The 57,671-nt window shown below is 60.5% G+C and carries 51 protein-coding genes and 5 pseudogenes (1 of these 56 running past the window's edge); 30 read left to right on the top strand and 26 right to left on the bottom strand.

Features of this window, described 5'->3' with window-relative positions:
- The 3 genes from J8I87_RS30365 to J8I87_RS30355 all read left to right on the top strand — a co-directional run.
- Positions 1 to 80, top strand: partial view of an aspartate carbamoyltransferase catalytic subunit gene (locus J8I87_RS30365; protein ID WP_209935859.1) — the final stretch only. The gene continues 952 nt to the left of window position 1, outside the view; the window shows 80 of its 1,032 coding nt (coding positions 953–1,032); its start codon lies off the left edge, out of view; it ends in the stop codon at positions 78 to 80.
- A 53-nt stretch (positions 81 to 133) separates the two neighbouring features.
- Complete coding sequence (locus J8I87_RS30360) at positions 134 to 1,411, top strand: dihydroorotase (protein WP_209935857.1); 1,278 nt, start codon at positions 134 to 136, stop codon at positions 1,409 to 1,411.
- A gap of 128 nt (positions 1,412 to 1,539) precedes the next feature.
- Complete coding sequence (locus J8I87_RS30355; protein ID WP_209935856.1) at positions 1,540 to 2,391, top strand: 1-acyl-sn-glycerol-3-phosphate acyltransferase; 852 nt, start codon at positions 1,540 to 1,542, stop codon at positions 2,389 to 2,391.
- Positions 2,392 to 2,409: 18 nt separating this feature from the next.
- Here J8I87_RS30355 and J8I87_RS30350 read toward each other — a convergent pair whose 3' ends face one another.
- Positions 2,410 to 3,258 (bottom strand): symmetrical bis(5'-nucleosyl)-tetraphosphatase, encoded by an 849-nt coding sequence (locus J8I87_RS30350; protein ID WP_209935855.1) that lies wholly within the window; start codon positions 3,256 to 3,258, stop codon positions 2,410 to 2,412.
- Between J8I87_RS30350 and J8I87_RS30345 the strand changes: the two genes are divergently transcribed.
- The 14 genes from J8I87_RS30345 to J8I87_RS30280 all read left to right on the top strand — a co-directional run bounded on the left by J8I87_RS30345 (position 3,245) and on the right by J8I87_RS30280 (position 16,870).
- The gene (locus tag J8I87_RS30345) at positions 3,245 to 3,475 is read left to right on the top strand and encodes a hypothetical protein (protein ID WP_209935853.1); all 231 of its coding nucleotides are present in this window, start codon (positions 3,245 to 3,247) and stop codon (positions 3,473 to 3,475) included. The two genes, J8I87_RS30350 and J8I87_RS30345, sit on opposite strands and share 14 nt — an antisense overlap.
- Positions 3,476 to 3,592: 117 nt before the next feature.
- On the top strand, positions 3,593 to 4,495 hold the full coding sequence (locus J8I87_RS30340; protein WP_409518842.1) for a GDP-mannose 4,6-dehydratase: 903 nt from the start codon (positions 3,593 to 3,595) through the stop codon (positions 4,493 to 4,495).
- A 185-nt stretch (positions 4,496 to 4,680) separates the two neighbouring features.
- Positions 4,681 to 5,742 (top strand): dTDP-glucose 4,6-dehydratase, encoded by a 1,062-nt coding sequence (rfbB, locus tag J8I87_RS30335; RefSeq protein WP_209935851.1) that lies wholly within the window; start codon positions 4,681 to 4,683, stop codon positions 5,740 to 5,742.
- A 10-nt stretch (positions 5,743 to 5,752) separates the two neighbouring features.
- Positions 5,753 to 6,646 carry a glucose-1-phosphate thymidylyltransferase RfbA gene (gene rfbA / locus J8I87_RS30330; protein ID WP_209935874.1) on the top strand — a complete coding sequence of 298 codons (894 nt, stop codon included), beginning with the start codon at positions 5,753 to 5,755 and terminating at the stop codon, positions 6,644 to 6,646.
- Positions 6,631 to 7,182, top strand: a complete 552-nt coding sequence (gene rfbC / locus J8I87_RS30325) for a dTDP-4-dehydrorhamnose 3,5-epimerase (RefSeq protein ID WP_209935850.1) — start codon at positions 6,631 to 6,633, stop codon at positions 7,180 to 7,182. Before rfbA ends, rfbC begins: the two co-directional genes overlap by 16 nt.
- Before the next feature lie 9 nt (positions 7,183 to 7,191).
- A complete protein-coding gene (rfbD, locus tag J8I87_RS30320) occupies positions 7,192 to 8,085 on the top strand; it encodes a dTDP-4-dehydrorhamnose reductase (protein WP_209935849.1) in 894 nt (297 codons plus the stop codon).
- A 59-nt stretch (positions 8,086 to 8,144) separates the two neighbouring features.
- On the top strand, positions 8,145 to 9,065 hold the full coding sequence (locus tag J8I87_RS30315; protein WP_209935847.1) for a glycosyltransferase family 2 protein: 921 nt from the start codon (positions 8,145 to 8,147) through the stop codon (positions 9,063 to 9,065).
- Positions 9,066 to 9,128: 63 nt separating this feature from the next.
- A complete protein-coding gene (locus tag J8I87_RS30310) occupies positions 9,129 to 9,911 on the top strand; it encodes an ABC transporter permease (protein WP_209935846.1) in 783 nt (260 codons plus the stop codon).
- 11 nt (positions 9,912 to 9,922) lie between these two features.
- On the top strand, positions 9,923 to 10,669 hold the full coding sequence (locus J8I87_RS30305) for an ABC transporter ATP-binding protein (RefSeq protein ID WP_209935845.1): 747 nt from the start codon (positions 9,923 to 9,925) through the stop codon (positions 10,667 to 10,669).
- Between the two features lie 157 nt (positions 10,670 to 10,826).
- Positions 10,827 to 12,125 (top strand): hypothetical protein, encoded by a 1,299-nt coding sequence (locus J8I87_RS30300; protein ID WP_245254269.1) that lies wholly within the window; start codon positions 10,827 to 10,829, stop codon positions 12,123 to 12,125.
- Positions 12,125 to 13,291 (top strand): glycosyltransferase, encoded by a 1,167-nt coding sequence (locus tag J8I87_RS30295; RefSeq protein ID WP_245254268.1) that lies wholly within the window; start codon positions 12,125 to 12,127, stop codon positions 13,289 to 13,291. The genes J8I87_RS30300 and J8I87_RS30295 overlap by 1 nt, the downstream gene beginning before the upstream one ends.
- A 123-nt stretch (positions 13,292 to 13,414) precedes the next feature.
- Positions 13,415 to 14,296, top strand: a complete 882-nt coding sequence (locus J8I87_RS30290; protein WP_313066824.1) for a glycosyltransferase family 2 protein — start codon at positions 13,415 to 13,417, stop codon at positions 14,294 to 14,296.
- Between the two features lie 254 nt (positions 14,297 to 14,550).
- Complete coding sequence (locus J8I87_RS46080; protein WP_209935843.1) at positions 14,551 to 16,110, top strand: glycosyltransferase; 1,560 nt, start codon at positions 14,551 to 14,553, stop codon at positions 16,108 to 16,110.
- A gap of 4 nt (positions 16,111 to 16,114) precedes the next feature.
- Complete coding sequence (locus J8I87_RS30280; RefSeq protein ID WP_209935842.1) at positions 16,115 to 16,870, top strand: glycosyltransferase family 2 protein; 756 nt, start codon at positions 16,115 to 16,117, stop codon at positions 16,868 to 16,870.
- 259 nt (positions 16,871 to 17,129) lie between these two features.
- Here the strand turns inward: J8I87_RS30280 and J8I87_RS30275 are convergent, their stop codons facing one another.
- From J8I87_RS30275 to J8I87_RS30235, 9 genes are all read right to left on the bottom strand, one after another.
- The gene (locus J8I87_RS30275) at positions 17,130 to 18,200 is read right to left on the bottom strand and encodes a glycosyltransferase family 4 protein (RefSeq protein WP_209935840.1); all 1,071 of its coding nucleotides are present in this window, start codon (positions 18,198 to 18,200) and stop codon (positions 17,130 to 17,132) included.
- A gap of 33 nt (positions 18,201 to 18,233) precedes the next feature.
- Entirely contained in the window at positions 18,234 to 19,196 is a 963-nt protein-coding gene (locus J8I87_RS30270) for a class I SAM-dependent methyltransferase (RefSeq protein ID WP_209935839.1), read from the bottom strand.
- Positions 19,197 to 19,403: 207 nt separating this feature from the next.
- Complete coding sequence (locus J8I87_RS30265; RefSeq protein ID WP_209935838.1) at positions 19,404 to 20,486, bottom strand: glycosyltransferase family 2 protein; 1,083 nt, start codon at positions 20,484 to 20,486, stop codon at positions 19,404 to 19,406.
- A complete protein-coding gene (locus J8I87_RS30260; protein ID WP_209935837.1) occupies positions 20,483 to 21,565 on the bottom strand; it encodes a DegT/DnrJ/EryC1/StrS family aminotransferase in 1,083 nt (360 codons plus the stop codon). The genes J8I87_RS30265 and J8I87_RS30260 overlap by 4 nt, the downstream gene beginning before the upstream one ends.
- A 21-nt stretch (positions 21,566 to 21,586) precedes the next feature.
- Positions 21,587 to 22,216: a NeuD/PglB/VioB family sugar acetyltransferase gene (locus J8I87_RS30255; RefSeq protein WP_209935836.1), complete on the bottom strand. Its 630-nt coding sequence runs from the start codon at positions 22,214 to 22,216 to the stop codon at positions 21,587 to 21,589.
- A gap of 43 nt (positions 22,217 to 22,259) precedes the next feature.
- Positions 22,260 to 25,769 carry a glycosyltransferase gene (locus tag J8I87_RS30250; protein WP_209935835.1) on the bottom strand — a complete coding sequence of 1,170 codons (3,510 nt, stop codon included), beginning with the start codon at positions 25,767 to 25,769 and terminating at the stop codon, positions 22,260 to 22,262.
- 105 nt (positions 25,770 to 25,874) lie between these two features.
- A complete protein-coding gene (locus tag J8I87_RS30245; protein WP_209935833.1) occupies positions 25,875 to 26,834 on the bottom strand; it encodes an NAD-dependent epimerase/dehydratase family protein in 960 nt (319 codons plus the stop codon).
- On the bottom strand, positions 26,835 to 27,551 hold the full coding sequence (locus J8I87_RS30240) for a sugar phosphate nucleotidyltransferase (RefSeq protein ID WP_209935832.1): 717 nt from the start codon (positions 27,549 to 27,551) through the stop codon (positions 26,835 to 26,837).
- A 38-nt stretch (positions 27,552 to 27,589) separates the two neighbouring features.
- Entirely contained in the window at positions 27,590 to 28,579 is a 990-nt protein-coding gene (locus J8I87_RS30235; RefSeq protein WP_209935831.1) for a GDP-mannose 4,6-dehydratase, read from the bottom strand.
- Between the two features lie 480 nt (positions 28,580 to 29,059).
- Between J8I87_RS30235 and J8I87_RS30230 the strand changes: the two genes are divergently transcribed.
- Genes J8I87_RS30230 through J8I87_RS30215 form a run of 4 tightly spaced genes read left to right on the top strand, consistent with a single transcriptional unit; the run spans position 29,060 to position 33,793 of the window.
- Positions 29,060 to 29,905, top strand: a complete 846-nt coding sequence (locus J8I87_RS30230) for a glycosyltransferase family 2 protein (protein WP_209935830.1) — start codon at positions 29,060 to 29,062, stop codon at positions 29,903 to 29,905.
- Positions 29,902 to 30,867, top strand: a complete 966-nt coding sequence (locus tag J8I87_RS30225) for a UDP-glucose 4-epimerase family protein (RefSeq protein ID WP_209935829.1) — start codon at positions 29,902 to 29,904, stop codon at positions 30,865 to 30,867. The genes J8I87_RS30230 and J8I87_RS30225 overlap by 4 nt, the downstream gene beginning before the upstream one ends.
- Complete coding sequence (locus J8I87_RS30220; RefSeq protein WP_209935828.1) at positions 30,867 to 31,898, top strand: MraY family glycosyltransferase; 1,032 nt, start codon at positions 30,867 to 30,869, stop codon at positions 31,896 to 31,898. Before J8I87_RS30225 ends, J8I87_RS30220 begins: the two co-directional genes overlap by 1 nt.
- 5 nt (positions 31,899 to 31,903) lie before the next feature.
- Positions 31,904 to 33,793 carry a nucleoside-diphosphate sugar epimerase/dehydratase gene (locus J8I87_RS30215; RefSeq protein WP_209935827.1) on the top strand — a complete coding sequence of 630 codons (1,890 nt, stop codon included), beginning with the start codon at positions 31,904 to 31,906 and terminating at the stop codon, positions 33,791 to 33,793.
- A 107-nt stretch (positions 33,794 to 33,900) separates the two neighbouring features.
- Here J8I87_RS30215 and J8I87_RS30210 read toward each other — a convergent pair whose 3' ends face one another.
- The 4 genes and pseudogenes from J8I87_RS30210 to J8I87_RS45795 all read right to left on the bottom strand — a co-directional run bounded on the left by J8I87_RS30210 (position 33,901) and on the right by J8I87_RS45795 (position 37,302).
- On the bottom strand, positions 33,901 to 34,197 hold the full coding sequence (locus J8I87_RS30210) for a hypothetical protein (RefSeq protein ID WP_209935825.1): 297 nt from the start codon (positions 34,195 to 34,197) through the stop codon (positions 33,901 to 33,903).
- A gap of 109 nt (positions 34,198 to 34,306) precedes the next feature.
- Positions 34,307 to 35,180: pseudogene (locus J8I87_RS30205) on the bottom strand (MraY family glycosyltransferase); the annotation flags it as partial.
- A 1,090-nt stretch (positions 35,181 to 36,270) separates the two neighbouring features.
- Complete coding sequence (locus tag J8I87_RS45105) at positions 36,271 to 36,501, bottom strand: transposase (protein WP_245254271.1); 231 nt, start codon at positions 36,499 to 36,501, stop codon at positions 36,271 to 36,273.
- A gap of 357 nt (positions 36,502 to 36,858) precedes the next feature.
- The gene (locus tag J8I87_RS45795; protein ID WP_209935823.1) at positions 36,859 to 37,302 is read right to left on the bottom strand and encodes a transposase; all 444 of its coding nucleotides are present in this window, start codon (positions 37,300 to 37,302) and stop codon (positions 36,859 to 36,861) included.
- Positions 37,303 to 37,444: 142 nt separating this feature from the next.
- On the opposite strand from J8I87_RS45795, the pseudogene J8I87_RS30190 reads away from it, so the two are divergent.
- Positions 37,445 to 37,901 (top strand): annotated as a pseudogene (locus J8I87_RS30190) (Tar ligand binding domain-containing protein); the annotation flags it as partial.
- 155 nt (positions 37,902 to 38,056) lie between these two features.
- Here the strand turns inward: J8I87_RS30190 and J8I87_RS30185 are convergent.
- Positions 38,057 to 38,182: pseudogene (locus tag J8I87_RS30185) on the bottom strand (DUF5131 family protein); the annotation flags it as partial.
- Here J8I87_RS30185 and J8I87_RS30180 point away from each other — a divergent pair.
- Complete coding sequence (locus tag J8I87_RS30180) at positions 38,145 to 38,420, top strand: hypothetical protein (RefSeq protein WP_209935878.1); 276 nt, start codon at positions 38,145 to 38,147, stop codon at positions 38,418 to 38,420. The pseudogene J8I87_RS30185 and the gene J8I87_RS30180 overlap by 38 nt on opposite strands.
- 84 nt (positions 38,421 to 38,504) lie before the next feature.
- Here the strand turns inward: J8I87_RS30180 and J8I87_RS30175 are convergent, their stop codons facing one another.
- Complete coding sequence (locus tag J8I87_RS30175) at positions 38,505 to 38,681, bottom strand: hypothetical protein (RefSeq protein WP_209935822.1); 177 nt, start codon at positions 38,679 to 38,681, stop codon at positions 38,505 to 38,507.
- A 116-nt stretch (positions 38,682 to 38,797) separates the two neighbouring features.
- On the opposite strand from J8I87_RS30175, the gene J8I87_RS30170 reads away from it, so the two are divergent.
- The 4 genes and pseudogenes from J8I87_RS30170 to J8I87_RS30155 form a co-directional block, all read left to right on the top strand.
- A complete protein-coding gene (locus J8I87_RS30170) occupies positions 38,798 to 39,769 on the top strand; it encodes a glycosyltransferase family 2 protein (protein WP_209935821.1) in 972 nt (323 codons plus the stop codon).
- The gene (locus J8I87_RS30165; RefSeq protein WP_209935820.1) at positions 39,766 to 40,155 is read left to right on the top strand and encodes a GtrA family protein; all 390 of its coding nucleotides are present in this window, start codon (positions 39,766 to 39,768) and stop codon (positions 40,153 to 40,155) included. Before J8I87_RS30170 ends, J8I87_RS30165 begins: the two co-directional genes overlap by 4 nt.
- Positions 40,152 to 42,023, top strand: a complete 1,872-nt coding sequence (locus tag J8I87_RS30160; protein WP_313066805.1) for a hypothetical protein — start codon at positions 40,152 to 40,154, stop codon at positions 42,021 to 42,023. The genes J8I87_RS30165 and J8I87_RS30160 overlap by 4 nt, the downstream gene beginning before the upstream one ends.
- Positions 42,024 to 42,030: 7 nt before the next feature.
- A pseudogene (locus tag J8I87_RS30155) lies at positions 42,031 to 42,451 on the top strand (transposase); the annotation flags it as partial.
- Between the two features lie 151 nt (positions 42,452 to 42,602).
- Here J8I87_RS30155 and J8I87_RS45095 read toward each other — a convergent pair.
- Positions 42,603 to 42,901 (bottom strand): annotated as a pseudogene (locus tag J8I87_RS45095) (glycosyl transferase); the annotation flags it as partial.
- Between the two features lie 375 nt (positions 42,902 to 43,276).
- On the opposite strand from J8I87_RS45095, the gene J8I87_RS30145 reads away from it, so the two are divergent.
- Positions 43,277 to 43,489 (top strand): hypothetical protein, encoded by a 213-nt coding sequence (locus J8I87_RS30145; RefSeq protein ID WP_209935819.1) that lies wholly within the window; start codon positions 43,277 to 43,279, stop codon positions 43,487 to 43,489.
- A gap of 378 nt (positions 43,490 to 43,867) precedes the next feature.
- Here J8I87_RS30145 and J8I87_RS30140 read toward each other — a convergent pair whose 3' ends face one another.
- Positions 43,868 to 44,962, bottom strand: coding sequence for a glycosyltransferase (locus J8I87_RS30140; RefSeq protein WP_209935818.1), 1,095 nt, complete (start codon positions 44,960 to 44,962; stop codon positions 43,868 to 43,870).
- A 202-nt stretch (positions 44,963 to 45,164) separates the two neighbouring features.
- Here J8I87_RS30140 and J8I87_RS30135 point away from each other — a divergent pair, with 202 nt between their 5' ends.
- A complete protein-coding gene (locus J8I87_RS30135) occupies positions 45,165 to 46,736 on the top strand; it encodes a methyl-accepting chemotaxis protein (RefSeq protein WP_209935817.1) in 1,572 nt (523 codons plus the stop codon).
- A gap of 39 nt (positions 46,737 to 46,775) precedes the next feature.
- Here J8I87_RS30135 and galE read toward each other — a convergent pair whose 3' ends face one another.
- From galE to J8I87_RS30115, 4 genes are read right to left on the bottom strand one after another with little or no spacing between them, the layout of a single operon-like run.
- Complete coding sequence (gene galE, locus J8I87_RS30130) at positions 46,776 to 47,798, bottom strand: UDP-glucose 4-epimerase GalE (protein WP_209935816.1); 1,023 nt, start codon at positions 47,796 to 47,798, stop codon at positions 46,776 to 46,778.
- A gap of 11 nt (positions 47,799 to 47,809) precedes the next feature.
- Positions 47,810 to 48,970, bottom strand: coding sequence for a glycosyltransferase family 4 protein (locus tag J8I87_RS30125; protein ID WP_209935815.1), 1,161 nt, complete (start codon positions 48,968 to 48,970; stop codon positions 47,810 to 47,812).
- A gap of 46 nt (positions 48,971 to 49,016) precedes the next feature.
- Entirely contained in the window at positions 49,017 to 49,862 is an 846-nt protein-coding gene (locus tag J8I87_RS30120; protein ID WP_209935814.1) for a glycosyltransferase, read from the bottom strand.
- Entirely contained in the window at positions 49,859 to 51,121 is a 1,263-nt protein-coding gene (locus tag J8I87_RS30115) for a lipopolysaccharide biosynthesis protein (protein ID WP_209935813.1), read from the bottom strand. The genes J8I87_RS30120 and J8I87_RS30115 overlap by 4 nt, the downstream gene beginning before the upstream one ends.
- 255 nt (positions 51,122 to 51,376) lie before the next feature.
- On the opposite strand from J8I87_RS30115, the gene J8I87_RS30110 reads away from it, so the two are divergent.
- A complete protein-coding gene (locus J8I87_RS30110) occupies positions 51,377 to 52,771 on the top strand; it encodes a phosphomannomutase/phosphoglucomutase (RefSeq protein WP_209935811.1) in 1,395 nt (464 codons plus the stop codon).
- An 856-nt stretch (positions 52,772 to 53,627) separates the two neighbouring features.
- Here the strand turns inward: J8I87_RS30110 and waaA are convergent.
- From waaA to J8I87_RS30090, 4 genes are all read right to left on the bottom strand, one after another.
- The gene (gene waaA, locus J8I87_RS30105; RefSeq protein ID WP_209935810.1) at positions 53,628 to 54,923 is read right to left on the bottom strand and encodes a lipid IV(A) 3-deoxy-D-manno-octulosonic acid transferase; all 1,296 of its coding nucleotides are present in this window, start codon (positions 54,921 to 54,923) and stop codon (positions 53,628 to 53,630) included.
- Between the two features lie 79 nt (positions 54,924 to 55,002).
- On the bottom strand, positions 55,003 to 55,887 hold the full coding sequence (locus J8I87_RS30100) for a Kdo hydroxylase family protein (RefSeq protein WP_209935809.1): 885 nt from the start codon (positions 55,885 to 55,887) through the stop codon (positions 55,003 to 55,005).
- A 206-nt stretch (positions 55,888 to 56,093) separates the two neighbouring features.
- A complete protein-coding gene (gene waaC, locus J8I87_RS30095; protein ID WP_209935808.1) occupies positions 56,094 to 57,095 on the bottom strand; it encodes a lipopolysaccharide heptosyltransferase I in 1,002 nt (333 codons plus the stop codon).
- Between the two features lie 54 nt (positions 57,096 to 57,149).
- Positions 57,150 to 57,671: hypothetical protein (locus tag J8I87_RS30090; protein ID WP_209935807.1), on the bottom strand; the 522-nt coding region annotated here is incomplete at its 5' end.

Genomic DNA, 57,671 nt, shown 5'->3' with positions numbered 1-57,671 from the left:
CGGTGATTCTCAACCAGGTGACGTTTGGCATCGCGGTGCGCATGGCGGTGATGGGCATCGTCGCGGGCAACAACGACTGATCCGCGCACGGCTCACGCATTCCCTCAGGTACAAGCAGGCAAAAAGGCAGCGCATGAAGATTCATATCCAAGGCGGCACGCTGATCGATCCGGCGGCGGACACGGAAAAGCCGCAGGACATATTCATCGCCGCGGGCAAGATCGTCGCGCTCGGCAGCGCGCCCGCCGACTTCAACGCGGCGAAGATGATCGACGCGACGGGCCTCCACGTGGCGCCGGGTCTCGTCGATCTGTCCGCGCGGCTGCGCGAGCCCGGCTTCGAGCACAAGGCGACGCTCGAATCGGAGATGGCCGCGGCGCTCGCCGGCGGCGTGACCAGTCTCGTGTGTCCGCCCGATACCGATCCCGTGCTCGACGAGCCGGGCCTCGTCGAAATGCTCAAGTTCCGCGCGCGCAATCTGAACCGTGCGCACGTGTATCCGCTGGGCGCGCTGACGGTCGGCCTCAAGGGGCAGGTGATCACCGAGATGGTCGAGCTGACGGAAGCGGGCTGCGTCGGCTTTTCGCAGGCCGACACGCCGATCGTCGATACGCAGGTCTTGCTGCGCGCATTGCAATACGCAAACACGTACGGCTATACCGCGTGGCTGCGTCCGCAGGATGCGTATCTCGCCAAGGGCGGCGTCGCGGCGAGCGGCCCGCTGGCGTCCCGGCTCGGTTTGTCGGGCGTCCCCGTGTCGGCGGAAACGATCGCGCTGCATACGATCTGCGAACTCGTGCGCGTAACGGGCGCGCGCGTGCATCTGTCGCATGTGTCGTCGGCGACGGGCGTCGAGCTCGTGCGCGCCGCGAAGGCGGAAGGCTTGCCCGTGACCTGCGACGTCACGATCAATCACGTGCATCTGATCGATCTGGACATCGGCTACTTCGATTCGCAGTTCCGGCTCGATCCGCCGCTGCGTTCACAGCGCGACCGCGAGGCGATCCGCGCGGGACTCGTGGACGGCACGATCGATGCGATCTGCTCGGACCACACGCCTGTCGACGACGACGAAAAGCTGCTGCCGTTCGCCGAGGCGACGCCGGGCGCGACGGGGCTCGAACTGCTGCTGTCGCTGACGGTGAAGTGGGCCGACGAAGCGGGCGTTTCGCTGGCAAAGGCGCTCAACCGCATCACGGCCGCGCCCGCCGATGTGTTGAAGCTCCCTGCTGGCCGCATCGAGGCGGGCGAGACCGCCGATCTGTGCGTGTTCGACCGCGATGCGCATTGGCGCATCGAGCCGCGCGCGCTGAAGAGCCAGGGGCACAATACGCCGTTCCTCGGTTACGAGCTGCCGGCGCGGGTGCGCGCGACCATCGTGTCGGGCCAGCTCGCGTACGAGCAGCGCTGAGCGAGCCGGTAAGCGGCAAGCGACAGGAAGAGACGCGGAAGCGACCCGGAAGCGACGCGGAAGCGACCCGGAAGAGACGCGGAAGACAAGCGGAAGACAGGCAAGAAGTTAAGCGGAAGACTTGAAACATGAAGCTCGCGTTTCGCAAGATCCGGCTGATCGTGCATTTGCTGTACGGCATGTGCGTCGTCGCGACGCGTTTTCCGCGCGCGAGCGCGCAACAACGCCTCGCGCTGAACCGCGCGTGGTCGCTGCGCATGCTGCAGCTGTGCGGGATGCGCCTCGTCGTGCACAACGACGGCGCGCGGCTCGACGAGGGCGTGCTGGTCGTCGCGAATCACATTTCGTGGATCGACATCTACGTGATCAATGCGTGGCGGCCGACACCGTTCGTCTCGAAAGCGGAGATCCGCAAGTGGCCCGTAGTCGGCTGGTGCGCGCAGCAACTGGGCACCGTGTTCATCCAGCGCGAGAAGCGCAGCGACGCGAAGCGCATCATGCATGAGCTCGCCGCGCGGCTGGACGCGGGCGAACTGATGTGCGTGTTCCCGGAAGGCACGACCTCCGATGGTGCGCAGTTGCTGCCGTTTCACGCGAACATGTTCCAGGCCGCGGTGTCGGCGTCGCGGCCTGTGCAGCCGGTGTGTCTGATGTACGAAGATGCGTGGGGACGGCAGTCGACGGCGCCTGCGTATATCGGCGACATGTCGCTTGGCGAGTCGCTGGATGCACTGCTGCGCGGCGGGCCGCTCACGGCGCACGTCTATGTCGGCGCGCCGCTCGCGCCGGGCGTCGACCGGCGCCTGCTGGCGGCCGAGGCGCAGGCTTCAGTGAGCGCGGCGCTTGCCGCGTTGCAGGATCCGGACGCGCGCCGCTCGGGCCAGATCGCCGACCGGACTCAGGAGTTTATCGATGCGGCGTCGAAAGGCGCAGCAGATCCGATGACGGGTTCCGACGCCGATCTGACGCGTCACGCCTAACGGCTCAGCGCGCGCCCGTCAGCCAGCGACGGCCCGGCAGCCGTCGCATTCCACCTGCGTGATCGTGCGTTCAGCAGGCGACGACGAAAGCCGCACAGCCGAAAGCTGCTCGCCCCACACACAGCCGGAATCGAGTCCGATCAGGTTGTCGCGGATCGTCAGGCCGAGCGCGGCCCAGTGCCCGAAGACGACGGTGATGTCCTCCGTTTTGCGGCCGGGCACGTCGAACCACGGCATGTAACCCGGCGGCGCGGAGCCGATGCCGCCGCTCGACGAGAAATCCATCGCGCCGTCGGCATTGCAAAAGCGCATGCGCGTCAGCGCGGTGCAGGTGATGCGCAGCCGGTCGATGCCTTTGAGGCTTGGCTTCCAGCGGCTCGGCTCGTTGCCGTACAGGCCCGCGAGCGTCTCCTTCCAGCCCGGCGCGCGCAGCGCGCGTTGCAACTCGTCAGCGAGCTCCAGTGTCAGGTCGACGTCCCACTGCGGCAGCACGCCCGCGTGCACGAGCAGCATGCCGTTTTCGTAATGGGCGAGTGGCCGGTGGCGAATCCAGTGAAGCAGATCTGCGGCGTCGGGCGCAGCGAGAATTTCGTCGATCGTGTCGCCTTTCTTCGACTTGCGGATGCCCGCCGACACCGACAGCAAATGCAGATCATGATTGCCCAGCACAGGAACCGCGCGATCGCCGAACGCGATGATGTCGCGCAGCGTTGCGAGCGATTCGCCGCCCCGGTTGATCAAGTCGCCTGCGAACCAGAGCGACGCGTCGGCGGGCGGCGCTGCTTTCGCGAGGAGTTGCAGGAATTGGGTGCGGCAGCCCTGCAGATCGCCGAAAGCGAGAGGAGGGGAGCTGGTGGAAACGGTCATCGAGAAGAAATGGGTGGGTTCGATGGGCGTGCTGCGTTGGCGCTTGTGGCGCCGTCGAAACTCGCCCGGCAATGAATCCGGATGTGATGCAGCCGAATCGCGCTGCGCAACGCAACATGATAACGCGCGTTCGCGTCGCGCGTTCGTCACGACTCTCGCCGGCTCGTTCGTGCCGCGGGGCCGCGGAATTATTTTGATTTTTTTTCGGCTTTTTTGACGATTTTCTGGCCGCCAAACTCACTTTTAAGGGCCGGCAATCGCCAGAGCCGATTTAATCAGCGGATATAATCGGCGGCTGCTTTTGCGGCATGCTTTTTTGCATGGGAGGAAGAATTTGCGGCATCCGTCTCAACCAGTCATGCACCGCGTTCTCATCACGGGAGCGAACGGTTTCACTGGAGCCTACGTGCGCGAAGAACTCGCCGATGCGGGCTACGAGGTCATCGGCACATCCGTCGGCGCGCCGCAGGCCGGGGAGCGCATGCTCGACATCACCTCCTTGCCGGACTGCCGCCGTCTGATCGGCGAACTGAAGCCCGATTTCATCGTGCATCTGGCCGCGATCAGCTTCGTCGCGCATGACGATCCGCTGGAGATGTACAACGTCAACGTGATCGGCACGACGAACCTGCTGCAGGCGTGCGTCGACGTCGGACACGAGCCGCGCAAGATCCTCGTCGCGAGCAGTGCGAATATCTACGGCAACGCGGAAGGCGTCATCGACGAGGAGACGGCCCCCGCGCCCGTCAACCACTACGCGGCGAGCAAGCTGGCGATGGAGCATCTGGTGCGGACCTGGTTCGACCGGCTGCCGCTCGTGGTCACGCGTCCTTTCAATTACACCGGGCGCGGGCAGTCCGAGCGCTTCCTGGTTCCCAAAATCGTCTCCCATTTTGTCCGGCGCAGGCCGTTTATCGAACTGGGAAATCTTGACGTCGCCCGTGACTTTTCTGATGTCAGAATGGTCTCGCGCGCCTATCGCGCGTTGCTGGAGTCGTCCGTTACTGGCGAGACGCTCAACGTCTGCAGCGGCAATCCACGCACATTGACGGATATCGTCGACATCGTCCGGGAGGCGTCCGGCCACGACTTGGAAGTTCGCGTAAATCCGGCCTTCGTCCGTCAAAATGAGGTCAAGTTGCTGGTTGGTTCGGCGGACCGGCTGAGCCGTCTGGTGCCTGACATGCCATCAATCGGTCTGGAAGACACGATCGACTGGATGGTCACGCACGCGTGAATGACAAACTGCATCAGTTTGTTAGTGCGCTGGTGTTTCTCATCGACACCTTTATAATGGCCGGTTAAATACCCACGCGCTGGGTGACGCGCGGCCGGTTTTACCGGTCGAGCAATAATTGCCAGTTTCGCGTCGCGGCTACACGCCGGCCTGGCTTGGCCGAGATAATTTCTAGAAGGAATCCCATGATCCTGGTAACGGGCGGTGCCGGTTTTATCGGCGCCAATTTCGTGCTCGACTGGCTGAACACTTCTGGCGAGCCGGTCCTGAACGTGGACAAGCTCACTTATGCCGGCAATCTCGGCACGTTGAAATCGCAGCAGAACAATCCGCGCCATGTGTTCGTGCGCGCCGACATCTGCGACCGTGCGGCGCTCGACGCGCTTTTCTCCGAACACAAGCCGCGCGCGGTGCTGCACTTTGCCGCCGAAAGCCACGTCGACCGCTCGATTCATGGGCCAGCGGACTTCGTGCAGACCAATGTCGTCGGCACGTTCACTTTGCTGGAAGCAGCGCGATCGTACTGGAATACGCTGAATGATGCTGACAAAGCGGCATTCCGCTTCCTGCACGTTTCCACGGATGAAGTGTTCGGCTCGCTGTCGGCGACCGATCCGCAGTTTTCCGAGACGACGCCGTACGCGCCCAACAGCCCGTATTCGGCCACCAAGGCCGGTTCCGACCATCTGGTGCGCGCCTACCACCACACGTATGGTCTGCCCGTGCTGACCACGAACTGCTCGAACAACTACGGGCCATATCAGTTCCCCGAGAAGCTCATCCCGCTGATGATCGCGAACGCGCTCGGCGGCAAACCGCTGCCCGTATACGGCGACGGCCAGAACGTGCGTGACTGGCTGTATGTCGGCGACCATTGCAGCGCGATCCGCGAAGTGCTCGCGCGGGGCGTGCCCGGCGAGACATACAACGTCGGCGGCTGGAACGAGAAAAAGAACCTCGACGTCGTTCATACGCTGTGCGATCTGCTCGACCAGCAGCGTCCGAAGGCGCAGGGTTCGTACCGCGATCAGATCACCTATGTAAAGGACCGCCCCGGTCACGACCGCCGCTATGCGATCGATGCGCGCAAGCTCGAGCGCGAGCTCGGCTGGAAGCCGGCCGAGACGTTCGAGACGGGCCTTGCGAAGACGGTCCAGTGGTATCTCGACAATCAGGAATGGGTCGACGAAGTCGCCTCGGGCGAGTACCGCAAGTGGGTCGAAACGAACTACGCGCAACGCGCGTAAGGGCGGAATGATGGCGCGCAAAGGCATTATTCTCGCTGGCGGGTCGGGCACGCGGCTGTATCCGATCACCCATGTCGTATCGAAGCAACTGCTTCCCGTGTACGACAAGCCGATGATCTATTACCCGCTGTCGACGCTGATGGTGGCGGGTATCCGCGACGTGCTGATCATCTCGACGCCGCAAGACACGCCGCGTTTCGAGGCTATGCTCGGCGACGGCAGCCAGTGGGGCATGAATATTCAGTACGCGGTGCAGCCTTCGCCTGATGGTCTCGCGCAGGCGTTCATCATCGGCCGCGAGTTCGTCGGTAACGATCCGTCGGCGCTGATTCTCGGCGACAACATCTTCTACGGCCACGATCTGGCAAAGCAGTTGGAGCGTGCGAATGCGCAGGCCGATGGTGCAACGGTGTTTGCTTATCACGTGCACGATCCCGAGCGTTATGGCGTGGTCGAGTTCGACCAGGCGTTTCGCGCGCTGTCGATCGAAGAGAAGCCTGCAAAGCCGCGCTCGAATTATGCCGTCACGGGGTTGTACTTCTACGACAACGACGTGTGCGGGATCGCCGCGGACATCAAGCCCTCCGCCCGTGGCGAGCTGGAAATTACCGATGTGAATTCCCGCTATCTCGCGAACAAAAAGCTGGACGTCGAGATCATGGGGCGCGGTTATGCATGGCTCGACACCGGCACGCATGACTCGCTGATCGAAGCGGCCACGTTCATCGCGACGTTGCAGAAACGTCAGGGTCTTGTCGTTGCCTGCCCGGAGGAGATCGCCTACCGGCGTAGGTGGATCGACGAGGAGCAATTGCTCAGACTCGCGGCGCCGCTCGCGAAAAATGCGTACGGTCAATATTTGCAGAATCTCCCGAAGGACCAAGTTGCATGGCCATCCAGGTAATCACTACGGCACTGCCCGAAGTCAAGATCATCGAACCCAAGGTGTTCGGCGATGCGCGCGGCTTTTTCTTCGAAAGCTTTAACGCACGCGAATTTGCCGAGCAGGTGCAGGCGAATGTCGAGTTCGTTCAGGACAACCATTCGCGTTCTGCAAAAGGCGTTCTGCGCGGCCTTCACTATCAGCTTCAGCATGCGCAGGGCAAGCTGGTGCGTGTTGTCGAAGGAGAGGTTTTCGACGTCGCCGTCGATATCCGAAAGAACTCGCCGAATTTCGGCAAGTGGGAGGGCGTGATTCTGTCTGCTGAGAATCATCGCCAGTTGTGGATTCCGCCGGGCTTCGCGCACGGATTCGTCGTGCTGTCGGATTCGGCTCAGTTTCTGTACAAGACGACTGACTACTGGTTCCCTGAGCACGAACGCAGCATCATCTGGAACGATCCGCAAATCGGCATCGAATGGCCGATCGATTTCGAGCCGCTGCTGGCGGCGAAAGATGCGGCCGGCAAGCGTTTGAGCGAAGCCGAATTGTATGCGTGAGACTTTCCAATGAGTGCGCAACCGACCATCCTCGTGACGGGCGTCAATGGGCAAGTTGGCTTCGAACTCGTCCGTACCCTGCAAGGTCTCGGCCGGGTCGTGGCGCTTGATCGCGCTGCACTCGATCTGGCCGATCTTGAGCAGATGCGTTCGACGGTACGCGCGCTGAAGCCTTCCATCATTGTCAATCCCGCTGCCTACACCGCGGTGGACAAGGCGGAAACCGACGTGGACGGCGCGATGCGCGTCAATGGGGACGCGCCGCGCGTGCTCGCGGAGGAGGCAGCCGCTGGCGGAGCCGTGCTGATTCACTATTCGACCGATTACGTCTTCGACGGCACGAAGAACGCACCTTACGTCGAGGACGACGCGACCAATCCGCAAAACGTCTACGGCAAGAGCAAGCTTGCGGGCGAACAGGCCATCGCTGAATCCGGCTGCGCTCATCTGATCCTGCGGACCAGCTGGGTGTACGGAGTACGCGGAAAGAACTTCTTGCTGACGATGCTGAAGGTCGGTGCGGAGCGGCCGGAGTTGCGCGTCGTGGCCGATCAGATCGGCGCGCCCACCTGGTCTAACACCATCGCTACCTCGACGTCTCACATCGTCGCGCAGGGTTTGGCTGCAAACGATATCGATTGGTGGCGCGAGCGTTCAGGTATCTATCACCTGACGGCGGCGGGCGAGACGTCATGGCATGGCTTTGCGCAAGCTATCTTCAATCTCGCGATGGGCCAGAAGGGTCCGTCAGTCGTACCGATCGGAACGGCCGACTACCCGGTCCCGGCAAAACGTCCGGCGAATTCACGGATGTCTCATCGCAAGCTCACTGAGACATTCGGGCTTTCCCTGCCCGATTGGCAGGATGCATTGCGTCTGTGCATGGCCGATCGATGCGCATAGTCCGCGTCCGCAAATGGCGCGCTTTCTGCCCGACTATTTCTGGAAAGTAACCGCCCATTATGACCTTGGGTGATCAACTCGCCTTGCCTGATAAGGCATCGACGGGAATAGTCGTCGTATTCTATCGACCCGATGCAGCTTGTGTGCGTCGGGCGAATCGCTATGCGGATGCTGGCCTCTGCGTGGTCATCGACAACACGGAGCAATCGCAGAGCGCCGACCAGTTGGGGCTCGACAAGCGGATTGAGTATGTCGCGAACGGCGCAAATCAGGGAATTGCGACGGGCATCAATCAAGGCGTCGAAGTGCTCCTGAACGCTGGATGCACCAGCGCGCTGATTTTCGACCAGGATAGCGAACCGTCAGACCGCCTGCTGCAAGAGTTGCCGCGTCTGCTCGACGAGGAGCGGCGCCAGCGCGGGCGCGTAGCATTGATCGGTCCGGCTTATGAGGATGCGCGCCTCGGTGGCGTGGCGCCGTTCGTTCGCTTTGGCTATCTGAAGCTGCAGCGGGTCGCGCCCGTCGGCACGCAGCCGATCGAGATCGATTTCTTGATTAGCTCGGGCTCGTGCATCAATCTGGCCGCCTGGCAGGAAATCGGCCCGATGGATGATGCGTTGTTTATCGATTTTGTCGATCTCGAATGGTGCATACGGGCGCGCTCGAGAGGCTATGCGGTGCTGGGTGCGCCGGGCTTGCGGCTAGCGCATGAACTGGGCGGCGAACCGGTGCGGGTGTTCGGCCGGCAATATCCGAGTCACAGTCCGCTGCGTCACTATTACCTCTTCAGGAATGCAGTTGCTTTAATCAAACGAAGCTATATTCCGTGGACCTGGAAGTCCACGGAACTCGTCAAGTTTCCGTTTCGGCTGGCGATTTATGGTTTGTTTCTGCAGCCACGTCTAAGCCATTTGCGAATGGCGCTGACGGGAATCTGGCACGGGTTGACCGGCCGCATGGGCCGGCTTGATCGACCATGACACGGTACGCGTCGTTACACGACGACGCGTCCTCTTTTTTAACGCGAAGTTGCAAAGTCTGTAATGTACAACCTGGCACTTTATGATTTGAAACAAAGCATCGCCTCGTGGCGGCTTTGGACACTTCTCGGATGGCTCGAGGTTCGCCAACGCTATGCGCGCTCACGCGTAGGACCGTTCTGGCTGACGATCAGCACCGGTGTGATGATCGGTTCGATTGGCGTGGTGTACGGCACGCTGTTCGGAATGAAGATGAGCGACTATCTTCCGTACCTTGCCGTCAGCCTCGTGTTGTGGACGGCGTTTTCGGCCACCGTCCTGGAGGGCAGCACCGCTTACATCAGCAGCGGCCAATACATCCGGCAAGCGGCGACGCCGAAGCTGATCTTCATGTTGCAGGTTGCCTGGCGTAACCTCGTCATCCTCGCGCACAACTTCGTGATCGTGGTGGTGCTGCTGGCAATTTTTGGAATCAAGAGTTGGGAGACGCTGCCTGTCTTCATTCCGGCTTTGGTTCTGTATATGGCTAACGCGATGTGGATCGCGATGGTCGCGGGTCTGCTATCCGCGCGTTTTCGCGATTTGCCGCAGATTGTCGCCGCGCTGATGCAGATCGCGTTTTACGTTACGCCAATCATTTATCGTCCGAATTCGTTGACGCGCTTTTCATTTATCGTCGAACTGAATCCTCTCGCGCATCTGATCGAGCTGGTTCGTGCGCCGTTGATCGGTGAATGGCCGAGTGCGACCACGTGGGGCGTGGCCGTGGGGCTTGCCGTCGTGGGCTGGCTTTTCGCGCTCGCACTGACGGGCCGTTACCTGAAACGCATCCCATACTGGGTCTGATAGAGCACATCATGGCGTACATCCAACTTAACAACACGACGCTCGACCTGCCCATCTACGACGTTCAAGGACGATCGCTCAAGAAGCAGGTCATGCGCATGGGCCGTCGCAATTCAATCGCCGAGGGCAACGACGGCGTGGTCGTAGTGCGAGCGCTCGACAGTGTCGACCTGCGCTTCGAAAGCGGAGACCGGATCGGCCTGATCGGCCATAACGGCGCGGGCAAATCGACACTGCTCAGGATCATGGCCGGCATCTACGCACCCACGTACGGAACGGTCGAGAGCGACGGAAAGATCGTGCCGCTGCTCGATATCAGTCTTGGCATGGATGAGAACTCGACGGGCATGCAGAACATACGCTTGCGGGGCTTGTTGCTGGGTATGTCCGATACGGAAATTCGTGAAAAGCAGCAGTCGATAGCGGAGTTTTGCGAGCTGGGCGACTATCTCGATCTGCCGCTTAGAACCTATTCGAGCGGCATGCGCGTGCGGCTGGGCTTCGCCATATCGACCGCAGTCGATGCGGAGATTCTCCTGCTCGACGAAGTGATGGGGGTCGGCGACGCGTCTTTCATGCACAAGGCCGAAGAGCGACTGGCGGATCTTCACAGCCGTGCGGAGATCGTCGTGCTGGCGATGCACTCGAATGCGGAAATCCGCAAGGTGTGCAACAAGGTGCTGTGGATGGAGCGCGGGCGTGTTCGAGCGTTTGGACCGACAGAAGAAGTTATATCGGAGTATGAGGCTCAGGTTTGAGCGAGCAACGCCGCCTGCAATAGAAGATTGGGACTAAACGCAATATTCACTTCCAGCCTTCGACGCAGCCGTGTCGAATTGCCGACGTCGCTGTTTAACGATAGTCGGTCTAAAAATATGACGAGTGACGCTTAACGGCGCGCAACGAGGACTTCCAATGATTGATCGAGCCTACAGGGTCTACTGCTACTGGAAAACCCATGGAACTTCGGCGTTGCAGCAACTTGTCTACCGTAAGTTGGCCAACAAACTTCATGCTTCGTCCAATTCAATGGGCGAAGGCGATACGTCGCAAACGAGCGTGACGCAACTTTGTCGCAAGCGTTTTGAGTCGCTTGCACCTTTGCTGACATATTCGATTCCCGCATCTAGCGTCCGGCGCGTCAGCATCGTGACGGATAGTGTGTCGAGCGGCAGCCTGTTCGGCGGAGTGGGGACTGCTCTGATTTTTTCGGCGTTGCTTGCCAATGAGCTCAATGCGCAGCTACGGATCGTCACGCGAACGCAGCGGGCTCAACCCGAAAACATCGATCACATTCTCGCGCTGTACGGCATCAAGCTGAAGCACGAAGTGCAATTCAAGTTTGCAGCGTTCTTTGATCAGAAATACGAACTTGACGTCAAGGAAGGCGATCTCTTCGTGACCACATCATGGTGGACGACTGCAGCAACATTGCCAAGCGTGCCGCGCGAGTCGATCATTTATCTGTTGCAAGAAGACGAACGTATGTTCTATGCGTTCGGCGACGATCGCGTCAAATGCGAAGACACGTTGCGTAATGGCGATATCCGTTTTCTGATCAATACGAAGCTACTGTTTGATCATCTCGCGACGGATGGCCTGAGCAATATTGCCGCCAAAGGAAAGTGGTTCGAACCGGCTTTCCCGGCAGCCATTTTCTATCCGCGCGACAAGCAGGCGTCAAAAAAGAAGCGATTCTTCTTTTATGCCAGGCCGAATAACGGGCGTAACCTCTTCTATCTTGGGGTAGAGGTCATCGAGCGGGCGATTGCTGAAAAGGTGCTGGACCCACTGGAGTGGGAGATCTGTCTTGTGGGCAAGGACATACCAGCCGTGGTCTTCGACGGCGGCTATGTGCCCGAAAAATTCGAGAATCTCACATGGTCGCAGTATGCGGAACTCGCCGGGACAATCGATGTTGGCCTGAGCCTGATGAGCACGCCGCACCCGAGCTATCCGCCTTTGGATCTGGCTGCCAGCGGTGCCGTCGTCGTGACCAATCGATTCGGCAACAAGACGGATTTGTCCGGCTACTCGCATAACCTGATCTGCGCGGACCTCGAACGTGATGCGTTGGTAGAAGCACTGCGCTCGGCCGTGACATTGGCATCCAACACGCAGTTGAGAGAGCAGAATTTCCGTAACAACGGACTTGCTGGCGATTGGCAGCAGGCCTTTGGCACGATCATCAAGCAGTTGTCCGAAGAACTCTAATGTTTAAAGTCGATATTGCTCCCATAGCGTATTCGGACCCGTGGATTCTGCCGTTGAGTGAGCGGATACGAATGCTGACGCGCGGTAAGCGGCGGGTTGCCTACTTCTACGAAGAGCCGAATAACAGCACGTTTCGTTACCGTGCCTACAACATGGCGCAGGTGCTGAACGACGACGAAAGCGGGGGCGTGTCGGCGAGCTTTTTCTTTCTTCAGGACTGGGCGCGAATCGACGAGATAGCGGATTTCGCCGATGTGCTTGTGATTTGCCGATCCCGGTACTGTCATCGCATCAATCAGCTCGTGCTGAAGTTCCGCCTGCGAGGCAAACGCGTACTGTTCGATATTGACGATTTCGTTTTCGATTCGAGCTATGCGCACCTGATCATGAACACGCTTGACGAAGATGTCGGTGATCCGCGCCGATGGGATTATTGGTTTTCGTACATTGGCCGGCTGGGCGCGGCGCTGAAAATGTGCGACGGCGCTATCACGACGAATGATTTTCTGGCCGGCAAAATTGCGGCATTTTCCGGATTGCCGGTAAGCGTGGTGCCGAACTTCATGAACAAAGAGCAACTCGATTATTCCGATGCGCTCTTTCGACAAAAGCAGGCGGCAGGATTCGCACGTGACGACAAGATTCACCTCGGCTACTTCAGCGGCTCGCCGTCGCACAAGCTCGACTATGCGATCATCGTTCCGGCTATCGAAGCTCTGCTGGCGAAGGATCGCAGAATCGAACTGATGATCGTGGGATATATCGAGGCTGGCCCGGCGCTGAGCAAATTCGGTGATCGGGTCAAACGCCAGCCCTTTCACGATTATGTGAACTTGCAGCGTCTTATCAGTACCGTCGAGTTCAATCTGATGCCGCTGCAGTCAAATGACTTTACCAACTGCAAATCCGAGCTTAAGTATTTCGAGGCCGCCGTCGTGGGTGCCATGAGCATCGCGTCACCGTCTTACACATATGCTAATTCCATTCGCAATGGCGAGAACGGATACCTCGCGCAGGCGCAGGAGTGGTTATCGGTGATCGAGGCGGCGATTGATGACAATTCCAGATGGCCTGCCTTGATCGAAAACGCTCGCGAGGATGCGCGTTCAAAGTACAGTTGGTTCAATCAGCGAGAAACGATCCTCGCCGCGCTGCAGTTTGACTGAACTCGTGGAGTCGACATTTGTTTCCCACGGCTCTCGACGTGTGTCAGAACCGGAGGCTTTTCGGCTTCCCTTGCGGCCATGAACGTTGAATCTTCGACATCGCCCGTTGCGGGAGTGGTGGCAGTGGTGGTCACGTACCAGCCCGATCCGGATCGTCTGCGCGCGCTCCTGAAGGCCGTTGCACTGCAGACTGAACGTGTAGTCGTAGTGGACAACGGTTCGGCCGACGATGTCGGTGGCCTCGCGGCTTCGTTGGGGGAGTCAGGGCTCAATGTCATATCGTTCGGTAGAAACCGTGGGATTGCTGCCGCTCACAACGCAGGCATCGACTGGGCGCGCAAGCAGGGTGGGAAATATGTGCTGCTGATGGATCAGGACAGCGAGCCAGATCCTGGCATGGTGGCCGCATTGAAGTCAGCACATGAGGATCTGGTGGCGGCGGGGAATCAGGTAGCAGCGATAGGCCCGCGAAGCAGAGACCGTCAAACGGGTCATCTCGCGCCGCATGTACGTTTCGGCAAGACGCGCTTTGCTCCTGTCGCGTGCGAAGCCGGGCAACGCGCCGTCATGACTGACCTTCTGATTTCGTCCGGCTCATTGATCTCGATGGATACGCTTGCCGCCGTCGGTGAGATGGACGAGCAATTGTTCATCGATCAGGTCGACACGGAATGGGTGCTGCGGGCGCGTGCGAAGGGGTACATGGCATGGGGGCATTGCGATGCCGCGATGGCCCATTCGCTTGGCGAATGGCGGCGCCGAGTATGGCTTGGCCGCTGGCGGGAAATCCCGTTGCATAAGCCATTTCGGTACTATTACATGTTCCGGAATAGTGTGCTGTTGCACCGGCGCGGTTATCCTTGCTGGGCGTGGAGGCGTTTGGATACGATACGCCTGTTGCAATTGGCGGTGTTCGTAACCATGTTCCATCCGAAACGATTGCAGGCACTCGGAAAGATGATGCTAGGGTTGCGAGACGGCGTACGGATGCGTAACTCGAAGTGACGGATGCGATCCGATCGCCGTGATGAAATCAGGGCCCCAAAAGCGGCAACGAAACGAAGCAATGGTGATAGAAAAAGCCGCTCGATATGTACCACTAGTCTAAGCGAATGCTGTTCGCCTTTGAGTGAAGCAGGACACCCGGAGAATTTTGGGCCGCTTATATGTTCCTCAATATGTTGATTTCGTCGCTGCGGCGAGCGACGAGGCTTGTCACGCCGCGCTCGAATAACCGCCGGTCCACGAACGGGGATAGCGTGGAGACGCGCGCGGCTCGCTTCGCCGAGGAGCGAAGAATCATCGAGGAAGCCGGACTCTTCGATGAGGCGTTTTACCGTCGTAAATATCCCGATGTGGAAAAGGCCGGCCTCGATCCGCTTGAGCACTATATAGAATGGGGCGGAAAGGAAGGCCGGCGGCCGCATCCTTCTTTCGATCCGCGCTGGTACACAACCCAGTATCCTGATGTTGCTCAGAGCGGAATTCATCCGCTTATTCACTACCTGACGATTGGCAAGAAGGAAGGACGGCGTTGCGGTCTCGACTCCAGAATTCTCTCTACTGTTGCGTCAATGTATCAGGAGGCAGCTGACTTTGAGCCGGCTATAGCACTTGACGCATCGCTGAACACACCTCACCTTCTGGATATCCACGGAGGCGGCCAAGATTGGCCAGCGCTTCGCGTATGGCGTGCACTGTTCGAATCGCTCGATCGTCCGTTCGATTATGTTATTTTCGTCGGGAGTCCGCTTCGGGAAAGCGATGTGCAAATGGCTGCCTGTGCGGCACAAGCGGCTGTAGAAGCGCATGGAGCGGAATCGGCGCTCGTCGTGTTTACCGACTACGAAGAGATGGAAGCGTGCGACTGCTTCGGTCAAGATGTTTGCACGCGTAGTTTATCCAACTTTGGAGAGTCTTTGACGGGTGGGGAGCGTGCATCGATTGTTGAGAAGCTTATCCTGTCGGTTCGACCGAAGGCGGTGCTCAACGTCGATAGCGCTGCATGTTGGGACGCGATCTTGCGAAAGGGTGCCGCACTGCAAATGGCCAGCGACCTTTACGCCTGTCTACATTCTGACAATGTTTTTGTAGACGGCAGCACCGTGAACTTCGCGCACTCCCATTTTCGCGAGTGTCTTCCTTTCCTGCGAAAGGTGTATTTCGACAACCTTCACTTTGAGGAGAGTCTCGCATCCGTATATGGTGTGCCTCCTTCGTTGAGAAGCCGACTGGCGACACTTTATCGACCTTTGCGAGGCGAGGGGATCGCGACGTATAAAGCAACTTCTTCAACTCAGAGCGCTATTGTCTGGGGCGGCCAAATAGACTCGCAAGCAAGTGTCGATCTGCTATTGCAGATAGCGGCGCGAGCGCCAGATCTGATGTTCGACGTATTCGCCAATGGGAGCTCAGACCAGATTGCGTACTTGCGCGATGCTGCGCTCTCCAGTGCGAACGTAACGCTACGAGGCTCATTTGTCTCCGTGTCGCGACTGCCAGTCAACAACTATTGCGCGTTCCTACATACGTCATTTTCTGATCGACTGCCCTTCGCTCTTGTTGAGGCATGTGCGACGGGAATCCCAGTTGTCGCACCGGCAGTCTCAGGGATTGCCGAACTTGTCACGTCGAAGACGGGTTGGCCCGTCGACCGCTACGAAGACCCCGAATCGTATATTCAAGCGCTTCGACAAATCAGAGAGGATTCTCAGCTGACAACGTCTAAATCAACTCGTATGGTCGAACATGTCCAAGAGCAACATTCGCAGGCTACATTTATGAGGACGCTGCGCGCGTCTCCTTCATTCATCGACTGAAGCCATGGCAGATTTCGACATCACCGCGGTTATCAATGGGCATGCTGAAGGTCTGGTTGCGCAGCCATCCTTGCGAAGTCTTGCCAAATGCGCGGCCGTCGCAAGAGCAACTGGCCTGCGCGTGGAACTCCTCGCTATCCTCGATAAGCCGAATGCCATAACGGAGGAAGTATTCGCGGAATTCGCACGGGTCGAGCCGGGTTTGCGCATCAAGGTTGCCCAGCATGGTGATTTGGGGTTTTCGCGCAATACCGCAGTAGAGGAGGCGCGCGGCAAGTGGATTGGTTTTCTGGACGCGGATGATATCTGGAGTGCAGACTGGCTCGTCCTGGCACACGCTGCAGCCGAGTCGGATCCGAGAAAGGTTGTATGGCATCCCGAGGTCAATGCGTATTTTGGTGTGACGCCTAATATCTTTCTGCATATTGACATGGAGGATCCCGCATTCCGGATTGCGGATCTCGGGTTTACGAATCTATGGACATCGTTGTGCTTTACATCAGCCGATCTTTTGCGGTCAGTGCCGTACGTGGGCACCGACCTGAAAAATGGTATTGGCTATGAAGATTGGTGCTGGAATGTCGACGTCGTCAATAGCGGTGGAATTCATAAAATCGTTCCCAACACCGCTCATGCAATACGAACGCGCAGAGTGTCGTTGGTAAAGCAAACTTCTGCAGCAGATAGCGTTCCGCGGCCTTCTGATTTTTTTCGGAAAGTGCTCGCTGCGACGCGCGCTGAGCGTTCCATTGATTCGTGACTACAGATGCCGGTCACTCGCCCATCGGATCGTGAGATTTACGGGCGTGCTGTTAGCGGCCGGAAACGGAATCAAAGGCGTGCGCTAAGCAACTTCCCGATGTATCCGCGCTCGGATGCGAAGCACGTCCTCCCACAAATTATCGCCGAATAGTCATTTGCGTCGAAAAGCGCACGGAGGGCGGAGCATTTGATATCTTGCAATTAGCCTGTGAGGAATGCGGTCAGCCAGTTGGCGGCACGATATCGTGCCATCTCAATCAACTCGCAAATCGTATAAACGTTTCGGCATACGTATCCATCATACGTGATCGACTGAATTTCTGTTCAGCCGTCAGTCGGGATGTTCTTTGAATTTCGCGCAGCGTCGAACTGTCTCTGGCCCATCCGGCCAACACATTGGCAATTCGCAGCGTATCTTTCGGTCCGATGAGATAACCGTTTTGACCATCCTCGATTAACTCTGGAACGCCGCCGACGGGAGCGCCGATCACAGGAACGCCACACGCGTTGGCCTCCATCACGATGTTAGGCCGGCCATCAATCTTGGACGGCAGCACAAGCACATCCATCGAACGTAGAGCGGCCGGCAGGTCTTCCACATAGCCGTCGTAGATGAGCTTCCCGGCAGCGGGGCTTGCCTCGACGCGGCCGCGCACTAACGCCGCCTGATCGCCTTCGCCGCTCATTCGGAAGGTTGCTCCTGGGACGAGTTCATGGACTGCTTCTACAAGATCAATGAATCCAAGAGGGTTCTTCTCCGACGACATGCGTCCGATATATCCAACCACGATACCGTCGCGTGGCTTCCGATCGACATCTGGAGTTAGCCAATCCAGATCGATGCCGCTGCGCACCACAGCGATTCCAGGATCCTCTTTATGCGTACAAGACTGGACAAAGCGTTGCATGTATTCGCTTTCAACGATAACGCCATCCATGCAGCGCTCGTAAAGAAAATGATTTACAACATGCCCGACCTCGTTATACAGAGTGTCGACGATTCGCAGTTCAGGCTTACGTTCCTTCCAATACGGCAAATGCGAATACAAAGAATATGCGCCTATTTGAAGAATCAAATCCACCTTGCGCTGTTGGATCTCTTTCCAAACAAGGTCGCGATGGTCATGGGCCGAGATGTTGCTAAGATCCAAAAGCCGGTCGGTGGAACGAAAGTCGTCCATCGGATCGGGCGTGTAGACGGTTGATGCATCTGCGCAATACGCCACCGTAACGTCGAAGCCGCGCTTGCGCATTTCGCGCAACACCGCGATGGACAGGGCGCCTTTGACCAGAAAAGGCAGCAGGGCGAGGATAGTAGGTTTCTTCATGGCTGCGCTTAGGTCATCGTGTCTTGCTTGGTTTCAAGATTGCTCGCCCGTATCACTGGACGTTACTTTTTGCAGTTGCTCGTAGGCGGTACGCCAGTTGCTAGCTTGGTTTTCGTACCATTTGGCATTTACGGCATTGACGCTGTCGTCGTACCACAGTTGGGTAAGGCGTGTTATCAATGCAACGCTGTAAGCCCTCTCAATCAAAACGGGCAATGCGAGAACCCTTTCCGGATTCGGATGGAATGAGTGCACGACGTTATAAGCCAGGTTGAGTGCCTTTTCCGCCTCTGTAAGGCCCTGCAGGTCGGACTGCGTCATGGCTTTGACAAGGTGGTCCACGCTCGCGCTTAATTCGCGGTTCCGGGTGGCGACTCCGATATATGTAGACCCGTATCCTTTGATATCGGACTCGAACCCGCTGACAAACAGGTCATCGAAACCAGAAAACAGACGTTGAAGTCCAGGTATGGTGGGGTAGTAGATGTGCTCGTACGATCCGTTGAACCAGTCGCTGTTGTCGCGAGTATCGGAGATCAACGGAATTTCAAACACCAGAACGCCATCAGACTTCAGCAGGGAAAGAGCAACCGTAAATGCGCGTTTCAGATCCAGAACGTGCTCGAACGTTGCGATCGATGTCACTACATCGAGCGAACGTCCAAGTTGCGTTGCGACGACGGGAGCAAGTACATCGTTTGCAACAAGGGTGACGCCAGCTTCGGCAGCCTTGTCAGCTGCCTTCTTGTTCACCTCGATGCCGAATTTCTCAAAGCCGTCGCCGAGCTTGCGAAGAAGGAAGCCATCGGCGCAGCCAATGTCTAACACCCGTCCAGTTGGCTTGAGAGCCTGAACGAGCAGTTGAACCCACAATAGTCCGTGTTCAGCGGTGAAAGCATAGTCTGCGTAGCCAATGGTCTCGCTCTCGTCTTTGCCGTAGTAGTCGTCGCCATAGAAGACGCTCGTGTCGTCGGGGGGGGCTTCGATAACACCCATTCCGCAACTTTCGCAGAATAGAACCCGTCGTCCATCGCCCCGAGTTACTGTTTTAGAGAAACTGGAGTGCGAACATACATTGCAGTTGAATCGAACTTGGTCGCTGTCTGTCATGGATATTCATGCATCGAGTTATTTCGTTGAGGGAGCGACCGGCGAGTACGCGCGTTGCGAACTGGGGCCGACACTTATGCCGACGAATGCACATTACGCCGATTGGCCGGTCGCCTCGAGATAGGCACGCTGCCATTTCTCGCTTTGGCTTTGCCAGTAGTCGCGAGCATTGATATATGCTTCTACATCCTTGTTAAGCTTGCTGAGTTCCTGATAAATGGGTATGCCCTTATCGAGCAACGCCATGCATCGTCTTCCGACGGTCACCAATTCGGGGTTTTCTTCAGTGTTTCTCAGAGTGGCCTTGAAGCTCTCGAAGTCGCCGACCGAAGTGGATTGCATCAGCATCCCAAGCAGGCGATAGCGCTCCGTGGGTGACAGTCGACTCAACTGTTCATGGTGGGCCGCCCAGCCGATGATACGTGCGATGGATGGGTGGAGCGCGCGCTTTTCTGCCAGCGGAATAAGATTGTGCAGTTTTGCGTACGTGAGTTCCAATAAGGTCCCGAGCGGATCGGCGTGAGTTACGCCGCTTGAATGTGCTCTGACGAATGTCAGCTTCTCTTGAAGGTTGGCAATGCCGCAACCTTCGCGTAACGCTCGAGTCCAAAGTTCATAGTCAGGGGCGCGAACCATGTTCGGATCGTCGAGGCCCACGCGGCGGTGAGCGGCACTACGCACCATCGTCGACGATCGGCAAAGATGATTGGCGCCGATCCAGGTGTCAACCCGTCCAAAGTCGTGAGGCTGATTGACCGCTTCTTCGAGTACCTCGGCGTTCGGGTGCGGACATCCGTCCTGGTCGAACACTGAAATGTACGTACCAATGATATCGAGGTGCGGATTCGCGGCGGCGAAAGCAAGTTGACGCTCAGCCTTGTGCGGCGCGATCCAGTCGTCGGCGTCCAGATTGACCAGCCATTCTCCTTTGCAGGCGGAGACCGCGCGGTTGTAACTGGCCGCACCGCCCATGTTTTGCTCATTCAGAAGCACGCGAATCCGCGAGTCGCGGAAGCTCCTTACGATATTGACGGAATTGTCCCGCGAGCAATCATCCACGACCACGATTTCGAAGTCCTGCACCGTCTGGTTCAGGATGCTTCGAATCGTCTTGTCGATGTAGCGCTCGTAGTTATACGAGAGCACGATATAGGAAAGCAGAGGTTTGTCGCTCATGGAAGACAATCGGCAATTCGGTCGAGGTCTTGTTCGGACAGGCGATCATGGAATGGCAGACCTATCACGCGAGGCGCTAGTGCTTCGGTAGTCGGCATGTCACAGCGAGGTGCGTCGGCGAATGCCGGATGCCGATGACACCCGAGCCCCCACCAGCGCCGCCATTCGACGCCTTGAGCATCAAGCCGGTCAAGAGTCGCTTGCAAGGCTTCAGGGGGGACCACCACGTTGAACGTCATAGTGACCCATTCGTCGCCGACGCCGCGCTGGACCCGGACGTTTTTTGTTTTTAGTCTTTCCAAGTAAGAGTTCGTCAGCGTCCGCAACGCATCCAGGCGTGCGGGGAGTGCATCTAGTACGGCCATTCCGATCGCCGCAGCGTATTCCGAAATCCGATAGTTCCCGCCCCGGATGGCGGAAACCCGCTCAGCACCGAGAAAGCCAAAGCCGGTCATCGCGGTTGTGCGCTCGATCAGGTCGCTGTCAGACGAAAAAATAGCACCGCCTTCGCCGATTCCGACGACCTTCGTTGCATGCAAACTGACGCAGACTGGCTGTGCCCCAACTCCATTGAGAGCAGTGACTGCGGCCGCGGCATCGAAGACTACCGGGATCTCATGTTTTGCTTCGAACGCTTTCCAGCGAATCAAATCGGGGGGAGCGCCGAAAGCACTGACCACAAGTACTGCGGCGGGTGGTTCGGTTAGCAGTGGCAAGGCAGCCTCTACGATTTCCGGCGTCAGCATCATGTCTTGCTCGGACACGTCGAGCAGGTACGGCGTAAGCCCTGCATTGCAGACGGCGTGCGCGCTAGCGATGAATGTGAAAGCGGGCATCAGGCAATAACGTCGTCCAGGCCTCGCGCGAATGCGCAATGCAAGTTCGATTGCCGACGTCCCATTGCACGTCAGTGTGACGCCGGGTGCACCCGCCAACTGCGAGAGTCGGGTGCTGAACTCGCGGTGAAGTGGGCCATAGTTGCTATAGGTCCGCGCCGAATCTATTCGGGCAAGATAGGGCAGTAGTGCGTCGGCGCCTGGCAGGCGCGGAATCAGGACTTTGATGTTTTCGCTCGGCATGAATGACAGGACAGCGGGAAATTAAAGTTGATCAGGCTGCCGCCTGACTATCGGGCGTGCCGGGACCCCGACGACGGTGGTGCCAGGTTCGACGGACCTCACGACGACCGCGCCCGCCCCTACGACGGACCATGCGCCGACGACGCAACCCGGTGCAACGACAACGCCGACGCCCAGATTCGCACCCTCTTCGATCGTCACGCGACCGGCAATCGATGTACCTGGGCCGAGGCTTGCAAAAGCGCCAATCGTACAATCGTGCGAAATATTACAGCCTGGATTGATGAGTGCGTGTGCTCCAATCTCGATGTCGGTGGTGAAACTGGCGGCGCCCAGCACCATGGCGCCCTCGCCAAATTTGACGAGCGGGCCGACGGTCGCGGCAGGATGAAGCACGGTCCTGAACCGGGACGCGCCCAGTTGCCGTGCGATTTTGAGCCGAGCTTTATTGTCACCAACCGCAATGACAAATTCAGTCTCTACCTTTTCGTCTTGTGTGCTAAAGGTCAATTCCTGCACTGCCAGGTTTCGCACCGGCTTCGAGGCGAACCCTGGCTCGACAAGGAACGAGTCGACATCCAGTCCCATCGCCAGAAGTGCCGCGTGCACCTCTCGACCAAGGCCGCCTGCACCTACGATCCGTATTATCATACGATTCTCTCGCTACCCGGGAAAGCAAGCTCTCCGATTGCAATCAACTGCTTTCGACGAGTCGTTCAAATGACTCGGCGTATTCGTTCAACATTGCTTGCCGGTTGAATCGCCGTTCTGCAAACTTCCTGGCGCTGTCCTTGAAGGATGCCAGCTTTGCCGGGTCGTTGGCCAGTTCGACGATTCTTCGCGCAAATTCGTCGTAGTCGCCGGGTTCGCAAAGATAGCCTTGCTGGCCCTCCTCGAGAAGGTCGGGCAGTGCGCCGACGCGCGATGCGATTACGGGTGTACCGTTCGCGAGCGCTTCCATCACGACGTTTGGCCGGCCGTCAATGCGGGATGGCAGCAGCAGTAGATCGTATAGTCGCAAATAAGGTGCGAGTTCGGGCACTGATCCACAGATAGTAAACTTGCCAGGCGGAAAAGATGCCTGCTGAACGGCGGCGCGAAGCGCGCCGTCCAACGGACCCGCACCCGTTATTACAAATGAGACGCGCACCGTGGGAGGAATTCTCCTGGCGATTTCAACGAACCCGAGCGGATCTTTCTCATCGGACCAGCGTCCGGAAAATCCGACAATAAGCGTTCCAGGTGCAATACCATGCTGAGCGAGCAGTGCAGAGTTTTTCGCGCCGGGTGCGTTGACGTCCAGGTCGACTCCGCTTTGAATGAGACGGATTCGATCGGGTGATTCCCCGGCGTCGATGAGCCACTGCTGAACTTCGGTGTTTTCGACAAGGTTCAAATCAATGTAATCCGCGTAGCGCCGGTTGTTACCGACATGTCCCACGGTGTTGAACAGCAGGTCGACTACCTTGAGTTGCTTGTGAGCGTGCTTCAGTGCGGGCAGACAGTCATACACGAACGCGCTGCCGACCACCCACAGTACCGATATGTCGCGGCTGGCGAACAAGTAATCCAGGAAGTCTCTCCATCGGTCGGGACTGAGAAAACGCGGGAGATGGAATACTTCGCTTGTGGTTCGTTGGAACCATTCAGTCGTATCGCCATTGGAATCGTCGCTGTGCACGGTACTGACAATGACGATACGCCATCCGTTTGCGGCCAGGTGCTCGACCAGCGCGCTGAGCAGACGCTCGGCGCCACCGAGAATCAGATAAGGAACTGCCAGCATCAGGGTGCGCGTGGAACGGTTGGGTGCCTCATGCTCAGGGCGAACCAGATTGCGCAACGGCCTCGGCGCGCGGATTTCCATCGCTGCTCGGCGCCTTGCCAGCTTAAATGCCTCCGGAGTAAGGAGGTCTGCATTGAATTCGCAGATTTTTTCTGCTTGCACGTCGTTACTCAGAACTGAATCGCTATTGCTGAGCGTGTTTCCGTGACTACGATAGAAAAATAATGGCTCACGTACATTCATGAAGCGTGCGCCCAGCGCAGCCAATCTCACCCAAAACAGCCAGTCCTCATGTATATGGCCCGCTGTTGGATCAGAATCACGATAGCCGCCCGCCTCTCGCCACAGTTCGCGCCGGAACAGGGAGCAGGTGAGTACATGATTGCCTTTGACCAGCATGTCGAGATCCGGTCTTTCATGTGGCGCCCAGACTTCATTGCGGTTGCCAAAGAATTTGAGGCTCGGTCCGACCACGTCGTAGCCGTAGTACTCAAGCAGAAACACGGCCTTCTCAAGATAGGTGGGATCTAGCCTGTCATCCGCGTCGAGGCAGCAAACATATTTCCCCCGTGCATGGCTGATACCGTAATTGCGATTTGCGCCGGCCCTGTACGGCTTGTCCTGGAGCAGCACGCGGACGCGCGAAGGTGCGCGCTCGATGAGTGCAGCAAAGTTCTTGCGAGACTCTGTCGAATTCGAGCCGCCTTCGACGACGATGACTTCGAAGTCCTGGAAAGTCTGTGCCATCGCCGATTCGATTGCGTCAGCGACGAGGTGTCCGTAGTTGAAGCAGGGGACAATAATGCTCACGAGCGGTCGGTCATCTGGCCAGACATCTTTGTCCAATCCGTACTCTGTCGCCGTGACCACACCAGCGACAGGCAGCAGCCTGGCCTCGGCGAGCAGCGATGCGTCCTGTGTGCGGCGCAATTCGGCCTCCGCGAAGGCCATGGCCTCTGCCCGGCGACGTCGTACCTCTCGCAGGTTGGCGCCGAGCTTGAATTGCATCGACCACAACGTCAATTTGGCTGCTTGCCGTAGTCGTCGGGACACGTGCGGATAACGCGCACCAACTCGCCGGAGGGGTTGCATGACGCGCCACAGATTGCTGGCGCGAATGGCCTGTAACTCCCTTTCCGCGGCGATATACCGGTTTTGAGCGTCTGCCACCCGTGCATCCGCTGTGGCGGCGCGTGCGCTCGCCTCGGCGGCCTTTGCTTCGAAAGCTGCACTGCGCTCCATTTCTACAACGATTGCATGGGTTGCCTGTGCAGCGTTCAGCTTCGCATCACGCCGGGCTACTTCAAGCAGCGAGGATAGTCTTCCCGTTTCAGTGGCAAGCTGCTCTGACTTCTGGCGCCACGATTGCTCCCATTTTTTTGCCAGTTCCTGCAGTGCGTCGCGTTCTTGCGTAAGATCTTTCAATTCCTTGTTCCTGGCTTTGAGTCGTTGCAAGTCAAAGGTCCAGAGCTGGACGAGACGTGCCATCACGGGCTTGGTTAAGTGACTGCTTTCCAGCGCATTGATGTCAGATATCGATGCTTCGGAGGACTGAGCCATATGCAGCAGGCGCAGATGCAGACGGGCGATGGTTTCGTCCTTCGATATCGATGCATCGTCCGTATTCAGTAGCCGCGTAAATACGGATTCGAATTTCTTCGCTCCTTCTTCGGATCTCGTTACCGCACCCACATAAGTCGATGCGTAATCCTTGATAACGAGTTCTGCGCCGACGAGATAACAGTTCAGGCGTTCTTCAACGATATGCCGAATGGAAGCTTCCGTCGGGTAGTAGATATGCTCAAACGAACTATTGAGCCATGCTTCATTGTTGCCCTGTTGGGACATGACGGGCACCTCGAACAAGAGGATGCCATCGTCTTTCATGATGTCTATTGCAACTTCGAAGCCCGCGCGGAAATCACTGAGATGCTCGAACACAGCAATGGCGGACACGACATCAAAATTGCCGCGATACCGACTGCGAATCTCTGGCGCAAAGATATCGTTCCCGATAATGGCCACGCCAGCATTGGTCGCCCGTCGAGCCATCTCAGCGTTGACTTCAATACCAAAGCGCTGAAAGTTTTCGCCGACGTTGGCCAGCAGATAACCGTCTGCACATCCAATATCCAGAATCTTGCCACCATCGCGTAACAACTTTATTAATCGGCTGGCCCAGCCCGTTCCATGTTCTGCCGCGAACCTATAGTCGGCGTAACCACGTTCGCCGCCATTGACGTAGTAGTTGTCGCCATAAAATGCCGCGAGGTTCTCGGGAATGTTTTGCACCATGCCAAGCCCGCATTGCGCGCATTGGAGGATACTTACACCGTCGGCACGAACCGCCATCAGTGTGAAATCGCGGCCCCCGCAGCCGCTGCACGAGATCTCCGCGTTGTTCGGCAAAGCCATCATTAACCTGGAAGTCAAAAGAGCTTCGAAAGGACACTTTCCGTCACTTGCATCACCGGGCACGCATGCGAAGCACGGAGCAAACGAGTATCGCAGCGTAGCGAAGCTTTAGTAGGTTGCCGTGGATTGAGCGTCGCAATTCACGGCGCCAGACTGCGCGCGAGACAGCATAGCCGGCAAAAGCTCGTCGAAGTCGGGGCAGGCGACTGAGAGCCCCAGAGACTTCAGTTTCGCCGGTGATCCTACAAAGCGCCGCACATTGCTGTTTCCTGTACGGCTACTTTCATAATGAAGCTGGACAGGTTTCCCCGAGCAGGCAATTAGCCGTTGTGTAATGTCCAGCAAGCGCGACCCTACGCCAGTGCATATATTGACGATTTCGCCCTGCGCCACTGGGTTCAACGCAAGCTCGACGAGCAGGCGGCTAGCCTCACGAACGTCGACAAAGTCCCGTTCGACGTCCAGGTCGCCGGTGCGCAGCGTACCGCCTGATGACGGCAGGTGGGCAATCTGCTCGGCGAAGCTACCGAGCGCGAGCGAGGTCGACATGCCGGGTCCGATTGGATTGAACACGCGCGCGATTGTGACAGGCGAACCGGCCGCTGCGGCGGTGAGGCCGTGCAGTGTTTGTGCGAGCTTGGTAATGCCGTACGCAGTGTTCGGCCGGCATGCGAACGCTTCCGTGACAGGAAGATCGACGTCTGGCACGGGCCCGTATTCGGCCGCGCTACCCACCAGCAATACATGGGGCTGAGGTGCGACGGCAGCGGCCGCTCTCAGGATGTTTGCCGCGAATATCGTGTTGACGCGATACAGATCCGCGATGGAGGGTGCCGATGCGGAGCCCGCCAGGTGAATAATGCATTGAGGGGCGACGTCGGTCACCAGCGCTTCCACCTCCGCGAGCGCTTCCGGCCGCGCAAGAACCCGATGGTCGCTCACTGGCGTTGCACCCGCAGCACGTTCGTATCGACTTACCGAAACGACTTCTACACCGCGCTGCGCAAGTTGTTCGACAATGCGATTGCCGACGAAGCCACTCGCGCCTGTAACAAGTGCGCGCATCATTCAGGCGGGCAGGAACAGTTCACGCTTCTCGGCGAACAGTTGCTGCGCCGTGGCGTAATCGTCGGGACGGCCGATGTCCAGCCAGAAGCTGTCGGGTTGTCGATGGCAGTGCACCGTCTTGCCTTCGGTGATCAATGCCTTCATCAGGTCGGGCATGTCCAGATACGTATCAAGCTTGACGTGTGGGGCGATCGCGTCACGGTTGAGAACGTACAGGCCCATGCTCACGAGATGTCGCGACACCGGTTTTTCGAGGTAGCCGGTCAGTCGCATCTCGGCATCCGTCTGGACTAGTCCAAAGTCAATCTTCACTTCGCGTTCGTACACGCTAATGGATGCCGCCGCATTCTGCGTACTGTGGTCGTCGATCAGCTTGCGAAGGTCCAGCGTCGTCAGCAGATCGCCGTTGGTGACGATGAAGTCGCCGTCGAGCCTGTCGAGCAGACCGCCCAGCGGGCCCGCTGTACCGAGCGGACTATCCTCGAGGCTGTAATCGAGCTTGAGGCCAAAGCGTGAACCGTCGCCGCAGAATGCACGAATCAGATGGTGAAGGTGATTTACGGCGAGGAATACTTCGGTGATGCCCGCCGTGCGCAGTTGATGCAGCAGCAACTCCAGGACAGGCATATCGCCGAGTGGCATCAACGGCTTGGGAAACAAAGCGGTGTACGGCTGAAGACGAGTGCCTTTGCCGCCGGCCATGATCACAGCTTTCATAAGGGGCTCCAGATTCCAGACGAACGGGTGCGAATGGCTTATACCGTGTACACGTTCGGGCGGTACAGGTGAATATTCTTCCGCACGAACTCGATGGTCTGCATCAGGCCATCATCCAGACTGACGCGAGGCGTCCAGCCCATCAATTGAGCAGCACGTGAATTGTCGGAAACGAGTTTGAGAACTTCGCTTTTTTCCGGACGCATGCGCGCTGCTTCCTGCACGATCGGTTTGTGGCTCACACCCATCAGGCTAAGGATACGCTGTGCAAAATGTCCGACGGTGTAGGTCGATCCCGTGCCGAGGTTGATGGTTTCGCCTTCGATTCCAGGTGTCGTTGCTGCGGCGATAAACCCGGCGACGGTGTCTGTCACGAAGGTCATGTCGCGTTCCGGGGTCAGCGAACCAAGACGGATTTCGTCTTGTGTCGCCGCTTGCGCGATGATTGTCGGCAGAAATGCGCGCGCAGATTGTCGCGGGCCAAAAGTGTTGAACGGACGCAGCGTAACGACGCCCGTGTTGAACGAGCGATAGTAGCTCTCGGCAATCTTGTCGGCGCCGATCTTGGATGCCGAGTACGGCGATTGCCCTTGCAGCGGATGCGTTTCGTCGATCGGTACTCGCATGGCCGTACCGTACACCTCAGACGTGCTGGTATGAACCACGCGTCCGACGGAAAGCCGGCGCGCCGCTTCAACGACGTTAAGGGTGCCTTCGACGTTCGTGCGCACGTAGCTGCGCGGAGCGACATACGAGTACGGAATCGCGATCAGTGCCGCGAGATGGCAGACCACGTCCATGCCTTCGACCGCGTGATGAACAAAGTCGCCATCATCGATATTGCCGGCGATGACGCGGAATTGTCCCTTCACTTCGTCCGAAACGAAGTCCAGATTACCCCAGCTTGCGGAAGAACCGTACTTGATCATTGCAGTCACGTCGGCGCCGGCGCGCACGAGGGCCTCGACGAGGTGGCTGCCAATGAATCCGCCCGCTCCAGTAACCAGGTATTTGCGTCCAGTCAGCATGACTTTTCTCGATATATGAATGCGCCGAATGTTCTCACAAACGGCGCGCGAAGACTACCCTGCGGAGCCGCGGCGCGGTCTGCTGTTCATGAGATAACTTGCGTCTTCTGATGTCATCTGTTTGGGATGTGCGTAGTTGCCGCATTCTGGAATTCAGGCGCCAATTCCGTTGCCTCGCGGAAACGGAAGTTTGGGGCAGGTTGTTTATCTGGAACGCACCACTCCTACGTGTAACAAATTGCGAATTCGGCATTCCCCCATGCGCATGCCCGATAATTGAAACGTCGCGCGGCAGATATTTTCATGTGCGGACTAGAAAGCTCAGCCATTTTTCATAATGCGAAGTGACGCGCTGGTAGACTAATGGGGAGCAAAAAACCGGCCCAGGTCAGTTGCCGAACCCCTCGATTCCAGTTAAGTTTCCTCGTTGTGGCCCCATCAATATCAGAGTGTCGCTAACTAGGCACGCTGCCTTCATCTATGAACGTTTCCAGCGCGCCGTCAACCGAAGCCAAGACGGTCTCCGTGTCCGTCGTCGTGTATCACCCGGAGCCAACGCAACTTCGACACACCTTGGACAGCCTTCGGATAGCTGTTGATGAACTGCGGCTCACGAGGCCGGATACAGTCGTCCGGCTCTTCATCGTCGACAACGGCGGGTTATCCGACGCCGCCATCGATTTTGATAGCGTGCTGCGCCACGAAATTGTCGTGTCCGTCATCGGCGGCCACGGCAACATCGGCTACGGACGCGGCCACAACCTCGCAATCGAACGCGCCCAAAGCCGTTTTCATCTTGTGCTGAATCCTGATATCGATATCGATCGGGACGCCTTGGTGCAAGCCTTCGATTTCTTCGACCACCATCCGGAGGCAGGATTGCTGACGCCCTGCATCGGTGACGACGAAGGGCATCTCCAGTATCTGTGCCGCCGCTATCCAAGTTTGCTCGATCTATTGATCAGAGGATTTCTACCGTACCGTGTCAGGGAATTCTTTTCGACGCGTCTGGCCTCCTACGAAATGCGCGACCTGATCAACGAACACGACATCGTCTGGGACCCGCCCATCGTGAGCGGCTGCTTCATGCTGTTCCGAACGGACGTGCTGAAAAGGCTCGCTGGCTTCGACCCACGCTATTTCCTCTACTTCGAGGACTACGACCTTAGCCTGCGCACGCATAAACTGGCGCGCGTCGTCTACGCGCCCGCTGTGCGCGTGCTTCACCACGGCGGCGGCGCGGCGCGCAAGGGTTCCGCGCACATACGGATGTTCACGGCCTCCGCCTTCAAGTTTTTCAAGCGTTTTGGCTGGAAATGGCTATGAGTCGTGTGATCGTGAGCGGGGCGAACGGCTTCGTCGGGCGCGCGCTGTGCCGCGCGCTGATCGATGCCGGGCATCGCGTGACGGGCCTTGTGCGCCGGACGGGCGGCTGTGTCGACGGCGTGACGGAATGGGTCGATTCGAGCAGGGACTATGCCGACGTGGCGAATATATGGCCAGCGAACATGAAGGCCGATTGCGTCGTGCATCTCGCCGCGCGCGTACACGTGATGCACGACGAGGCGCCCGACCCCGACGCCGCGTTTCGCGCAACCAACGTCGACGGCACATTGCGCCTCGCGGCCGCGGCACACCAGCATGGCGTGCCGCGGTTCGTGTTTGTGAGCAGCATCAAGGCGCTGGCGGAGCACGACAGCGGCAAGCCGCTGCGCGAAGACGATCGTCCGCAGCCTGAGGATCCGTACGGCCGCTCGAAACGCGCTGCGGAAGAAGCGCTCACGCGCTTTAGCAACGAATCCGGGCTCGAACTGGTGATCGTGCGTCCGCCGCTCGTCTACGGGCCGCACGTTCGGGCCAACTTCCTGCGGCTGATGGACGCCGTCTGGCGCGGTGTGCCGTTGCCGCTCGGCGCTGTGCAGGCGCGACGCAGCCTTGTCTACGTCGGCAATCTGGCCGATGCGCTCGTCCATTGCGCAACAGACCCGCGCGCGGCGCGCCGGTGTTTTCATGTCGCCGATAGCGACGCGCCCACCGTTGCTGAACTGGCTCGCGCGCTCGCGCGCCATCTGGACAAGCCGTCGCGCATGCTGCCCGTGCCGGCCGGCTGGCTGCGCACCGCGGGAGTGTTGACGGGACGCTCGGCGCAGGTCAAGCGCCTGATCGGCAGTTTGCAGGTCGATACGTCGAATATCCGTCAAACGCTCGGCTGGCAGCCGCCGTTTTCGACCGATGAAGGCTTGTCGGCAACCGCCGGCTGGTATCGCTCGACTCATTCAACCCGCTGATGCTGACCCAATCCTCACTGATGGTGCTGCGGGGCCCATTGGCCGTCGTCGCCGTGCTGGCGGTTGGCGTATGCGCCGCGATCCTCTACACCCTTCTGAAAACAGGCCTCGCCTGGCGGCTCGCGACCGACATCCCGAACGACCGGTCGCTTCATCTGCGTCCGACGCCGCGCGTCGGCGGCTGGGGCATCGTTCCTGTAGCCGTCGTGGCCATGCTGCTGGTTGCGCCGTCACTGTGGTGTCCCGCGCTTGCGACGGCCTTTCTGGCCGCCGTCTCGCAGATCGATGACCGCCGCGGATTGCCCGCGCGCGTGCGATTCGCTGCCCATCTGGTCGCCGTCGTCGTTTTCGTCGCGCTGTTTCCTGCCGGGGCGCCATGGTGGCTGCTTTGCGTGCTGGCATTCTTGATGATCTGGTTGGTTAATCTTTACAATTTCATGGATGGCGCGGACGGCCTCGCCGGCGGCATGGCGCTGTTCGGATTTTCGGGCTATGCGGTCGGCGCATTGTCGAGCAGTCATCCGATGCCTGAGCTCGCGCTTTCGTGCGTCGCGATCGCCGGAGCGTCGCTCGGCTTTCTGCTCTTCAATTTCCATCCGGCCCGGATTTTTCTCGGTGATGCGGGGTCCATTTCGCTGGGCTATCTGGCGGGCGCGCTCGGCTATTGGGGCTGGCGCGGCGGAGCCTGGCCCATTTGGTACCCGGCGCTCGTGTTCGCGCCGTTCATTGGCGATGCGTCGGTGACGCTCGCACGGCGGCTGATGCGCGGCGAAAAATTCTGGCAGGCGCACCGGGAGCATTATTATCAGCGCATGGTGCGCTCGGGATTCGGCCACGCGGGCACCGCGTGGGCGTGGTATGGCGTGATGGTTGTCGGCATAGGACTTGCGTGGTTTTCGCTTGGCCGTTCCACGGCTGTTCAGTGGGGCATCGTAGCTGGATGGGCTGCCGTGCTGGTCGTCATCGGAGGCATCGTCGATCTGCGCTGGCGCCGTTTCCAGTCAACACTGTCCAAACAATCCGAGGTATGACGCTGATGCTCAGAACCAAAGCCAGTTGGCTATCCTTCAGCGCTTTCCTGTTCGATCTCGGGGCCGTCGTCTGCACCTGGCTGATCGCCTATGTGATCCGTTTCAATGGCATCGTGCCTCCCGACTTCCGGGTCGGCGCGATGCATGCGCTCGTCTGGGTGCTGCCCGTCTACGGTGCGATGTTCCGCTTCTTCGGCCTGTACCGTGGCATGTGGGTGTTCGCGAGCCTGCCCGACCTGCTGCGCATTTCGAAGGCGGTTGCCGCAGGCGCGTTGCTCACGATGATCCTCGCGGTGATGGTGCAGCCGGTACCGATCGTCCCGCGCTCGGTGCTGCTGGTTTCACCGCTGCTGCTGTTTCTCGCGATGGGCGGCTCGCGCGCGCTGTATCGCGCGATGAAGGAGTTTTATCTGTACGGCGGCCTGATGGCTCAAGGCAAGCCTGTCATCGTGCTCGGCGCGGGCACGGCGGGCGCGATGCTCGCGCGCGAACTCTCGCGATCGAGCGAATGGCGGCTGATTGGCCTGCTCGACGACGACGTCTCGAAGCACGGCCGTGAAATCTACGGCTACAAGGTGCTTGGCGCGATCGGTCAGTTGCCGGAGATTGCGCAGAACCTGAAGACGGAATACGCGATCATCGCGATTCCATCGGCCCCCGTCGAACAGCAGCGGCGCGTCGCGACACTGTGCGTGCGCGCTGGCGTGCGCGCGATGGTGCTGCCGGCGCTGACGGATGTCGGGGAAGGCCAAGCTTCGCTGTCCCGCGTGCGCCACATCGACCTCGAAGACCTCCTCGGCCGCGAGCCGGTGCAGATCGACACGCCTCATGTCGAAGCCCTGCTGCACGCACGCGTCGTGATGGTGACGGGCGCGGGTGGTTCGATCGGCTCCGAGCTGTGCCGCCAGATCCTGCGTTTCAAGCCCGCGCAACTGGTCGCCTTCGATATCTCCGAGTACGCGATGTATCGGCTCGTCGAAGAACTGCACGAGCGCTTTCCGGGGCTGTCGATCGTGCCCGTGATCGGCGACGCCAAGGACTCGCTGCTGCTCGATCAGGCGATGGCGCGCTACACGCCGCACATCGTCTATCACGCTGCCGCCTACAAGCACGTGCCGCTGATGGAAGAGCAGAACGCGTGGCAGGCCGTGCGCAACAATGTGCTCGGCACGTATCGCGTGGCGCGCGCGGCGATCCGCCACGACGTGACGCGCTTCGTGCTCATTTCGACGGACAAGGCCGTCAATCCGACCAACGTGATGGGCGCGAGCAAGCGTCTCGCTGAAATGGCCTGTCAGGCGCTGCAGCAAACGAGCGGGCGCACGCGGTTCGAGACGGTGCGCTTCGGCAACGTGCTGGGCAGTGCGGGCAGCGTGATTCCGAAGTTCCAGCAGCAGATCGCGAAGGGTGGTCCCGTCACCGTGACGCACCCGGAAATCACGCGCTTCTTCATGACGATTCCCGAGGCCTCGCAGCTCGTGCTGCAGGCTTCGAGCATGGGGCACGGCGGCGAAATATTCATTCTCGACATGGGCGAGCCGATGAAGATCGTCGATCTCGCGCGCGATCTGATCCGGCTGTACGGATTCACCGAAGAGCAGATCCGCATCGAGTTCACGGGCCTGCGCCCCGGCGAGAAACTCTACGAAGAACTGCTCGCCGACGAGGAAACCACCACGCGCACGCCGCATCCGAAGCTGCGCATCGCGCAGGCGCGCGGCGTGCCCGACAACCTGCTCGACGAGCTCTTGCCGTGGCTGATGCAGCATCGCGTCCTGACGGATGACGAGGTGCGCCGCGATCTGCGCCGCTGGGTCGCCGAATATCGGCCGACGCTGGTGTCGCCGCCGCTGCGCAGCGTGCCGCCGCCAGCGGGCCAGCGGGCTTCGATGTAAAGAAAAAACGCGCCGTGGCGCGTTTTTTCATCTCTGCCGCTTACGGCTACTATCCGGAGCGTCAAGCATCGTCGGCTTCGCGGCGATGCAAGCTCCGCGGCGCGCGCTCAAAAACCCGACTTGCAAGGGTCCGGCACAGTTCCGTTCGAATGCCCGACCTTCGACATCGCGGCTGTCGCGACGGCCGTCCCTAGCACCTTCAGCGCGACGTCCACCACATCCGGGTCGTCCTTGTTGTCGATGCGGCGTTTCGAATAGGCCGTGCATTCCGGACGGGAGGCGGACGTATCGACATGCGTCGCGCTCCATCTGATGTTGTCCGTCACCGTATTGGCGAACGAGAATTGAACGGCGGCGAGCGGAGCGGTGGCGAGCGCGCATAGCGCAACGAAGGTCCGGCTCACCCTCATCAACTCCCTCCACGTTCGGAAAAGATTGCCGCTTTGGCCCAACCCGTCGCGGCGCTCATTGATTTTATTGATTATTTTTGCGCGCGCGCCATTGGGGATTCCATCAGGAGTGCCGTCTCTTCCGGACCACCAGCCACCGCGGCGACTTGAACCGGACGATGCTGACATAGAGCCATACGTACGTCGCGGCAAACACGATCACGAAGCAGAACAGGTGCGAGCGTATGCCGCCAGAACAGCGTCGCGGGCACCACCGCGATCAGGCAAAGCAGCCACAAATACGGCGACGTCAACGAATTGCGCCGTGTCAGCTCGCGCGCGGTGCGCGCCCCGACGGCCCAGCGCATCAGCCGCTTGTAGACGAGCATATGCAGATGCACGCCATCGGGAATTCCAGGCGACATCCCTCGAATGAACTTCTTTCGGTAGATCGAGAAACAGGTCTCGAAGATGGGGTACATGAAGAGCAGCACGGGATACCACGCCGACACGTCGCGATTGCGCATTACGAGCATGATCGACAGTTCGCCGAGCATGAAGCCGATGAAATACGCGCCGCCGTCGCCGAGAAAGATCAGGCCCGCCGGGAAGTTCCAGATGAAAAAGCCCATCACGGCGCCCATCATGATGAGCGATGCCGACAGCACGATGGGGTCGTGCACCTGGAACGCGACATAGGCGAGCGAGGCGAACATCATGAACGCGACCATCGACGCGAGCCCATTGAACCCGTCGATGATATTGATCGCGTTCGCCAGCGCGGCGACGGCCAGAACGGTCACCGCGCACGAGATCGCCGCGTAGGAAAGCAGAAAATCGAGCGGCGGCACGCTGATGCGCGTCACCGCGATACCCAGCACAAAGTAGGCGAGCGCGGCCGCGATCATCGTGCAGATCAGGCGCGCGAGCGGGGAGACCTTTTTCGTCAGGTCCTCGACGAGGCCCGAAGCGAACGCGGGTACGCCGCAGGCGACAATGCTTTCATGCATAATGCGCTGCGTGCACGAGTCTGTCCTTTGAAGATGCGAAAGTCATTTCTAGCATGCCTCACCGCAGCGTTCGCTTCGCCGCTGTCCTCCGTCGCCGCCCAACCGACCTCTCCGCTCTCGATGACGGGCGTCGCCGACAATTGCAATTGCGTTGAAATTCACTTCGACAGTCCACCTTCGACATCTGCAACGCTTCTAATAAAGGGCGACAAGACAGGTCAATCTCCAAGAACTGTGTCGTGTTCATATGAACTTGAGCTCATCCAGATGAGTGCACCTGAGAGTCCGATTGTCAAGATCACGTTTAACGACATGCAGACGATGTAAATCGCCTGCAATCCATTGTCCGACACTGCCGCACTGATAGCTACCCGACAGTAAGTGGTACCAGCTTCTCCATTGTTTGGCTCATCAAGCGGTCCCACGGTCAGGCCGTCCGCGTGGAGTCTCGCACTTCGCACCGGGCCGCCGACAATACGTGCATCAAACCGGCTTGACTGCAGACGCTGGCCCGATGCAGCATCATCGGATTTCCCCTATCTAGAGTCCGGAACTCGTTGCCGTTAGCCCCTGATGGGGCCGCCATCCGGGCTGGCCGGCAACACGTCACGGACTTTTCATGCTCGACAACCGCGCTATCCGACAAGGCTGACGCTAGTCATTACACTTTTTGCGACGTTTCTTTTGACACTGAACTTTAGACACCCGAACGCCGTCGCCGACCGTTGGCGATCAGACGGCGAACGAGACTGAGATTGCGATGAAACGAGCATGCGGGGCCGCGCAAGCGGCGACGACTGGGAACTCAAGGGGCGTGACGCGCTTCGGGCCTCTGGAATTTTCGGGACTTCCCATGCACGGGAGTGTGGGAGGCAAGTCCGGTAAATTCGCGACGCAGCCATTGAGCGACCAGGCCGGCGGTGACGGGCTGACCGATTCTCCACGGCGCAATTTTGTGCATCGGGAAGTCGTCGGCAATCGCCAGGCTGAGCAACTGCGTGAGTGTCCAGGCGCACGAACGAATCGGCATCCAGAGTTCGAGTACGGTGCGCGTCTGCTGCCAGAGATTGTTGAATCCCTACCAACGCTTGAGATTGTGAAACAGCAGTTCTATGCCCCAGCGGCGCGCGTAAAGCTGATCGATAGTCTGTGGCTCCAGGTCGACTTCGGAAGCCAGGATCAGGCGTCGCTTTGTCCATTCCTGCCGCTTGTCGTTGTAGAACTGGCACCAGACGGCGCGCACCGTCGTGCCCTTGAGGAAGCGAGCGACGGCGACTCGGACGCAGGCGCACGCGCTGTTCCTTGCCATAGAGCCTCATCATCAATTCGGTTGCGGGCAGCGCTTCGATGGCCTCGGCGCACAGACGCTTGCCATAGATGCGCGGCCGTCCACGCCGGGGCCCACCGGATCTTACGGGCGGCAGAAACAGCGCGGTATCGATACGCGCCTGGCCGATGACGTGCATGTTCTGGCGCAGCAATGGCAGGACCAGACGCGCGCGCATGAACCAGGAGTCGAACAGCACACGTATGGGCCGCTGCGTCACACCCGAGACCGCACGCACAAGCGCCAGCGCAATCTTGACCTTGTTGGTATTGCCCGTTTCCGGAACCGGTCGCGAGAGGATCGGCAACACCATGCCGACGCCGCCGTTGCCCAGCACGCTCACACCAGAGTCACGATGCATTGCGCCCAGACGTGTTTGGGCCGGTTGGTCTTGCCGCTGTGCTCGCGTCGCCACGCGACGCCCGGCGCCCTCTTCGAGCAGCGCATGATCAGCGTATCGTCCAGGCCCATGGTGAGCGTGCCGCTGGGCAAGACGGCAAGCACCAGTCTCAGCAGCGCTCGCGCGAGTGGCACCGTACGCCAGGTGCCACGCTCCAGAAGCTTGAAATACGCCGTCCAGTGGCGCGTACACCCAATGGCCGAGATCGCTCGGCTCACCCATCCTTCGGGTGAAATCATGCACCCGCACAGCAGCTCGAGGAGGCTGGTTTGCGAGCGAAGCGGCACGGCGGTAAGTAGAACGTTGATCCATTCGCTCAGGTAAAACTCAGTGCGTTTCGACAGTGACATGGCAATCGCGAGAGAACCGAGAAGGATTCTCATTGGCCGCCGCGCTGCTTGCGCTAAAACCCCGCGCAAGCAGCGCGGCGGTCTCACGATTGCCTTTCCATGTCACGTTTTTTTCGAATTGCGAACCAGTTTTCAGGACCCTTCATCGGGGTGCTGAATGTCTAAACTCGAGTTTTTGACAGTGATCGGAGTCGGTTGGGGCGCACCGAAGTTCAGCAACGCAGGGTCGGCGACGGTGAACGCGCTTACGTCGAGCTCGGGGAAGCTGTTGCAGGTTCGTTTCGCGCTCGGCAGCTATGAGAAGCTTTTTAGCGTCGGTAAGGTCAAGGACGGCCTGCTGGCGGCGGCGCACAAGGGCATTGGAGTCGTCGAGCGAGGATTTTCGCGCCTATATGGCTGGGCCGTTTGTCAGCGACGAAGAGCGAAAGCTCGTCAGTCGGTCGCGGGAACGCGCGCCGCGCTCGTCGACCAGGCAATCGAGCCGGAGTACAAGGCGCTCTTCGATGACGATTTCAATCGCCGTGGCGGCCGTCGTGGTCGGCGCGTTGGCGCGCGCCGGGCTCTCTGCGGCTGTGGTGAAGCCGGTGAACCAGACGATCCGGCATTTTCGCAGCATGGCCGAAGGCGACCTCTGGAATTGCCGGCTTACGGCTGGATCCGTATCGCCAAGGAAGACATCAAACCGGCACTCTGTCCGTTTCTTGAGGCCATGCCCAAGCATTTGAAGGCACTAGACACCAAATCCGCCCAGGAAGGGCTGGTGCTGACCGAAGTGCGGCGTTGATAGTGTCCCGCCGGAACGCCCGTTGCGCGTCTTGGCGTAGCAGTGATCGCAGCCCGGGCCAATCTTCTGGCAACCTTCCCACGGACTGAACGTGTGGTTGGTCGACTCGACTTTGCTGTTTTCGCTCATACTAAGGGAGATTGCAATGCGAAATGAATCGTTCCAATACAGCGGTCGAAACATTCAGATCGAGATGAAGGACGACGGAAGCGGCAACTGGCGCTGGTCCTACACGATCGATGGCGAGCATCGTACTGAAAGCCCGGATCGAGGACATCGATCGTACGAAGCCACGCTGAAAGACGCGCGTCTCGCAGCGGAGCGACATGTCGAGGCCTTGGGTGGGTTCGCGGTCGACGAAGGTTGAGTGCCAGTTATGCATTTCAGACGTCCTTTCCCTTCCCTGCCATGAATGTTTTTGAGCGCCGGCTCATTGTCGTTGTCCTGTCGGCTACCGATAAAGCGGCACATGCGGCCGCTTGAGATCGCCGGACGTCGCGAGATCCGGGTAGATAAGCTCACGCTCGCCGAGTGTGATCGTCACCTTGTTCGCGTATGGCTTGCGGATGTTGCCAGCCGGGCGCGCGCCTCGAGACGCATTGTCCCAGGTCGTGATTTCCGTCCGCATCGCAACGACACATCAGAACAATCGGGCGTCGCTATTTGTGTGCGATAAAATAGCCGCGATCTGCTTAGGCCATCACGCGCGACGCATACCAATTTTATTGCCGGTCTTTTCTGCCGATGCCTTTCGAATCACTTCATCTAGCTGTCCTGATTCCCTGCTACAACGAAGCCGCAACCGTGCGCTCCGTCGTACGTAATTTTCGCGCGGCACTGCCGAACGCGAGCATCTATGTATTCGACAACAACTCGACGGATAACACGAGCGACATAGCGCGCGCGACGGGCGCTGTGGTGCGCCAGGTCGCTTATCAAGGCAAAGGCAATGTGATTCGGCGGATGTTCGCGGATATCGACGCGGACGTGTATGTGCTCGTCGATGGCGATGACACCTATGACGCCGCGGCCGCGCCGGAGATGATCGAGCGCCTCGTTGCGGAGGCGCTTGACATGGTCGTGGCAACGCGCCGTACGGACGAGCAGGAAGCGTATCGTCTCGGGCATCGCTTCGGCAACGTGATGCTCACGCGCTTCGTCGCGTCGATCTTCGGTCGCACTTTCACTGATATGTTGTCGGGCTATCGCGTGTTCTCGCGCCGCTACGTGAAATCGTTCCCGGCGCACTCGAAGGGCTTCGAAACCGAGACAGAGCTCACCGTTCACGCACTCGAACTGCGCATGCCCGTTGCCGAAATCGTCACGCGTTACAAATCGCGGCCGGAAGGCTCCGTCAGCAAGCTCAACACATATCGCGACGGCTTTCGCATCCTCAGCATGATCGTGAAGCTGTTTCGCGCCGAGCGTCCCCTCGCTTTCTTCTCAATCGGCACGGCGCTGTGCGGACTCGCCTCTATCGTACTGGCAGTGCCGCTGTTCGAAACATACTTCGAAACAGGACTTGTGCCGCGCTTCCCGACGGCTGTGCTGTGCGCCGCGCTGATGATCTTCGCGGCTTTGTTCCTTGTGTGTGGCGTCATACTCGATACCGTAACGCGCGGTCGCGCGGAAGTGAAGCATCTCGCGTATCTCGCCTTTCCTGCGCCAGGAACTGAACTCGGGCACGCGGCTGCAGCGGCGAAGGCTGTCGAATGAAACGCGAACTGCTGCGCTTTGCAATTGCCGGCGTGATTGGCCTCATCGTCGATGCAGGCGTGCTCTACGGGATGCTTGCGCTCGGCGCGGGGTATTTCGTCGGCCGCGCCGTGTCGTTTGTCGCCGCCGTCTGGTCAACGTGGCAGTTCAACCGCCGCTTCACATTTGTCAAGGGCAGCAAAAAGTCGGCATGGGCCGAGTGGTGGCACTACCTGTTCGCGATGCTCGGCGGCGGTGTTGTCAACTACGCGGCCTATAGCGCCGCGATTTTGGTGTTGCCGAAAAATGCGCTGCTGCCGCTGATCGCGGTTGCGATCGGCTCGCTGGTGGGCATGACGGTCAACTTCGTCAGCGCGAAGCTGTGGGTCTTCAAGGCCCGCTCGTGAACGTGAAGCCAGATATGCAGGCGAAAGCCTCATCGCCCATCGCGCGCACCCGCGTCATCGATCTGCGCTCGCGCCGCGCCATGACGATCGCATGCGTGATAGTGCCGCTCCTGTTCGGGCTCTATTCGCTGTTTCTCGGCGCAGACGCTAACTGGGATCTGTACAACTATCACCTGTACAACCCGTTTGCGTGGCTTCACGGCAAGCTGCAGACCGACCTCGCGCCGGCGGGCATGCAATCGTATTTCAACCCGCTGCTCGACACGGCGCTGTATCTGTTGAACACGCATCTGCCGTCGCGCGCCGTCGGCTTTCTGTTGGGCGTGCTGCATGGCTCGACGTTTGTGCTGATCGCCGCGGTCGCTCGCGAAGTATGGCCATACGGGTCCAGCGATGAGCGCTACCGCCTGCCCATTCTGGTCGCCGCCGCTGGCTGCCTCACCGCGAACTTTCTTTCCGGACTCGGCAATTCGATGGGCGATGACACGACGGCGGTCTTCGTGCTCGCCGGCCTGCTGGTGGCGCTATCGAACTGGCAGCGCCTCGGCACCCGTACGCCCGGCGCACTCGCCGCCGCGACGGTAAGCGGCCTGCTGGTCGGTCTCGCGACGGGGCTTAAGCTGACCAACGCCGTGTTTGCCGTCGCGCTTTGCCTGAGCCTTCTGACCTATCCGGGCTCACTGTCGGTACGGGTGCGCATCGCATTCCTGTTCGGTGTCGGCGTGCTGCTCGGCATGGCTGCGACGACGGGCTACTGGATGCTGCATCTGTGGCAGCAGTACGGTAATCCGCTGTATCCGCAATTTGGCAGGTACTTTCCGAATTCGCTGACGGTAGCTGGCGCGCAAAGCGACGTGCGCTGGTTGCCGCGCAATATCGTCGAGACGCTGCTTTGGCCGTTCATCATCGCGGCGGATTCGAAGCGCGTCGGCGAAACGCCGATCCGTCAGGTAATCTGGCCGATCGTCTATCTCGTCTTCGTGTGGTGGGCGCTCGTCCGCGTTGCGGGGCGTTTCGCGGGCCAGCCGTGCGCCACGCTCGATCCGAAACAACGGCTCGTGGTGCTGTTCGTCGCGCTCGGTTTCATATTGTGGATGAAGCTATTCAGCGTCTATCGCTACATCGTGCCGATCGAGATGCTTACGCCGATGGTGCTCGTGCTGCTGCTCGACCGGCTGCTGCCCGCGCGCATCGCGCGACGCACTGCGGCATGGCTGCTGATCGCAGCGACAGCCGTCGTCGTGACGGGCGGCGCTCGCACCTGGGGACACGAGGGTTGGGCCGATCCGCTCTATCACGCGCAGCTTCCGCCGCTCGCGCAGCCGGAGCGCACGACCGTCGTTATCAAGAGTGTCACGACCGGCTGGGCCTGGATTGCGACGCGCTTCCCGGACACGGTCGCATTCACGCAGATCGACAGTAGCTTCCCCGCGAGCGACGCATTTCGCGCGCGTATCGTGACGCTCGCGCGCGAGCGCGGCGGTCCGTCGTTCGCGCTGATCGACGGCGCGCACAACTGGCGTGAAGACAACGTGAACAGCGTGAACGACATTGCCGCCGCAACCGGTTTCACACGTTCGGATCGCGGCTGCTACGCGTTGCGCTGGGTCGTGTCGAAGTTGCATTTGCACGCGGCGGTCAATGTTCCGCGAGACGCGTCAGAACAGTGTCACCTCGGCTTGCGCGCGGACGATCAGTTCGATCTCACCGCGCGCAACCGCCAGCTCGCCGCCGACGCGGCTGCCGCGTTCGAACGTGCCGGATTCAGCTTCGACGCGAACTCGTGCATGCCGTATGAGGCCGGGATCGGCAAGGGCGCGCTCGCCTGGCAGTGGTGCCGCATTAGCCCGCGGCGAAATTCACGCTGAGGTCAACGCGCGCGCGACGCACGCCGACGGGCATGCCGAGCGTGAAGTGGCCAAGATCATGATCAACGCCGCGCGGCAAGCGGTACAGGATGCGAGCGCAGAGATCACGCTGGGTGCCGACAAGGGTTACGACGCACAGGAGTTCATCGAGGCCTGCCACGAGATGAAGGTGACACCGCACCTAGCACAAAATACCTCGGGGCGGCGTTCGGCGGTGGCCGACACGATTGCCTCGAGGCGTGGGCTACGCCATTTCTCAGCAAAAGCGCAAGCTGATCGAACAAGGCTTCGGCTGGGCGAAGACCGTGGGACGCATGCGCCAGGCGATGGTGCGCGGGTTGAAGAAGGTGGATCAGATGTTCGTGTTAAACATGGCCGCCTATAATCTCGTGCGCCTGCGATCCTTGGCACAAGTCCGTCCATCGTGAAAGTAAACACCGAAATGAGGCCATGAATCGGCCTCAAAACGCTTAAATGGACGTTGAATTCGCATTGAAATCGCACAATGCGAAAATCTTGCGGCGAGAGCCGCGTACGTGTAGCGAGGCCGCTTCAGCACGGGTGTATTTCAGCAGCCTGTTAAACCCGGACGCTGACAGAGAGCCACACGTAAGTCAGCACGCGCACCACGACGAAGCAGAAAAGATGCAACGTGTGCCGCCAGAACAGCGTAGCCGGACCGACAGCAATCGGGCAAAGCAGCCAGAGAGAAGGCGATGTCAACGAATTTACGCCACGTCAATTCCCGCGCAAGACCGCGCCCCGACAGCCCGGCGCATCAGCGGCTTGTAGACCAGCATATCCACAAGCACGCCGTCACGTATCCCATGCGATATCGCGCGGATGAAGTTCCAGATCGAGAAGCATGTCTCGAAGATCCGCCGGACTACCCGGTCCTGTGGGCGTCGACAACGCCGCTCAAGCGCACGAAGAAGGTGCCGTTTGGTGAGATGGTTGAAGTGATCTGCTAACGGACGATGTTGTCCAATTCCGGACGTGAGCCGGCTCACGCGACCGGTCGCGGCATAGCCGCCGCCTCGTTTCACATATTCAGATAGTCGCGCGCGGCAAACCGGCGAAAGCTCATCGATTTGAAGACGTTCTCAAATCGTCCATGTTTATATTAATGGCCGCAGAACCGGTCAGTCGTTCGTTTGGCGGCACTGAGTTTTCAGAACGCTCGGCACCGCCATAAAACGCTGGTTAGAGCGTGAGTTGGCACTGAGATGACCTCTTGTACGGTACGACGCGCAGTGAGCTTCCTGTTCTTCCTGTTCTTCCTGTTCTTCCGCTTTCGTCGCAATCTTGCTTGCTGCGTCGAGCTGCTTGCGCATCAATGCCGCCGCATGGTCACGGCTGCCGTTCCGAATGAGGCCAGGCATTTCCGGACGACCATGGCAATGGCGAGTCAACAGGCCTCGGCCAGTTGCCGCCCGGTATTCAAAGAACTGCCCAGCTGGTTTTAGCGTGCGCTCGTCGCGGGCCCGCCCGCGGGAAACATTGGGCCTGGCGGCACATCACAGTTCGTCGTCTATGGTTCCAGCGAATAAGCGATGATTAACCCGCTCGTTGAGTTGCCGAGATAATTTGCCGCGTTTTGGTCACTTTCCTTGGCCGCTGCTATGACTTCTTAACCAGATCATGGGACGGTCTACGCCCCTGGTATTACATGGGTTCAGCGATAAAGTGAGCTCCGCGAAGATGTCCGTTGCGCCCCGCAAGAAGCCTGTGCTCTGAAACGACGTTGATTGACGCTGCTTGATCGCTATTGCGTCACATGTCCTTGGCGGCTGGTGGCACCCTGCCATGGGAAAAGCGCTTTGAGGTTCCGTTCGGCGAGCGTTTCACCGGTGCTTCCGGACCACCAGCCACCGCGGCGACTTGAACCGGACGATGCTGACATACAGCCACACGTACGTCGCGGCAAACACGATCACGAAGCAGAACAGATGCAGCGTATGCCGCCAGAACAGCGTCGCGGGCACCACCGCGATCAGGCAAAGCAGCCACAAATACGGCGACGTCAACGAATTGCGCCGTGTCAGCTCGCGCGCGGTGCGCGCCCCGACGGCCCAGCGCATCAGCCGCTTGTAGACGAGCATATGCAGATGCACGCCATCGGGAATTCCAGGCGACATCCCTCGAATGAACTTCTTTCGGTAGATCGAGAAACAGGTCTCGAAGATGGGGTACATGAAGAGCAGCACGGGATACCACGCCGACACGTCGCGATTGCGCATTACGAGCATGATCGACAGTTCGCCGAGCATGAAGCCGATGAAATACGCGCCGCCGTCGCCGAGAAAGATCAGGCCCGCCGGGAAGTTCCAGATGAAAAAGCCCATCACGGCGCCCATCATGATGAGCGATGCCGACAGCACGATGGGGTCGTGCACCTGGAACGCGACATAGGCGAGCGAGGCGAACATCATGAACGCGACCATCGACGCGAGCCCATTGAACCCGTCGATGATATTGATCGCGTTCGCCAGCGCGGCGACGGCCAGAACGGTCACCGCGCACGAGATCGCCGCGTAGGAAAGCAGAAAATCGAGCGGCGGCACGCTGATGCGCGTCACCGCGATACCCAGCACAAAGTAGGCGAGCGCGGCCGCGATCATCGTGCAGATCAGGCGCGCGAGCGGGGAGACCTTTTTCGTCAGGTCCTCGACGAGGCCCGATGCGAACGCGGGTACACCGCAGGCGACAATGCCGAGAATGCCCGCCGACACGCGCGGATAGGCGCTGTACAGCTGGATCGCCGACGCCACCAGCCCGAACAGAATCCCCGTTCCGCCGATACGCGGCACGGGACGCGCGTGAAATTTCTGCACGCCCGCGAGATCGTTGTCCGCAAACGTTTCATGCAGATGCGCGTACCGCACGATCACCAGCGTGACCAGTAGTGAAACGATGAAGCCGAGCGCGAAACTGAGCATGAAAGTCGGGGCCGAGGGCAAACGGTGGATTATACAAATGAAACGCGGCGCGCCCGGACGGGTTGACCGTGGCGAGGCGGGAAGCACGCGAACTCCCATGCCGTCTCATGGATTCCCCCTATGCGGAATCCGCAAGCCGTTGCCGTTAGCCATCGATGGGGCGGCCATCCCGGCTCGCCGACGGCAACATCATGGACTCTTCATGCTCAACAACCTCACTATCCGACAGGGGCTGACGCTCGTCATCGGCGTGTTCGCGGCGTTTCTTTTGACAGTGATCGGAGTCGGGTGGGGTGCGCTGAAGTTCAGCAACGGCGGGCTGCAGAACGTGCAGCAGTCGTCGGCGGCGATGACCGTGCTCACGTCGAGTTCGGAGAAGCTGTTGCAGGTGCGCCTCGCGCTCGGCAGCTACGAGACGCTCTTTAGCGTCGGCAAGGACACGGACGGGCTGCTCGCAGCGGCGCACAAGCTGCTGGAGTCGTCGAACGAGGACTTCCGCGGCTATATGGCAGGCCCATTCGGCAGCGACGAAGAGGGCAAGCTCGCGCAGACGGTCGCCAGCGCGCGCGCTGCGCTCGTCGATCAGGCGATCGAGCCGGAGTACAAGGCGCTCGTCGATAACGATTTCAACACGTTCCGCACGATCCAGGGCGAAACGGCCGACCGCTACTATCGCGTCTACGCAAAGGCGATCGACGCGCTCAAGCGGGCGCAGGCCGATAACCGGCAGCGCCAGGCCGAGCAGTTGAATCAGCGCTTCACGATTTCGACGGGTCTGTTCATCGCGATCGGCGTGGCGGCCATCGTGGTCGGCGCGATCGCGCGCGCCGGGCTGTCCGCGGCTGTCGTCAAGCCGGTGAACCAGACGATCCGCCATTTTCGCAGCATGGCAGCGGGCGATCTGACCACGGCCGTCAAGGTGCGCTCGCGCAACGAGATGGGACAGTTGCTGCAGGCGCTTTCGCAAATGCGCGACGGGCTCGTCGAGACGGTGTCGAAGGTGCGCGGCAGCACGCAGTCGATCACGCAGGGCGCAAACGAGATCGCTGCCGGAAACGCCGATCTGTCGAGCCGCACCGAGCAGCAGGCGGCCGCGCTTCAGCAGACGGCGGCGAGCATGGAAGAACTGTCGGCGACCGTCAAGCAGAACACCGACAACGCGAAAATGGCGAGCCGTCTCGCGCAAGGCGCGCTGGACACGGTCGTGCGTGGCAGCGACGTGGTTACGCGCGTGACGCAAACGATGGACGGCATCACCGCGTCGTCACGCAAGGTCGGCGAGATCATCGGCATCATCGAAGGGATCGCGTTTCAGACCAACATCCTTGCGCTGAACGCGGCCGTCGAGGCGGCGCGCGCGGGCGAGCAGGGGCGCGGCTTTGCCGTGGTGGCGTCGGAAGTGCGCGCGCTCGCGCAGCGCTCGGGCGCGGCGGCGAAGGAAATCCGCGAGCTGATCGGCGATTCGACGGCGCAGGTCGCGCAGGGCGCCGCGCTCGTCGCCGACGCACGCAAGACGATGCAGGAAGCGATGACGTCCGTCGAGCGCGTGACGGGCATCATGACGGAGATCGAAGGCGCCGCGCACGAACAGAGCGACGGCATCGAGCAGATCAACAAGGCGATCGGCCAGATCGACGAGGTGACGCAGCAGAACGCGGCGCTCGTCGAGCAGGCGGCAGCCGCAGCGAAGACGCTCGAGGCGCAGGCCGACGTGCTGCGCGAGGCGGTCGCCGTATTCCGCCTCGACGCCGCGGCGGGCGCGGCCCAAGGCTGACGAGCCGCGCGCGTTATAGAAACCCCCTATTCGAACCCGCTATTCGAACCCGCGCGGATTCTGCGCCTGCCAGCGCCAGTGATCCGCGCACATCCGCTCGATGCCGAACTGAGCCTGCCAGCCGATCACATCGAGTGCTTTCGCCGGATTCGCGAAGCAGGACGCGACATCGCCCGGCCGGCGCGCGACGATTTCATACGGGACGGGCTTGTCCGATGCCTTCTCGAACGCCTTCACGACTTCGAGCACGCTATAGCCCTGACCCGTGCCCAGATTGACGACAAAGCTCGCGTCGCGCCTGACGAGTGCATCGAGTGCCGCGATATGCCCGCGCGCCAGATCGACGACGTGAATGTAGTCGCGCACGCCCGTGCCGTCGGGCGTGTCGTAGTCGCCGCCGAACACACGCAGCCTGTCGAGCTTGCCGACGGCGACCTGCGCGACATACGGCATCAGGTTGTTCGGAATGCCGCCCGGATCTTCGCCGATCAGACCACTCTCGTGCGCGCCGACCGGGTTGAAGTAGCGCAGCGTCGCGATGCGCCACGACGGGTCCGAGATTTCCAGATCGCGCAGGATCTGTTCGGCGATCAGCTTGCTCTGGCCATACGGATTGGTCGCGGAGAGCGGGAACGTTTCGTCGATAGGCGAGCTTTTCGGCACGCCGTACACGGTCGCCGAAGAGCTGAACACGAACTGCTTCACATTGCGCGCGCGCATCACGTCGAGCAGCACGAGCAGGCCATCGATGTTGTTGCGGTAGTACGCGAGCGGCTTCGCGACGGATTCGCCCACGGCCTTTAGCGCCGCGAAGTGAATCGCGCCCGTGATGGGATGGCTGTCGAAGATCCCGTTGAGGGCGGCCTCGTCGCGCACGTTCGCGGCGTAGAACGCGACCTTCCTGCCTGTGATCTTCTCGACGCGCGCAATCGACTCGCGCTTGCTGTTCACGAGGTTGTCGATCACGACCACGTCGTAGCCGCTGTTGAGCAATTCCACGCACGTATGCGAGCCGATATAGCCTGCACCGCCCGTAACCAGAATCGTGCCCTTCATGGTCATGCTGAGCTCCCTTAGAGTGATACGCCCGTCAGTTGCCGGACAAGGTCCTTATATCGTTGCACGACACTGCGTTCGTCAAATTCCGTTGCGACCTTCTGTCGGCCGCGCTCGCCCATCATGCGACGCTCGTCGCCGCTCATGTCGAGCATTTGCGCGAGCTTAGCCGCGAGGCTGTCCACGTTGCGTACGCCGCATAACAAACCGGTGACGCCGTCCGCGACGACTTCGCGGCAACCCGGCACATCGGTGGCGACGACGGGGCGCCCCATCGCCGACGCTTCCATCAGCGTGCGCGGCACGCCCTCGCGATACGACGGCAGCACGACGCAATCGGCTGCGGCGATCAGCGGCCGCACGTCATGCGCCTCGCCCAGATACTCGATCACGCCTTCGCCCACCCACGCGTCCACGTCGGCCTGCGTGATCGCGCTCGGATTGTCGACGCCGACGGGGCCGAGCAACTGAAAACGCGCATGCGGATACCTGGCGCGCAGCCGCCGCGCCGCCTCGACAAATTCGCCGACTCCTTTATCCCACAACAGCCGGCCGATTAATACAAAAGAAAATGCCTCGCGCTCATTTTCACGCGCAGGCAGCGGCGTGAAAAAAAACGCATCGAGGTCCACGCCTTCGCCGTGCAGCAGGCGCGCGCGCTCGGGATGCGCGAGCAAATTCTGATCGAGGAAAGCGGCCTGATCGTCTTTGTTCAAAAACCAGATCTCGCGCGGAAAACGGAAGGCGAAGCGGTACAGCAGCTTTGCAACCTGCGCGGCTCGGCTATGTTGAATGAAAACATAGCCAAGGCCGGTCGTGACGGCAACCGACTTGACGCCCGCGAGCCTTGCCGCAATCGAACCATAAATATTCGGCTTGATCGTGTAATGAAACACGATATGCGGGCGAATCGATCGATACAGCCGGTACAGCGACCAGAGCGTTCGCAGATCGTCGCGCGGACTGGTGCCCTTCGAGGCCACATGAAACTCGATGCAGCGGCAGCCCATCTGCTCGAGCAGATCGGATGTGCGGTCACGCGGCGCGATCACCGTCACTTCGACGCCGCGTTCGATGAGCATGCGTATCAGCCCTTGCCGGTAGGTATAGATTGCAAACGCGGTGTTGCACACGAGCGCGATGCGCAGCGCGCGGGCGGATTCAATGGGTTGCTTCATGCGTGCGATGCGGGTTCGGGATCAGGTGCGGGTTGGGACTGCGGGATCAGAGGCTTGCTCGCGGCGCGTACAGACGTTTCTTGACACGCTGAAGGGTCTGGTACGGCGTGACGAGATGCAGCAGGTTCTTCGCGAGGCCCAGCCAGTCGAACGGGTTGAGCGCGTTGAAGTAGCGCATCTGCAGGCGCAGCGTCGATTGGATCTGCCTGCGCCGCTTCGTTGCGCTGATGCCGCCTTCGTTCACTTCGTAGTAAAGGCCGAGCGCCGCCAGGTTCGCGCAGTCGTAGCGCTCCATCAGGCGCAGGAACAGATCGAGGTCTTCCGCCGCCTTGTAATCGTCGCGATAGTTGCCGACGGCGAGCACGGCGTCGAGCCGCAGCATCATCGACGGATGCACGAGACAGGCGCGCAGAAAACGGATGCGGCGAATGTCGAGTGGCTCGGTCGGCGGTCTCAGCATGAAGAGCGGCTTGCCGTCGCGCGAGATCACTTGTGTCCACATGCCCAGAGCCGCGACGTGCGGATGCCCTTCGAGATACGTCCGCTGTGTCGCGAGACGGTGCGCGACGGTCAGATCGCCGGCGTCGATGCGCGCGGCGTAGCGAAAGCCGCGCGCGGCGAGCGCTTCGATGCCCGCCGCGAGCGCGCGTTCGATGCCGCCGTTCTTTGCCATGCGCAAGATGTCGACCGACATGTTCGGCAGCGTTGGCGCGACGATGGGCGGCGTGCTGCCGTCGTCGACGATCAGCACGTGAATGCGCGCGTCCTCCCTGAACGAGGCCAGCGTGCGCTCGATATCGGCCTGGCCGTTGTAGGCGGGCATCAGCACGGCGACGTCGTCGAGTACGCCGGCGCCGGGCGCTTTGGGCGGCGTGAATGAGGAAGACATCATGGACGCAGCTTGTAACGGATGTAGTAAAAATTGACCGACGCCGCGGCGAGATAACCGCTCGCTAGCCCCACCAGCGCGCCATAAGCGCCCATGCGGGGAATCGCCAGCAGATTGACGACGCATGCGATGGCCAGCGCGAGCAGCCACTTCAACAGCAGCACGAACTTCGCCTGATACTTGAGCACGACCAGGTTGCCGATCGCCTCGATGCCGGCGGGCACTGACAACCACACAGCCCAGCGGAAAATGCCGATGGCCTCGTCGAAGTCCGGCCCGAACACGCGGCGGATGATGAAGCCCGCGAGCAGGTCCAGCACGGACGCGCCCGCGATCATCAGCGCTGCCGTCATCGCGGTGAGACGCCACACGTTGCGGCGCAGATGCGCGAGATCCTCGATACGGTAGACGAACGCGGGCGCGAGGGTTTGCGCGAGCATCAGCGCGAGCGTGATCCAGTTCTCGTTCAGTTGCTGCGCGGCTGAGTAGCGCCCGAGATCGGCGAACGACACCGCGCGCTCCAGCATCAGCCGGTCGAGCTTGAGGAACAGATACATGCAGATGAGGCCGAGCCAGAAGACGGTGCCTGCCGTGGCGAAGTGGCGAAAGAGCGCGCCGTCCAGTTGCCAGCCGAGCTTGCCGCCGCGCCGCTGCATGTAATAAATGACCAGTACCATGCCGATCACGGCCGATTCGAGCGCCCACAGCCAGCCGAAACGCGACGGCGCGGCGGCCGCGCGCACCAGCAGCCATACGAGCGCGGCCTTCGCGATGGCCGTCGTCATGCTGGTCAGCAATTGCGGCTTGCTATACGTCATGCTTTGCAGCCACGCGTTGACCACGCCGACGAAAGGCTCGCGAAACAGCATCGTCACGGCGAGCCCGGCGAGCATCGCGCCGACGAGGGGATCGGTGAAGCCCGCGGCGATTCCTGCCCACGTCAGCAGGAGTGCTGCCGCCGACACCGCGAGCCGCAAGGCGAACGCGCTGCCGAGCACGGTGCCGAGCTGTTCGGGTGGTCGATGGACGATGGTCGGCACGAGAATCTCCGCGCCGCAGACCCATGTAATCGGCGACAGGACGAGTAAAAGCGTGTTGGCGTACTGCCATTTGCCGAACACGTCGGGGCCGAAATAGCGCGCGAGCACGCCGCTGATCGCGATCGCCACGCCGATCTGCGTGAGCCGTTCGAGGCCAAGCCAGACAAGGTTTGCGACAGCCCGCGTGACGTCCGGATTCGCGAAACGCTTAAGCGCCGGCATCCGCATGGTGTCCCGCGTGTTCGTTGGCCGCCAGCGGGCACGCAAGGTGCATGTGCTGTGTAAGGATGGGGGCCCTGCCGGTCGCAGGATGCGGCAACTTTGTGAGGGCGGGGCGTCTAAGCATTAGAATGGCGCCAGCAGGGCGTCGCTGAAAAGCGCAATTATAAGTTGTATCCGGACCGCTTCCGGCAAGGCACAGCGCCGTGACCACGCCGTGTCGAACATATTTCCCATTGCACGTAAGTGAGCCAATCCATGATCTCGCAATCCATATTCAAGGCATATGACATCCGCGGAGTGATCGGCAAGACCCTCGATGCCGAAGCCGCCCGTTCGATCGGCCGCGCGTTCGGCAGCGAAGTGCGCGCGCAGGGCGGCGATGCCGTCGTGGTCGCGCGCGACGGCCGGCTGTCTGGTCCCGAGCTGATCCAGGCGCTGTCCGACGGGCTGCGCGCGGCGGGCGTCGACGTGGTCAACGTCGGCATGGTGCCGACGCCCGTCGGCTATTTCGCGGCCAGCGTGCCGCTGAAGCTCGAAGGCGGCGAGCGCCGCGTCGATTCCTGCATCGTCGTCACGGGCAGCCACAATCCGCCCGACTACAACGGCTTCAAGATGGTGCTGCGCGGCGCGGCCATCTACGGCGAGCAGATCCAGGCGCTGTACACGCGCATCGCCGAAAACCGCTTCGAAAGCGGCAGCGGCAGTTATCACGAATACGACGTCGCCGATGCCTACATCGACCGCATCGTCAGCGATATCAAGCTCGCGCGGCCGCTGAAGATCGTCGTCGATACCGGTAACGGCGTCGCGGGCGGTCTTGCTCCGCGTCTGTTCAAGGCGCTTGGCTGCGAACTAGTCGAGCTGTTCACGGACATCGACGGCAACTTCCCGAATCACCATCCGGACCCGGCGCACCCGGAAAACCTCGAAGACGTGATTCGCGCGCTGAAGGAAACGGACGCCGAAATCGGCTTCGCGTTCGACGGTGACGGCGACCGGCTCGGCGTCGTGACGAAGGACGGCGAGATCATCTATCCGGACCGCCAGCTGATGCTGTTCGCCGAAGAAGTGCTGTCGCGCAACAAGGGGGCGCAGATCATCTACGACGTGAAGTGCACTCGCAATCTCGCGAAGTGGGTGAAGGACAAGGGCGGCGAGCCGCTGATGTGGAAGACGGGTCATTCGCTCGTGAAGGCGAAGCTACGTGAAACGGGCGCGCCGCTCGCGGGCGAAATGAGCGGCCACGTGTTCTTCAAGGACCGCTGGTACGGATTTGACGACGGCCTGTACACGGGCGCGCGGCTGCTGGAAATCCTGGCGCGCGTGCAGGACCCGAGCAAGGTGCTCAACAGCCTGCCGAATTCGCACTCCACGCCGGAATTGCAATTGAAGCTGCAGGAAGGCGAGAACTTCGAGCTGATTGCGCGCTTGCAAAAGAGCGCGACGTTTCCGGACGCCGATCAGGTTGTGACGATCGACGGATTGCGCGTCGAGTATCCGGATGGCTTCGGGCTTGCGCGTTCGTCGAACACCACGCCTGTCGTTGTGATGCGGTTCGAAGCCGACAATGACGCGGCGCTCAAGCGGATTCAGGAAGATTTTCGTCGGGTGATTCTGGCGGAGAAGGCTGACGCGAAGTTGCCGTTCTGATTTTTGTTTTGTCTGCGACGCTTGGGGGGCCGGGTGTCGCGGTTTGGTTTGCCCTTTTCGCGGGCTGTCGCGATGCGGTTTGTTTTGCCGCTGTCGCTGGCATCCGCGATAGCGCCTCGCGGCGCAGGCGTTGCCCCTGTGCGGGGCGGCACCTCCTTTCTTTGCCGCGGCAAAGAAAGGAGGCAAAGAAAGCCGCTCACACCGCCAATGCTTGTTTCTACCCACGGGCCCCCAACATCCCCATGTTTATCGCGGCAGTGTGCTGGCCCATGTCCGTCGCCAGCGCACTGACTCGCGTCTCACCCGCTTCACGCATCCGCGTTGCACACTACGCCCTCGATTATTCAGCGCCCCCATGCGGCAAACCTATGTAGGCATTCGCACCATCAGAACACCGTCGCTGCGCGATGTCTCTGCACTGTTCGAGCGCTGCCTGTGAGGCGCGACGACCAACATATGTTTGCCGCAAAAGGGCACTGAAACACCAGGGGGGCGGGTAGCCGTTGCAGGAGCGCGTGAAACGGGTGAGGCGTTCAATAGGGCTTTGGCAACCGACAGCGGCCGAGGCGCGGGTGTGCGAAGTGCGGGGACGTTGAAGGCCCGTGGACAAGCGTCAAGCATTGGCGGGGTGAGCGGCTTTCTTTGCTTCCTTTCTTTGCCGCGGCAAAGAAAGGAAGTGCCGCCCCGCACAGGGGCAACGCCCGCGCCACGAGGCGCAATCGCGGATGCCCGCGCAGGGGCAAACAAACCGCATCGCGGATGCCCGCGCAGGGGCAAAACAAACCGCATCGCGGATGCCCGCGCAGGGCCAAACAAAACGCATTGCGACTGCCCGCGCAAAGGGCAAACCAAACCTTTACAACAACGTCGTCAGCACATTAACAGTACGCGCGGTCGCCCCCCGATGCCTCGCCGCAAACGCCGACGCCGCACCTCCCATCGCCACGCGGCGTGCCTTATCGTCGAACAGCTCCCGCAGCACTCGCGCAAGGTCAGCGGGATCTTTCACCTGCACGCATGCGCCAGCGGCAACGGCATCAGCCGTCGCCTGCGTGAAATTGAACACATGCGGCCCGATCAGCACGGGCACGCCCACCCCGCACGCCTCGATCAGATTCTGTCCGCCCAACGGCAACAGACTGCCGCCGATGAACGCCACATCCGACGCGGCATAGTAAGCGCCCAGCTCACCCATCGAGTCGCCGAGCAGCACCTTCACGTCACCCGGCATCGCCGTCGGCGCGCGCTCGCCCGCCGCCACCGCGCCCGTGGGCGCCCACTCCGAACGGCGCACGCAACGCAATCCCTTCTTCTCGATGAGCGCCGCGACTTCATTGAAGCGCTGCGGATGACGCGGCACGAGTATCAGCAACGCGTCGTCGATGCCGAGCGCTGCAAATGCCTGCAGCACCAGTTCCTCTTCGCCTTCACGCGTGCTCGCAGCGACCCACACGGGACGCGAGCCGATGGCCGCGCGCCACGCATGCCCGCGCGACGCGAGTTCGGGCGGCGTGTTCATGTCGAACTTCAGATTGCCGAGCACGGCCACGTTGCGCGCGCCTAGTGCGGAAAGCCGCATCGCGTCCGATGGACTCTGTGCAAGCACGCGAGAAAAGCCGCCGAACACGCTACGCGTCGCGTTGCCGAACTTCGCCGCGCGCCGGTACGAGCGCTGCGACATCCGCGCGTTCGTCAGCACGAGCGGCACGTCGGCGCGGCGGCATTCGTCGATGAGCGTCGGCCAGACTTCCGTTTCCATCACGAGACCGACGGAAGGCCGCCAGGCTTTCAGAAAACGCCGCACGGCGCGCGGCATGTCGTACGGCAGATAACAGCGCAGCACGCGATCGCCGAAGATCTGCTCGCCGGTCGCGCGGCCGCTCGGCGTCATGTGCGTGAGCAGAATGCGGGCGTCGGGCCGCGCAATGATCAGCGCCTCAATGAGCGGCTGCGCGGCGCGCGTCTCGCCCACCGACACGGCATGCACCCAGATCAGCGGCGTATCGTCCTCGGGCACGCGGCCGCGGACTGAACCGAAGCGCTCGCCAATATGCTCGCGATAGCCGCGCTCCTTGCGCGAGCGGATCAAAAGCCGCAACACCGCAAGCGGCGCGATCAGCCACCACAGCGCGTTATAGACGGCCCTCAGCATCGGGCCTCCGCGCAACACATCGACATGGCCGCGCGCATGGCGTCTCGCGCGGCATCGCCTGGCGGAAGCAGCGCGCCTTTCAAACCAGATCCCTGCCCTTCAGACGCTCGAGAATGCCAAGCGGCGCGCACTCCGGCTGCGCCATCGACTTGACGGGCAGGAAGAATGTCTGTTCCATCATGTACTGGCCGGACATCACCGCATGCGAGGTCTGGTCCGAGAAACACACCCACACGCTGCCCGGGGGAAACGGCATCGTCTCCTGCGGCGAGTTCTTCTGATACTCGAGGTCGGCCTTCATGCCGTCATGCAGGTTCAGCATCAGATGGTCGTACTCGCTGCGCAGCGACTTCGTGACGTGCACCAGGTTGAGGAGCCACGCGGAGCCCGGCATCTGCGGCCTGATGCGCGGCAGGAAGCGTTTGGCCATGTCCTCGAACGGCTCGCCGACGCGCCACACGCGCGGCACGCCGTTCGGATTGACGTTCGTGAACACGCGCAGGATTCGCTCGCCATAGTTCGGACGGGACGGGAACGCATCGACGTGCAGGCGGCTGTCGTCCTTGCGCCATGAAGTCTGACGCGTCTCCACCTGATGCAGGCGCAGGCTGGTCGGCGCGACGCGCAGCTTGCCGACGTACTCGGGAAAGAGCCCATCGACGAGCGTCCTCGCATTCGATTGATAGCGCGCAATCAGCGCGCGCACGGCCGACTGGGTGACGGCGTCGCCCAGTACGCCATGCAGCGCGCCGCCGTTCGGCTCGAGGCTGATGTTCTTGCGTTTCGGATCGGCCAGCGCGGGATCGAGCAGCGCGCGTTCGCCGCCCTCGATCGCGAAAGCGAGATTCGGGAAATACAGCACCTTGCCGCGCTCGACGCCGGCGAGCAGCTTCTCGCGCGGCACGGACAAGCCCTGGCCATGCCAGTCGGTGCTTGCTACTTCGATGATCTGAGATTCGTTCATGGTCGCCTTTTCAAAGCAGATAGTGCCAGCCCCGGCGTGACGGCTGACGGCGGCGGACGCCTTGTTTATCGCACCTGCCCGCCAGCGGGGACGCGGCGTCCGCAGCCGGCGCAAATGTCACGAGAGACAGCCGCGCATGCCGCGTTCGCTTCGAGTCGCGACGGCGGGCGGACGTCCCCGCCACGCGCCGCGACAATCGCCTTACGTCATAGCAGGCCGAAACCGGCCAGGGCGGACTTCACTTGCTGGAGCGTCGGCGGCTGCCCCGCCGTGCCGAGATTCACGACGTTCGGCGACCAGTAGCCGCCCGTACGCCATGAAGTGGCGAAATTGTACAACTCGACCGTCGGACGCTTCAGGGCGGCTGCGATATGAACCAGACCTGTGTCAACCCCGACTGTCGCCGCCGCGCCGTCGATCAGGCCGACCACGGCCGGCAGCGACAGTTTCGGCGGCACGATGGCGGCCGCGCCGAACTCCTTCGCGAGGCGTTCGCTGGTCGCGCGCTCGGCATCGCTGCCCCAAGGCAACACGATCGATGCGCCCCGCCGCACCAGCGACTGGCCCAGCTCCGTCCATGCCGCGTCGGGCCACTGCTTGTCGGCGCGGGAGGTCGCGTGGACGAACACGACGTACGGCACGGGCAAGTTCAGCTGCGCTTCGGACAGCGCGAGTGCCGCGCGGCGCGTGTCGAGGCCGAAGTCGATGTCGTCGGTAAGCTGAGGCACGGGGTCGCCGAGCGCGGCCGCTACCAGTTGCCGCGTGCGCTCGACGACGTGCGTGCGCGGCTCGATGGCCACGCGCCGGTCGTAGAAGAAACGCACGGGCCATTCGTAGCCCGCGCCGTCCGTGCGGTTGCCAAGTCCGACGAGCGGCCCTCGCGCCATCTTCGCGACCCACGCGGTCTTGATGAGCCCCTGGCAATCGATCACGAGATCGTATTTTTCGGCGGCGAGCGCGCGGCGGAAGGCGCCGATCTCGCGCCAGTTGTCGACGGAGAGAATGCGCTTGCGCCAGCGCCGCAACGACACCGGAATCGCGCGCCGGACGCCGTCCACGAGCTCCACCAGCTTCATGAAGCTTTCTTCGACGAGCCAGTCGATCTGCGCATTGGGATGGCGGCGGCGAATGTCGGCGATGGCCGGCATGTTGTGAACGACGTCGCCCAGCGACGACACTCTCACGATGAGGATCTTTTGCACACTCAAGAATGGGAACGCCCGTTGAGGCGGCGTGATGACGCGGTGGAAGGGAACGCAATTTTAGCGCGCCCGGTGGGGCGCGCGGTTGGTGGTTGGGTTTTTTGCGATTCGGTTTGCGCTGCGCCCGCATTTGCGGTTCGGTTTGGTTTGCCCTTTGCGCGGGCAGTTGTGATGCGGTTTCTTTTGCCGCTGTCGCGGGCATTCGCGATGCGGTTTGTTTGCCCCTGCGCGGGCATTCGCGATGCGGTTTGTTTGGCCCTGCGCGGGCATCCGCGATGCGGTTTGTTTTGCCCCTGCGCGGGCATTCGCGATGCGGTTTGTTTGCCCCTGCGCAGGCAGTCGCGATGCGGTTTGTTTGGCCCTGCGCGGGCAGTCGCGATGCGGTTTGTTTTGCCCCTGCGCGGGCATCCGCGATGCGGTTTGTTTGGCCCTGCGCGGGCATCCGCGATGCGGTTTGTTTGGCCCTGCGCGGGCAGTCGTGATGCGGTTTGTTTGCCCCTGCGCGGGCATCCGCGATAGCGCCTCGCGGCGCGGGCGTTGCCCCTGTGCGGGGCGGCACTTACTTTCTTTGCCGCGGCAAAG

Source organism: Paraburkholderia sp. LEh10 (genome assembly GCF_017814945.1).
In the GTDB taxonomy this organism is placed as follows: Bacteria; Pseudomonadota; Gammaproteobacteria; order Burkholderiales; family Burkholderiaceae; genus Paraburkholderia.
The sequence above is the reverse complement of the archived record's forward strand: the minus strand, read 5'-3'. Positions and strand labels throughout refer to the sequence as shown.

Coding starts and splice junctions, on each gene's coding strand:
- J8I87_RS30360 (WP_209935857.1), top strand. CDS start 134: ATGAAGATTCATATCCAAGGCGGCACGCTGATCGATCCGGCGGCGGAC.
- J8I87_RS30355 (WP_209935856.1), top strand. CDS start 1,540: ATGAAGCTCGCGTTTCGCAAGATCCGGCTGATCGTGCATTTGCTGTAC.
- J8I87_RS30350 (WP_209935855.1), bottom strand. CDS start 3,258: ATGACCGTTTCCACCAGCTCCCCTCCTCTCGCTTTCGGCGATCTGCAG.
- rfbB (WP_209935851.1), top strand. CDS start 4,681: ATGATCCTGGTAACGGGCGGTGCCGGTTTTATCGGCGCCAATTTCGTG.
- rfbA (WP_209935874.1), top strand. CDS start 5,753: ATGGCGCGCAAAGGCATTATTCTCGCTGGCGGGTCGGGCACGCGGCTG.
- rfbC (WP_209935850.1), top strand. CDS start 6,631: ATGGCCATCCAGGTAATCACTACGGCACTGCCCGAAGTCAAGATCATC.
- rfbD (WP_209935849.1), top strand. CDS start 7,192: ATGAGTGCGCAACCGACCATCCTCGTGACGGGCGTCAATGGGCAAGTT.
- J8I87_RS30315 (WP_209935847.1), top strand. CDS start 8,145: ATGACCTTGGGTGATCAACTCGCCTTGCCTGATAAGGCATCGACGGGA.
- J8I87_RS30310 (WP_209935846.1), top strand. CDS start 9,129: ATGTACAACCTGGCACTTTATGATTTGAAACAAAGCATCGCCTCGTGG.
- J8I87_RS30305 (WP_209935845.1), top strand. CDS start 9,923: ATGGCGTACATCCAACTTAACAACACGACGCTCGACCTGCCCATCTAC.
- J8I87_RS30300 (WP_245254269.1), top strand. CDS start 10,827: ATGATTGATCGAGCCTACAGGGTCTACTGCTACTGGAAAACCCATGGA.
- J8I87_RS30295 (WP_245254268.1), top strand. CDS start 12,125: ATGTTTAAAGTCGATATTGCTCCCATAGCGTATTCGGACCCGTGGATT.
- J8I87_RS30280 (WP_209935842.1), top strand. CDS start 16,115: ATGGCAGATTTCGACATCACCGCGGTTATCAATGGGCATGCTGAAGGT.
- J8I87_RS30275 (WP_209935840.1), bottom strand. CDS start 18,200: ATGAAGAAACCTACTATCCTCGCCCTGCTGCCTTTTCTGGTCAAAGGC.
- J8I87_RS30270 (WP_209935839.1), bottom strand. CDS start 19,196: ATGGGTGTTATCGAAGCCCCCCCCGACGACACGAGCGTCTTCTATGGC.
- J8I87_RS30265 (WP_209935838.1), bottom strand. CDS start 20,486: ATGAGCGACAAACCTCTGCTTTCCTATATCGTGCTCTCGTATAACTAC.
- J8I87_RS30260 (WP_209935837.1), bottom strand. CDS start 21,565: ATGCCGAGCGAAAACATCAAAGTCCTGATTCCGCGCCTGCCAGGCGCC.
- J8I87_RS30255 (WP_209935836.1), bottom strand. CDS start 22,216: ATGATAATACGGATCGTAGGTGCAGGCGGCCTTGGTCGAGAGGTGCAC.
- J8I87_RS30250 (WP_209935835.1), bottom strand. CDS start 25,769: ATGATGGCTTTGCCGAACAACGCGGAGATCTCGTGCAGCGGCTGCGGG.
- J8I87_RS30245 (WP_209935833.1), bottom strand. CDS start 26,834: ATGATGCGCGCACTTGTTACAGGCGCGAGTGGCTTCGTCGGCAATCGC.
- J8I87_RS30240 (WP_209935832.1), bottom strand. CDS start 27,551: ATGAAAGCTGTGATCATGGCCGGCGGCAAAGGCACTCGTCTTCAGCCG.
- J8I87_RS30235 (WP_209935831.1), bottom strand. CDS start 28,579: ATGCTGACTGGACGCAAATACCTGGTTACTGGAGCGGGCGGATTCATT.
- J8I87_RS30230 (WP_209935830.1), top strand. CDS start 29,060: ATGAACGTTTCCAGCGCGCCGTCAACCGAAGCCAAGACGGTCTCCGTG.
- J8I87_RS30225 (WP_209935829.1), top strand. CDS start 29,902: ATGAGTCGTGTGATCGTGAGCGGGGCGAACGGCTTCGTCGGGCGCGCG.
- J8I87_RS30220 (WP_209935828.1), top strand. CDS start 30,867: ATGCTGACCCAATCCTCACTGATGGTGCTGCGGGGCCCATTGGCCGTC.
- J8I87_RS30215 (WP_209935827.1), top strand. CDS start 31,904: ATGCTCAGAACCAAAGCCAGTTGGCTATCCTTCAGCGCTTTCCTGTTC.
- J8I87_RS45105 (WP_245254271.1), bottom strand. CDS start 36,501: ATGGCAAGGAACAGCGCGTGCGCCTGCGTCCGAGTCGCCGTCGCTCGC.
- J8I87_RS45795 (WP_209935823.1), bottom strand. CDS start 37,302: ATGAGAATCCTTCTCGGTTCTCTCGCGATTGCCATGTCACTGTCGAAA.
- J8I87_RS30175 (WP_209935822.1), bottom strand. CDS start 38,681: ATGCGGACGGAAATCACGACCTGGGACAATGCGTCTCGAGGCGCGCGC.
- J8I87_RS30170 (WP_209935821.1), top strand. CDS start 38,798: ATGCCTTTCGAATCACTTCATCTAGCTGTCCTGATTCCCTGCTACAAC.
- J8I87_RS30165 (WP_209935820.1), top strand. CDS start 39,766: ATGAAACGCGAACTGCTGCGCTTTGCAATTGCCGGCGTGATTGGCCTC.
- J8I87_RS30140 (WP_209935818.1), bottom strand. CDS start 44,962: ATGCTCAGTTTCGCGCTCGGCTTCATCGTTTCACTACTGGTCACGCTG.
- J8I87_RS30135 (WP_209935817.1), top strand. CDS start 45,165: ATGCTCAACAACCTCACTATCCGACAGGGGCTGACGCTCGTCATCGGC.
- galE (WP_209935816.1), bottom strand. CDS start 47,798: ATGACCATGAAGGGCACGATTCTGGTTACGGGCGGTGCAGGCTATATC.
- J8I87_RS30125 (WP_209935815.1), bottom strand. CDS start 48,970: ATGAAGCAACCCATTGAATCCGCCCGCGCGCTGCGCATCGCGCTCGTG.
- J8I87_RS30120 (WP_209935814.1), bottom strand. CDS start 49,862: ATGATGTCTTCCTCATTCACGCCGCCCAAAGCGCCCGGCGCCGGCGTA.
- J8I87_RS30115 (WP_209935813.1), bottom strand. CDS start 51,121: ATGCCGGCGCTTAAGCGTTTCGCGAATCCGGACGTCACGCGGGCTGTC.
- J8I87_RS30110 (WP_209935811.1), top strand. CDS start 51,377: ATGATCTCGCAATCCATATTCAAGGCATATGACATCCGCGGAGTGATC.
- waaA (WP_209935810.1), bottom strand. CDS start 54,923: ATGCTGAGGGCCGTCTATAACGCGCTGTGGTGGCTGATCGCGCCGCTT.
- J8I87_RS30100 (WP_209935809.1), bottom strand. CDS start 55,887: ATGAACGAATCTCAGATCATCGAAGTAGCAAGCACCGACTGGCATGGC.